54 protein-coding genes (1 of these 54 running past the window's edge) are annotated in these 55640 nt (G+C 72.3%); 36 read left to right on the forward strand and 18 right to left on the reverse strand.

All coding sequences use genetic code 11. The annotated features are described in order from the left end of the window. Both J3P38_RS10715 and hemB read left to right on the forward strand, forming a co-directional pair. Positions 1 to 631, forward strand: partial view of a bifunctional uroporphyrinogen-III C-methyltransferase/uroporphyrinogen-III synthase gene (locus tag J3P38_RS10715; protein WP_210503535.1) — the final stretch only. The gene continues 1034 nt to the left of window position 1, outside the view; 631 of the gene's 1665 nt are visible here — the last part of the coding sequence; its start codon lies off the left edge, out of view; the stop codon is at positions 629 to 631. Between the two features lie 30 nt (positions 632 to 661). Beyond that, positions 662 to 1657, forward strand: a complete 996-nt coding sequence (gene hemB / locus J3P38_RS10720; protein WP_210503536.1) for a porphobilinogen synthase — start codon at positions 662 to 664, stop codon at positions 1655 to 1657. Between the two features lie 325 nt (positions 1658 to 1982). On the opposite strand, the gene J3P38_RS18115 is transcribed toward hemB, so the two are convergent. Beyond that, a complete protein-coding gene (locus tag J3P38_RS18115; protein ID WP_210503537.1) occupies positions 1983 to 3173 on the reverse strand; it encodes a lytic transglycosylase domain-containing protein in 1191 nt (396 codons plus the stop codon). 182 nt (positions 3174 to 3355) lie between these two features. On the opposite strand from J3P38_RS18115, the gene hemL reads away from it, so the two are divergent. The 6 genes from hemL (at position 3356) to ccsB (ending at position 9307) form a co-directional block, all read left to right on the forward strand. Next, positions 3356 to 4687 carry a glutamate-1-semialdehyde 2,1-aminomutase gene (gene hemL, locus J3P38_RS10730; protein WP_210503538.1) on the forward strand — a complete coding sequence of 444 codons (1332 nt, stop codon included), beginning with the start codon at positions 3356 to 3358 and terminating at the stop codon, positions 4685 to 4687. Positions 4688 to 4689: 2 nt separating this feature from the next. Next, positions 4690 to 5367 carry a histidine phosphatase family protein gene (locus tag J3P38_RS10735; RefSeq protein WP_210503539.1) on the forward strand — a complete coding sequence of 226 codons (678 nt, stop codon included), beginning with the start codon at positions 4690 to 4692 and terminating at the stop codon, positions 5365 to 5367. Between the two features lie 137 nt (positions 5368 to 5504). Next, positions 5505 to 5948: a TlpA family protein disulfide reductase gene (locus tag J3P38_RS17755; protein WP_307807850.1), complete on the forward strand. Its 444-nt coding sequence runs from the start codon at positions 5505 to 5507 to the stop codon at positions 5946 to 5948. Next, positions 5941 to 6690 carry a cytochrome c biogenesis CcdA family protein gene (locus tag J3P38_RS10745; RefSeq protein ID WP_210503540.1) on the forward strand — a complete coding sequence of 250 codons (750 nt, stop codon included), beginning with the start codon at positions 5941 to 5943 and terminating at the stop codon, positions 6688 to 6690. The genes J3P38_RS17755 and J3P38_RS10745 overlap by 8 nt, the downstream gene beginning before the upstream one ends. Beyond that, on the forward strand, positions 6687 to 8324 hold the full coding sequence (gene resB, locus J3P38_RS10750; protein ID WP_307807851.1) for a cytochrome c biogenesis protein ResB: 1638 nt from the start codon (positions 6687 to 6689) through the stop codon (positions 8322 to 8324). The genes J3P38_RS10745 and resB overlap by 4 nt, the downstream gene beginning before the upstream one ends. Next, on the forward strand, positions 8321 to 9307 hold the full coding sequence (gene ccsB / locus J3P38_RS10755; RefSeq protein WP_210503541.1) for a c-type cytochrome biogenesis protein CcsB: 987 nt from the start codon (positions 8321 to 8323) through the stop codon (positions 9305 to 9307). Before resB ends, ccsB begins: the two co-directional genes overlap by 4 nt. On the opposite strand, the gene J3P38_RS10760 is transcribed toward ccsB, so the two are convergent. Continuing rightward, positions 9224 to 9400: a hypothetical protein gene (locus tag J3P38_RS10760; protein ID WP_210439738.1), complete on the reverse strand. Its 177-nt coding sequence runs from the start codon at positions 9398 to 9400 to the stop codon at positions 9224 to 9226. The genes ccsB and J3P38_RS10760 overlap by 84 nt on opposite strands. A gap of 36 nt (positions 9401 to 9436) precedes the next feature. Here J3P38_RS10760 and J3P38_RS10765 point away from each other — a divergent pair, with 36 nt between their 5' ends. Together J3P38_RS10765 and J3P38_RS10770 are read left to right on the forward strand one after the other, a co-directional pair. Next, on the forward strand, positions 9437 to 9700 hold the full coding sequence (locus tag J3P38_RS10765; RefSeq protein ID WP_210503542.1) for a DUF4229 domain-containing protein: 264 nt from the start codon (positions 9437 to 9439) through the stop codon (positions 9698 to 9700). Positions 9701 to 9720: 20 nt separating this feature from the next. Further along, a complete protein-coding gene (locus J3P38_RS10770; RefSeq protein ID WP_210503543.1) occupies positions 9721 to 10827 on the forward strand; it encodes a DNA glycosylase AlkZ-like family protein in 1107 nt (368 codons plus the stop codon). On the opposite strand, the gene J3P38_RS18390 is transcribed toward J3P38_RS10770, so the two are convergent. From J3P38_RS18390 to J3P38_RS10785, 3 genes are read right to left on the reverse strand one after another with little or no spacing between them, the layout of a single operon-like run. Next, positions 10814 to 12070, reverse strand: coding sequence for a GNAT family N-acetyltransferase (locus tag J3P38_RS18390; protein WP_210503544.1), 1257 nt, complete (start codon positions 12068 to 12070; stop codon positions 10814 to 10816). The two genes, J3P38_RS10770 and J3P38_RS18390, sit on opposite strands and share 14 nt — an antisense overlap. 59 nt (positions 12071 to 12129) lie before the next feature. Next, positions 12130 to 13005, reverse strand: a complete 876-nt coding sequence (locus tag J3P38_RS10780; RefSeq protein ID WP_210439742.1) for a 1,4-dihydroxy-2-naphthoate polyprenyltransferase — start codon at positions 13003 to 13005, stop codon at positions 12130 to 12132. Then, positions 12989 to 14344: an MFS transporter gene (locus J3P38_RS10785; RefSeq protein ID WP_210439743.1), complete on the reverse strand. Its 1356-nt coding sequence runs from the start codon at positions 14342 to 14344 to the stop codon at positions 12989 to 12991. The genes J3P38_RS10780 and J3P38_RS10785 overlap by 17 nt, the downstream gene beginning before the upstream one ends. A gap of 215 nt (positions 14345 to 14559) precedes the next feature. Between J3P38_RS10785 and J3P38_RS10790 the strand changes: the two genes are divergently transcribed. Both J3P38_RS10790 and J3P38_RS10795 read left to right on the forward strand, forming a co-directional pair. Beyond that, positions 14560 to 16119 carry an HNH endonuclease signature motif containing protein gene (locus J3P38_RS10790; protein ID WP_210503545.1) on the forward strand — a complete coding sequence of 520 codons (1560 nt, stop codon included), beginning with the start codon at positions 14560 to 14562 and terminating at the stop codon, positions 16117 to 16119. Between the two features lie 176 nt (positions 16120 to 16295). Continuing rightward, the gene (locus J3P38_RS10795; RefSeq protein ID WP_210439745.1) at positions 16296 to 16496 is read left to right on the forward strand and encodes a hypothetical protein; all 201 of its coding nucleotides are present in this window, start codon (positions 16296 to 16298) and stop codon (positions 16494 to 16496) included. Positions 16497 to 16682: 186 nt separating this feature from the next. Here the strand turns inward: J3P38_RS10795 and J3P38_RS10800 are convergent, their stop codons facing one another. Further along, the gene (locus J3P38_RS10800; protein WP_210439746.1) at positions 16683 to 16967 is read right to left on the reverse strand and encodes a hypothetical protein; all 285 of its coding nucleotides are present in this window, start codon (positions 16965 to 16967) and stop codon (positions 16683 to 16685) included. Positions 16968 to 17281: 314 nt separating this feature from the next. Between J3P38_RS10800 and J3P38_RS10805 the strand changes: the two genes are divergently transcribed. Then, complete coding sequence (locus J3P38_RS10805) at positions 17282 to 17695, forward strand: ANTAR domain-containing protein (RefSeq protein ID WP_210439747.1); 414 nt, start codon at positions 17282 to 17284, stop codon at positions 17693 to 17695. 245 nt (positions 17696 to 17940) lie between these two features. Here J3P38_RS10805 and J3P38_RS10810 read toward each other — a convergent pair whose 3' ends face one another. From J3P38_RS10810 to J3P38_RS10835, 6 genes are all read right to left on the reverse strand, one after another. Further along, positions 17941 to 18402 carry a hypothetical protein gene (locus J3P38_RS10810; RefSeq protein WP_210503546.1) on the reverse strand — a complete coding sequence of 154 codons (462 nt, stop codon included), beginning with the start codon at positions 18400 to 18402 and terminating at the stop codon, positions 17941 to 17943. A gap of 65 nt (positions 18403 to 18467) precedes the next feature. Beyond that, positions 18468 to 19727 (reverse strand): NupC/NupG family nucleoside CNT transporter, encoded by a 1260-nt coding sequence (locus J3P38_RS10815; protein WP_210503547.1) that lies wholly within the window; start codon positions 19725 to 19727, stop codon positions 18468 to 18470. Further along, positions 19720 to 19896 (reverse strand): hypothetical protein, encoded by a 177-nt coding sequence (locus J3P38_RS10820; protein ID WP_210439750.1) that lies wholly within the window; start codon positions 19894 to 19896, stop codon positions 19720 to 19722. Before J3P38_RS10820 ends, J3P38_RS10815 begins: the two co-directional genes overlap by 8 nt. Before the next feature lie 19 nt (positions 19897 to 19915). Beyond that, a complete protein-coding gene (locus J3P38_RS10825; RefSeq protein WP_210439751.1) occupies positions 19916 to 20461 on the reverse strand; it encodes an RNA 2'-phosphotransferase in 546 nt (181 codons plus the stop codon). Between the two features lie 3 nt (positions 20462 to 20464). Next, positions 20465 to 20752 carry a DUF1330 domain-containing protein gene (locus tag J3P38_RS10830; RefSeq protein WP_210439752.1) on the reverse strand — a complete coding sequence of 96 codons (288 nt, stop codon included), beginning with the start codon at positions 20750 to 20752 and terminating at the stop codon, positions 20465 to 20467. Positions 20753 to 20781: 29 nt separating this feature from the next. Next, positions 20782 to 22044 carry an MFS transporter gene (locus J3P38_RS10835; RefSeq protein ID WP_210503548.1) on the reverse strand — a complete coding sequence of 421 codons (1263 nt, stop codon included), beginning with the start codon at positions 22042 to 22044 and terminating at the stop codon, positions 20782 to 20784. 37 nt (positions 22045 to 22081) lie between these two features. Here J3P38_RS10835 and J3P38_RS10840 point away from each other — a divergent pair, with 37 nt between their 5' ends. Genes J3P38_RS10840 through menD form a run of 3 tightly spaced genes read left to right on the forward strand, consistent with a single transcriptional unit; the run spans position 22082 to position 25667 of the window. After that, positions 22082 to 23110: an AMP-binding protein gene (locus J3P38_RS10840; RefSeq protein WP_307807852.1), complete on the forward strand. Its 1029-nt coding sequence runs from the start codon at positions 22082 to 22084 to the stop codon at positions 23108 to 23110. Between the two features lie 17 nt (positions 23111 to 23127). After that, positions 23128 to 24069: an o-succinylbenzoate synthase gene (locus J3P38_RS10845; RefSeq protein ID WP_210439753.1), complete on the forward strand. Its 942-nt coding sequence runs from the start codon at positions 23128 to 23130 to the stop codon at positions 24067 to 24069. Further along, positions 24066 to 25667, forward strand: a complete 1602-nt coding sequence (gene menD / locus J3P38_RS10850) for a 2-succinyl-5-enolpyruvyl-6-hydroxy-3-cyclohexene-1-carboxylic-acid synthase (protein WP_210439754.1) — start codon at positions 24066 to 24068, stop codon at positions 25665 to 25667. The genes J3P38_RS10845 and menD overlap by 4 nt, the downstream gene beginning before the upstream one ends. Before the next feature lie 58 nt (positions 25668 to 25725). On the opposite strand, the gene J3P38_RS10855 is transcribed toward menD, so the two are convergent. Next, complete coding sequence (locus J3P38_RS10855; protein ID WP_210503549.1) at positions 25726 to 26928, reverse strand: glycoside hydrolase family 16 protein; 1203 nt, start codon at positions 26926 to 26928, stop codon at positions 25726 to 25728. A 122-nt stretch (positions 26929 to 27050) separates the two neighbouring features. Between J3P38_RS10855 and J3P38_RS10860 the strand changes: the two genes are divergently transcribed. Continuing rightward, positions 27051 to 27686: an MBL fold metallo-hydrolase gene (locus J3P38_RS10860; protein ID WP_210439756.1), complete on the forward strand. Its 636-nt coding sequence runs from the start codon at positions 27051 to 27053 to the stop codon at positions 27684 to 27686. Between the two features lies 1 nt (position 27687). Here the strand turns inward: J3P38_RS10860 and J3P38_RS10865 are convergent, their stop codons facing one another. Then, positions 27688 to 28935 (reverse strand): isochorismate synthase, encoded by a 1248-nt coding sequence (locus J3P38_RS10865; RefSeq protein ID WP_210503550.1) that lies wholly within the window; start codon positions 28933 to 28935, stop codon positions 27688 to 27690. 146 nt (positions 28936 to 29081) lie between these two features. On the opposite strand from J3P38_RS10865, the gene J3P38_RS10870 reads away from it, so the two are divergent. Continuing rightward, entirely contained in the window at positions 29082 to 30278 is a 1197-nt protein-coding gene (locus J3P38_RS10870) for an AMP-binding protein (RefSeq protein ID WP_210503551.1), read from the forward strand. On the opposite strand, the gene J3P38_RS10875 is transcribed toward J3P38_RS10870, so the two are convergent. Then, positions 30266 to 31297, reverse strand: a complete 1032-nt coding sequence (locus J3P38_RS10875) for a L,D-transpeptidase family protein (RefSeq protein WP_210503552.1) — start codon at positions 31295 to 31297, stop codon at positions 30266 to 30268. The two genes, J3P38_RS10870 and J3P38_RS10875, sit on opposite strands and share 13 nt — an antisense overlap. Before the next feature lie 100 nt (positions 31298 to 31397). Here J3P38_RS10875 and J3P38_RS10880 point away from each other — a divergent pair, with 100 nt between their 5' ends. The 16 genes from J3P38_RS10880 to J3P38_RS10955 all read left to right on the forward strand — a co-directional run bounded on the left by J3P38_RS10880 (position 31398) and on the right by J3P38_RS10955 (position 49072). Then, positions 31398 to 32087: a demethylmenaquinone methyltransferase gene (locus tag J3P38_RS10880; RefSeq protein WP_210503553.1), complete on the forward strand. Its 690-nt coding sequence runs from the start codon at positions 31398 to 31400 to the stop codon at positions 32085 to 32087. A gap of 209 nt (positions 32088 to 32296) precedes the next feature. Next, a complete protein-coding gene (locus tag J3P38_RS10885; RefSeq protein ID WP_210439761.1) occupies positions 32297 to 32656 on the forward strand; it encodes an NADH-quinone oxidoreductase subunit A in 360 nt (119 codons plus the stop codon). 4 nt (positions 32657 to 32660) lie between these two features. Further along, positions 32661 to 33215, forward strand: a complete 555-nt coding sequence (locus J3P38_RS10890; RefSeq protein WP_210439762.1) for a NuoB/complex I 20 kDa subunit family protein — start codon at positions 32661 to 32663, stop codon at positions 33213 to 33215. Between the two features lie 29 nt (positions 33216 to 33244). After that, a complete protein-coding gene (locus J3P38_RS10895; protein ID WP_210503686.1) occupies positions 33245 to 34120 on the forward strand; it encodes an NADH-quinone oxidoreductase subunit C in 876 nt (291 codons plus the stop codon). Then, positions 34120 to 35472, forward strand: coding sequence for an NADH-quinone oxidoreductase subunit D (locus J3P38_RS10900; protein WP_210503554.1), 1353 nt, complete (start codon positions 34120 to 34122; stop codon positions 35470 to 35472). Before J3P38_RS10895 ends, J3P38_RS10900 begins: the two co-directional genes overlap by 1 nt. Before the next feature lie 70 nt (positions 35473 to 35542). Beyond that, a complete protein-coding gene (gene nuoE, locus J3P38_RS10905) occupies positions 35543 to 36190 on the forward strand; it encodes an NADH-quinone oxidoreductase subunit NuoE (RefSeq protein WP_210439764.1) in 648 nt (215 codons plus the stop codon). Then, positions 36187 to 37494 (forward strand): NADH-quinone oxidoreductase subunit NuoF, encoded by a 1308-nt coding sequence (nuoF, locus tag J3P38_RS10910; RefSeq protein WP_210439765.1) that lies wholly within the window; start codon positions 36187 to 36189, stop codon positions 37492 to 37494. The genes nuoE and nuoF overlap by 4 nt, the downstream gene beginning before the upstream one ends. After that, entirely contained in the window at positions 37491 to 39971 is a 2481-nt protein-coding gene (locus J3P38_RS10915) for an NADH-quinone oxidoreductase subunit G (protein ID WP_210503555.1), read from the forward strand. The genes nuoF and J3P38_RS10915 overlap by 4 nt, the downstream gene beginning before the upstream one ends. Next, complete coding sequence (gene nuoH, locus J3P38_RS10920; RefSeq protein WP_210503687.1) at positions 39971 to 41320, forward strand: NADH-quinone oxidoreductase subunit NuoH; 1350 nt, start codon at positions 39971 to 39973, stop codon at positions 41318 to 41320. Before J3P38_RS10915 ends, nuoH begins: the two co-directional genes overlap by 1 nt. Beyond that, positions 41313 to 41888: an NADH-quinone oxidoreductase subunit NuoI gene (gene nuoI, locus J3P38_RS10925; RefSeq protein ID WP_210439767.1), complete on the forward strand. Its 576-nt coding sequence runs from the start codon at positions 41313 to 41315 to the stop codon at positions 41886 to 41888. The genes nuoH and nuoI overlap by 8 nt, the downstream gene beginning before the upstream one ends. Beyond that, complete coding sequence (locus J3P38_RS10930) at positions 41885 to 42712, forward strand: NADH-quinone oxidoreductase subunit J (protein ID WP_210503556.1); 828 nt, start codon at positions 41885 to 41887, stop codon at positions 42710 to 42712. Before nuoI ends, J3P38_RS10930 begins: the two co-directional genes overlap by 4 nt. Further along, entirely contained in the window at positions 42709 to 43002 is a 294-nt protein-coding gene (gene nuoK / locus J3P38_RS10935; protein ID WP_210439769.1) for an NADH-quinone oxidoreductase subunit NuoK, read from the forward strand. The genes J3P38_RS10930 and nuoK overlap by 4 nt, the downstream gene beginning before the upstream one ends. A gap of 52 nt (positions 43003 to 43054) precedes the next feature. Then, the gene (gene nuoL / locus J3P38_RS10940) at positions 43055 to 45004 is read left to right on the forward strand and encodes an NADH-quinone oxidoreductase subunit L (protein ID WP_210503557.1); all 1950 of its coding nucleotides are present in this window, start codon (positions 43055 to 43057) and stop codon (positions 45002 to 45004) included. After that, entirely contained in the window at positions 45001 to 46488 is a 1488-nt protein-coding gene (locus J3P38_RS10945; protein WP_210503558.1) for an NADH-quinone oxidoreductase subunit M, read from the forward strand. Before nuoL ends, J3P38_RS10945 begins: the two co-directional genes overlap by 4 nt. Continuing rightward, positions 46485 to 48077, forward strand: coding sequence for an NADH-quinone oxidoreductase subunit NuoN (gene nuoN, locus J3P38_RS10950; protein WP_210503559.1), 1593 nt, complete (start codon positions 46485 to 46487; stop codon positions 48075 to 48077). Before J3P38_RS10945 ends, nuoN begins: the two co-directional genes overlap by 4 nt. Beyond that, positions 48074 to 49072 (forward strand): polyprenyl synthetase family protein, encoded by a 999-nt coding sequence (locus J3P38_RS10955; RefSeq protein ID WP_210439773.1) that lies wholly within the window; start codon positions 48074 to 48076, stop codon positions 49070 to 49072. Before nuoN ends, J3P38_RS10955 begins: the two co-directional genes overlap by 4 nt. 16 nt (positions 49073 to 49088) lie before the next feature. On the opposite strand, the gene J3P38_RS10960 is transcribed toward J3P38_RS10955, so the two are convergent. Continuing rightward, positions 49089 to 49352 (reverse strand): hypothetical protein, encoded by a 264-nt coding sequence (locus J3P38_RS10960; RefSeq protein ID WP_210503560.1) that lies wholly within the window; start codon positions 49350 to 49352, stop codon positions 49089 to 49091. A 124-nt stretch (positions 49353 to 49476) separates the two neighbouring features. On the opposite strand from J3P38_RS10960, the gene J3P38_RS10965 reads away from it, so the two are divergent. Together J3P38_RS10965 and J3P38_RS10970 are read left to right on the forward strand one after the other, a co-directional pair. Further along, positions 49477 to 52500, forward strand: a complete 3024-nt coding sequence (locus J3P38_RS10965; RefSeq protein WP_210503561.1) for a M12 family metallo-peptidase — start codon at positions 49477 to 49479, stop codon at positions 52498 to 52500. 171 nt (positions 52501 to 52671) lie between these two features. Continuing rightward, on the forward strand, positions 52672 to 54198 hold the full coding sequence (locus tag J3P38_RS10970) for a S8 family peptidase (RefSeq protein ID WP_210503562.1): 1527 nt from the start codon (positions 52672 to 52674) through the stop codon (positions 54196 to 54198). A gap of 100 nt (positions 54199 to 54298) precedes the next feature. Here the strand turns inward: J3P38_RS10970 and J3P38_RS10975 are convergent, their stop codons facing one another. Together J3P38_RS10975 and J3P38_RS10980 are read right to left on the reverse strand one after the other, a co-directional pair. Continuing rightward, positions 54299 to 54523, reverse strand: a complete 225-nt coding sequence (locus tag J3P38_RS10975) for a DUF2188 domain-containing protein (RefSeq protein ID WP_210439777.1) — start codon at positions 54521 to 54523, stop codon at positions 54299 to 54301. 473 nt (positions 54524 to 54996) lie between these two features. Continuing rightward, a partial coding sequence (locus J3P38_RS10980) for an HNH endonuclease signature motif containing protein (protein WP_210503563.1) occupies positions 54997 to 55640 on the reverse strand: 644 nt, incomplete at its 5' end.

The following is a 55640-nucleotide window of genomic DNA, read 5'->3' on the forward strand; positions in this document are numbered from 1 at the left end:
CGAGGAGTACGGCCTCGACGCGCGTGCGTTCTCCGGCCTGAAGATCGCGGCGGTAGGCGACAAGACCGCCCAGGCGATCGCCGAGTGGGGCCTGCGGGCCGACCTGGTGCCGTCGGGCGAGCAGTCGGCCGCCGGGCTGCTCGACGTCTGGCCTCCCTACGACGAGGTGCTCGACCCGATCAACCGGGTCTTCCTGCCGCGCGCCGACATCGCGACCGAGAACCTCGTCGCCGGCCTCGTCGACCTCGGCTGGGAGTGCGACGACGTCACCGCCTACCGCACCGTGCGGGCCACCCCGCCGCCGGCGCCGGTGCGCGACGCGATCAAGACCGGCAAGTTCGACGCCGTGGTCTTCACCTCGTCCTCGACCGTGCGCAACCTCGTCGGCATCGCCGGCAAGCCGCACCCGTCGACGATCATCGCGGTGATCGGTCCGCAGACGGCGAAGACCGCCGAGGAGCACGGGCTGCGGGTCGACGTGCTCTCGCCCACGCCCGACGTGGAGGTCCTCGTCGACGCGCTGGCCGACTTCGGTGCCGCCCGCCGGCTCGCGATGCTCGAGGCCGGCGAGGTCGTCACCCGGCCGAGCGAGCGCACCGCGTCCGGGCGCCGCAAGGCCCGCGTCAAGTAGCCGCCACCGCCGCTGGGAGAGGATGGAGCCGTGACCGAGGAGAAGCACGTCCAGGGCCCGACCGTCCGACCCCGGCGGCTGCGGCGCACGCCGGCGCTGCGCCGGATGGTCGCCGAGACGCACGTGGTGCCGAGCTCGCTGGTGCTGCCCCTGTTCGTGCGGGAGGGCCTCAGCGAGCCGTCGCCGATCTCGTCGATGCCCGGGGTCGTCCAGCACTCCCGCGACTCGCTGAAGAAGGCCGCCTTCGAGGCCGCGGAGCTCGGGCTGGGCGGGGTGATGCTGTTCGGCATCCCCGGGCGCAAGGACGCGACCGGTTCGGGTGCCATCGACCCCGGCGGCGTGCTCAACCTGGCGATCACCGACGTGGTCGCCGAGGTGGGCGACCAGCTCACCGTGATGTCCGACCTCTGCCTGGACGAGTTCACCGACCACGGCCACTGCGGCCTGCTCACCCCCGACGGTGACGTCGACAACGACCTCACCCTCGCGGCGTACGCCGACATGGCGCTCGCGCAGGCGGCGGCCGGCGTCGACATGGTGGGCCCGAGCGGCATGATGGACGGACAGGTGCGGGTGGTGCGCCAGGCGCTCGACGCCGCCCGCCACACCGACGTGTCGATCATGGCCTACTCGGCGAAGTACGCCTCCGCCTTCTTCGGACCCTTCCGCGAGGCCGTCGACTCCTCGCTCGTCGGCGACCGGCGGACCTACCAGCAGGACCCGGCCAACGCGGTCGAGGGCGTGCGCGAGGTGCTGCTCGACGTGGCCGAGGGTGCCGACATCGTCATGGTGAAGCCCGCGCTGGCCTACCTCGACGTGATCCGCCGCGTCCGCGACGCCGTCGACGTGCCCGTGGCGGCGTACAACGTCTCGGGCGAGTACGCCATGGTCGAGGCCGCGGCGGCGAACGGCTGGATCGACCGCGAAGCGGCCATCCTGGAGACGCTGACCGCGATCAGCCGCGCGGGCTCGGACGTGGTCCTCACGTACTGGGCCGCCGAGGCCGCGGACCTGCTGCGGCGCTGACCGCTGCGCCGCTCGCTGGTCGGCGGGCGGGCCGGCCGGGAGCTGGGCCGAGCGTCATACGAAGCAGCCGCACCTATGGGTGCTGGTCCGTATGATGTAGCGCTGCTGGCCGGCTCAGCGTCATACGAAGCCGCACGTATAGGTGCCAGTTCGTATGACGCAGCGCTGCTGGCGGACTCGACGTCATACGAAGCCGCACCTATGAGTGCTGATTCGTATGACGCACCGGAGCTCGGCGGCCGACGTCATACGGAGCCGCACCTATAGGTGCCGGTTCGTATGACGCAAGCGGCGGCCACGTCGGTCGGCGGCCGCAGCCCGACGGCTACGGGTTCATCAGGTCGGCGATGCAGGCGTTCAGCGCGGGCAGGTCGAGCCCCGAGACGCCGGAGGCCAGGCACTGGGCCTGCGCCTGCGCCCACGTGAGCGTGGCGCCGATCGTCCCGGTGGGGAGCGGCGGCAGCGTCGTGCTGAGCGTCGGCAGGCTCGTCGGCACGGACGGCGTCGGCACCGACGACGTCGGGTTCTTCGTCGGCGACTGGGTCGGCGTCTGCGTGGGGGTCTGCGTCTGCGTGGGGGTCTGCGTCTGCGTCTGCGTCGGCGTGGGGTTCTGGGTGGGCGACGGGTTCCTGGTCGGCGAGGGGTCCCGGTCCTTGTCGCCGTCGCCGCCCTTCCTGCCCTTGTCGCCGTCGTTGCCCCGGCCGGTGGCGGAGGCGGTCGGCTCGGGGACGATCACGCCGGTGGTCAGCGTGGCGGTCGGCACCGCGCTGAAGTCGCCGTCGAGGTAGGCCTGCATGACCTCCAGCACGAGGTCGACGTACTCGTTGGAGTGGTTGTAGCGGTAGACCGACGCGCGCTGGCCCTGCTCCGTGGACAGGTCGTCCTCGCCGGAGCAGAGGTACACCGCGGTGGCGAGCGCGGCGTCGTCGATGTCCTGCGGGTTGCGGGTGCCGTCGTTGTCGCCGTCCACGCCCACGACCGCCCAGGTCGAGGGGATGAACTGCATCGGGCCGACCGCCCGGTCGTGCCGGGTGTCGTTGTCGTACTGGCCGCCGTCGGTGTCGGCGATGTCCTGGGTGTCGTTCCGGCCGTTCAGCGCGATGCCGTAGATGCCGGGGCGCGCGACGCCCTGCGCGTCGAGGGTGTTGCCGCCGAAGCGGCCGTGGTCGGACTCGACGCGCCCGATGGCGGCGATGAGCTCCCACGGCAGCCGGCAGCCCCTGTCGGCCTTGTTGATGACGGCCTCGGCACGCTGGTACGCCGACAGCGCCGCCTGCGGGATGTCGCTCGCCGTGCCGGGCGTCAGGGCGGCGGCGCGGGTCACGGGGTCGCCGACGGTGGCCGGCGCCTCGATCGCGGCCGTCGGCAGGACCGTGCCGTCGGGGAGGGTCTTCGAGCCGTCGGAGTCGGCGCTCGCCGAGCCGACGCCCACGCCGGCGAGGCTCGCCGTCCAGGCGGCCGACAGCACCGCCAGCGGGATGATGGCGGTCGCGCGGTGAAGCCGGCCCGTCGACATGTCGTGCCCTCCCCTTGGTCGTCCTGGTGCCATGATGCCCCCTCCGGGCCCATCGACACCTCGACAACGACAGATTCCGTGACCAAGTTACGCGCCGGTCACCCTGTGGGCCAGTGCACAGCCGCGACGCCCGCGGGCACGCCGACTGGGGATCCTTTGCGTCCCTGCGGGACAATGACCGGGTGACCTCCGCGACCACCCCGACCACGACGACCGCGGTTAGCCAGGCGTGGTTCGAGCGAGCCCGGGCGGTGACGCCGGGAGGCGTGAACTCGCCGGTGCGCGCCTTCACCGCGGTCGGTGGCACGCCCCGCTTCATCACCTCCGCCTCGGGCGCCTGGCTGACCGACGCGGACGGCAACGACTACGTCGACCTGATCTGCTCGTGGGGACCGATGCTGCTCGGCCACGCGCACCCCGACGTGCAGGCGGCCGTCGCGGGCGCCGTCGCGCGCGGCACGTCGTACGGCACCCCCACCGAGCCGGAGGTCGAGCTCGCCGAGGAGATCGTCGCCCGCACGCCGGTCGAGCGGGTGCGCTTCGTCTCCTCCGGCACCGAGGCCACGATGTCGGCGATCCGTCTCGCGCGCGGGGCCACGGGGCGCGACCTGGTCGTGAAGTTCGCCGGCTGCTACCACGGCCACGTCGACCCGCTGCTGGCCGAGGCCGGCTCCGGGGTCGCCACCCTCGCGGTGCCCGGCACGAGCGGGGTGCCCGCCACCGCGGCGGCGGAGACCCTCGTGCTGCCCTACAACGACCGGGAGGCCGTCCGGGCCGCGTTCGCGACCCACGGCCCGCGGATCGCGTGCCTGATCACCGAGGCCTCGCCGGGCAACATGGGTGTGGTTCCGCCGGCGCCGGGGTTCAACGCCTTCCTCGCCGAGACCTGCCGCGCCCACGGCGCCCTCTTCATCAGCGACGAGGTGATGACGGGCTTCCGCGCCACGGCGCAGGGCGGGTGGGGCCTCGACGGCGCCGTCGAGGGCTGGACGCCGGACCTGATGACCTTCGGCAAGGTGATGGGCGGCGGCTTCCCCGCCGCCGCGTTCGGCGGCCGCGCGGACCTGATGGCGCACCTCGCTCCGGAGGGACCGGTCTACCAGGCCGGCACCCTGTCCGGGAACCCGGTCGCCACCACCGCCGGCCTGGCTACCCTCCGGCTCGCGACCGCCGAGGTCTATGCGCACCTCGACGCGACCGCGCACACGATCCGTGCGGCGGTCTCCGAGCACCTGCAGGTCGCCGGCGTGCCGCACGTGGTGCAGGTGGCCGGCACGATGTTCTCGGTGTTCTTCCGAGACGGGGCGGTGCGCGACTTCGCCGAGGCCAGCCGGCAGGACACCGCGGCCTACGCCGCCTTCTTCCACTCGATGCTCGACCAGGGCGTCTACCTGCCCCCGTCCGCGTACGAGGCGTGGTTCGTGTCCGCCGCGCACGACGACCGGGCCGTCCAGACCATCATCGACGCCCTGCCGGCCGCGGCCCTCGCGGCCGCGACGGCTGGAGGTTACTGACCATGGCAGTGCAGACGATCGTCCACCTCCTGCGCCACGGCGAGGTGCACAACCCCGGAGGCGTGCTCTACGGCCGGATGGACGGCTTCCACCTCTCCGACCTCGGCAACCAGATGGCGCGGCGCGTCGCGGAGTCGATCGGCGACCGCGACATCGTCCACCTGCGCACCTCGCCGCTCGAGCGGGCGCGGGAGACGCTGGCGCCGCTGGCCGAGCGCCTCGGCCTCACGCCGGAGGTCGACCGTCGCGTCATCGAGTCGGGCAACAAGTTCCAGGGCGTCAACTTCGGCGCCGGCGCGAGGACGTTCCTCAAGCGGCCCGACCTGCTGCGCCACATGTACAACCCGTTCAAGCCGTCGTGGGGGGAGCCCTACGACGAGATCGCGGGTCGCATGGTCGCCGCGCTGCACGACGCCCGCGACGCCGCCGCCGGCCACGAGGCGGTGATCGTGTCCCACCAGCTCCCGATCTGGACGACGCGGCTCTTCCTGGAGAAGCGCAGCTACCTCCACCACCCCAAGAACCGGCAGTGCACGCTGTGCTCCCTCACCAGCGTGGTCTTCGACGACGACCGCGTGGTGCAGGTACGCTACTCCGAGCCGGCCGGCGACCTGATCCCGGTGGGCGACCGGTCCGCCCCGTTCTCAGCCGGGGGCGCCCCGCGGGAGGACCGGCCCTGAAGCTCGTCCGTACGCTCCTCGCCCCGCTCGGGGCGCCCCTGCTGGGGCTCGCCTGCCTGCTCGCGCTCGCCGGCTGCTCGAGCCTGTCCGGGACCGGTGACAAGGGCTACATCACCGGCACGGGCGTCCCCACCGAGGTGAAGGCGGTCGACCGCGGCGCGCCCGTGGAGCTGACCGGCACCGACCTCGACGGCGAGGAGGTCGACCTCGCCGAGCTGCGTGGGCGGCCCGTCGTCGTCAACGTCTGGGCGTCGTGGTGCCCCCCGTGCATCGTCGAGCAGCCCGACCTCAACGCGGCGGCCGCCGAGCTCGGCGACGAGGTGGCCTTCGTCGGCCTCAACATCCGCGACGCGTCCACCGACGACGCCAAGGCCTACGTCCGCGACCTCGACGTGCCCTACGCCTCGATCTACTCCGCCGACGGCGCGGCGCTGCTGCCGTTCGCGGGCACGCTGACGCCCCGCTCGATCCCCAGCACCGTCGTCCTCGACGGGGAGGGCCGCATCGCCGCCTCCGTCAACGGGCGCATCCCCACGACGCAGACCCTGGTCTCGCTGGTGGAGGCGGTCCTCGATGAGTGACTGGTTCCAGGAGACGGCTCTCTCCGGCTCGATGGTGCTGGCGCTTCCGGTGGCCCTCGCCGCCGGGCTCATCTCGTTCTTCAGCCCCTGCGTGATCCCGCTGCTGCCCGGCTACCTGTCCTACGCCACCGGGATCTCCGGCGGCGACCTCGACCAGGCCCGCCGCAGCCGACTGGTGCTGGGCGCCACCCTCTTCGTCCTCGGCTTCTCCCTCGTCTTCGTGCTGCTCGGCAGCCTCACCGGCGCCGCCGGCGCGTGGCTGTTCACCCACACCCGCCAGCTCAACCTCGTCCTGGGCGTCATCACGATCCTGCTCGGCGTGGCGTTCCTCGGTGCCTTCGGCTTCCTGCAGCGCGACTGGCGCATCCACCGTGTGCCGGCCGTCGGGCTCGCCGCCGCACCGCTGCTCGGCTTCCTCTTCGGGGTCGGGTGGACGCCGTGCGTGGGCCCGACCCTGGCGGCCATCAACGTCCTGTCGGTCAACGAGGCGACGGCCGGGCGGGGCGCGCTGCTCTCGGCCGTGTTCGCCCTCGGTCTCGGCCTGCCCTTCATCGCCGCGGCGCTCGCCTACCGCCGCATGCTCGGCGCGTTCGCGGTCGTCCGGCGCCACCAGCTGCTCGTCGTCCGCCTCGGCGGCGCGATGATGATCGTCGTCGGCCTGCTGCTCGTCAGCGGCTGGTGGGACCGGATCGTGCAGTGGCTGCAGCTGCAGGTCGTCCAGGGATTCACGGTGCCGGTGTGACCGACCTCCAGCAGCGGCCGTCCGACGACCGCCAGGCCACCGCACTGCCCCCCGACCTCACCGTCCGCGAGCTCGGGCGCTGGACGTGGCGCCAGCTCACCTCGATGCGGACGGCCCTCGTGCTGCTCCTGCTCCTGGCCCTCGCCGCGATCCCGGGCTCGGTGATCCCGCAGGAGGACATCGACTCCCTCGCGGTGTCCCAGTGGCGCGACGACCACCCCCGCCTGGCCCCGATCTGGGACCGGCTCGACCTGTTCTCCGTCTACGGCTCGGTGTGGTTCTCCGCCATCTACCTGCTGCTCATGGTGTCGCTGGTCGGGTGCATCATCCCGCGGCTCCTCGTGTACGCCCGCGCGCTGCGCGCCCGGCCGCCGAGGGCCCCCCGCCACCTGTCCCGCCTGCCCGAGAGCGCGTCGTACACCACCGGCGACGCCCCCGAGGCCGTGCTCGGCCGTGCCGCGGACGTGCTGCGGGGCCGACGGTTCCGCGTGGAGCCGGACGACGGTGCCGTCGCAGCGGAGCGCGGCTACCTGCGCGAGGCCGGCAACCTGGTCTTCCACCTCGCCGTCATCGTCGTGCTGGTGGGCGTCGCCGCGGGCAGCCTGTTCGGCTACAAGGGCGGCGTCATCATGCTCAACGGCGAGGACTACGGCTTCTCCAACAACCTCACCCAGTACGACGACTTCGCCCCCGGTGCGCTCTTCGACCCCGACGTGATGGAGCCGTTCTCGTTCAGCATCACCGACTTCCAGGTCGACTGGCTGACCGAGGGCCAGCGCGCCGGCATGGCGCGCGAGTTCGTCGCCGAGCTCGCCTACGAGACCGAGCCGGGCGGCGGGACGAAGTCGTACGACCTCAAGGTCAACCACCCGCTGACGATCGGCGGCACCGACGTCTTCCTCATCGGGCACGGCTACGCCCCGGTGATCACCGTCCGCGACGGGGAGGGCGAGGTCACCAAGAGCGGCCCGGTCGTCTTCCTGCCCACCAACGCCCAGACCTTCGAGTCCTTCGGCGTGGTCAAGGCGCCGTTCGCGCGGCCGGAGCAGATCGGCCTCGAGGGCACCTTCTACCCGACGTTCGCGATGGGGGAGGACGCCGAGGGCAACCTCAGCATGCCCGGCTCGATCTGGGGCGACGCCCTCGACCCGCTGATCTCGATGAGCGTGTGGACCGGGGACCTGGGCGTCGACGACGGCAGCGCCTCGTCGGTCTACGTCCTCGACAAGGCCGGCGCGACCCAGGTGACGGAGGCCGACGGCCGGCCGTTCCGCCTGGACCTGCGCCCCGGCGAGACCGCGAAGCTCCCCGACGGTCTGGGGACCGTCACCTTCGACGGGCTCGAGCGGTGGAACAAGATCCAGATCAGCCGCAGCCCCGGCAAGCTGGTGGCGCTCGCGGGCGTGGTGCTCGCGCTGCTCGGCCTGCTGGGCTCGCTGTTCGTGCGCCCGCGCCGGATGTGGGTGCGCGCGCGGCGCCAGGACGACGGCACCACGCTCGTCGAGGTGGCCCGGCTCGACCGGTCGTCGGGAGGCGACCCCGAGGACGGCGCTGCCGAGCTCGCCGCGGTCGTGGCCGCGCTGCAGGGCGCGGACGACGACACGACCACCAGCAACGAGAAGGAGCAGCCATGACCGACGAGTGGTGGGAGACGTTCAGCTACCAGGGCGTCATCGCGGCCGCAGTGCTGTACTTCCTCGCGATGCTCGCCTACTTCTTGGAGCTGGCCGGGCTGCGGTCGGTGTCGAAGGACGAGGAGCTCGACAGCCGTCGTACGGCGGTGGCCGGCCGCCTCGGCCTCGTGCTGGCGGGTTTCGCCGTGGTCGTCCACCTCGTCGCGCTCGTCGCGCGGGGCCTCGCCGCCGACCCGAACCGGGTGCCGTGGGGCAACATGTACGAGTTCACGATCTCGGGCACCTTCGTGGTCGGGCTGATCTTCGTGGTCGCCGCGCTCCGCACCGACGTCGAGTGGCTCGGACCGCTCGTCACGACCTTCGTGGTGGCCGCGCTGATGGCGGCGTTCCTCGGCCTCGACGACGCCGTGCTGCCGCTGCCGGACGCCCTCAACTCGCCGTGGCTGGTGATCCACGTGGTCTCCGCAGTGATTTCCACCGGCGCGTTCACGATCGGGGCGCTGCTCTCCGGGCTCTACCTGGTCAAGGCCCGCTCGACCGCGACCACGGGCTACCTGGCGCGCGTCCCCGACCCCAAGGTCCTCGACCGGCTCTCCTACCGGATGCACGCCTTCGGCTTCCCGGTGTGGACCTTCGCCGTCCTTATCACCGGGCCGATCTGGGCCCACCAGGCGTGGGGCGCCTACTGGAACTGGGACCCCAAGGAGGTGTGGGCCTTCATCACCTGGGTCGTCTACGCCGCCTACCTGCACGCCCGCGCGACGGCGGGCTGGCGCGGGCGCAACGCCGCGGTGCTGGCGCTGGTCGGTGCCGCGACGCTGTGGTTCAACTTCATCGGCATCAACTTCTTCAGCTCGTCCAGCCAGCACTCCTACGCCGAGGGCGCCCGGCAGGAGCGGTCAGTCGTCCTCCGGGTCGCGGGGCCGGTCGAGACCGCGCAGGAAGTCGGGGTCGTCGTCGGGGCCGATCACGCGCGGGCGTGACGTCGTCCCCCCGTCCAGGCGCCGCAGCGTCAGCTTGACCAGGAACCACACGACGACCGCTATCAAGGCGACGACGAGCAGGACCTTCAGCATTCCTCCAATGTAGTAGGGGGCCCCTAGGCTGGAGGCGTGAAGGAGTTCGTGGTCTACACGCTCATGCGGGTCGTGCTGTTCGTGGCGGCGTTCGCCGTCGTCGTCGGAATCATGGCGTTGCTCCTCGACGGCCGCTACAACCTGTTCTGGTCGGTCATCCTCGCCTTCCTCATCTCCGGCGTCGCGTCGTACTTCCTCCTCGACCGCCAGCGCGAGGCGTTCGCCCGGCGCGTGGAGGCGCGCGCGGCGCGGGCGTCCGCGGCGTTCGAGGAGCGCAAGGCGCGCGAGGACTCGGACTGACGCGAGGCGGCTCCGGCGGCATGTCGACGCTGCGGGTGACCCGGCGCCAGGCGCTGGCCTGGCGGATGCGGCGACAGCACCTGTCGGTGCCCGGCGCCTCGGGCGCGGCGGGCGCGGGCGACGCGGGCGAGGTCGTCCGCACCCTGGCAGCGCTGTCGGTCTTCGGGTCCGACCCCGACCTCGCCGTGCGCCGCCGGCTCGCCGAGCCGCGACAGCCGGGTGAGGTGCAGCGCGCCCTGCGCGACGGCCGGCTGCTGCGCACCTTCTCCTTCCGCGGCTCCGTGCAGGTCATGGCGCCCGAGACCGCGGGGTCCTACCTCGCGCTGCGCGCGGCCGGGAGGCAGTGGGAGCTGGCCAGCTGGGTGGAGCACTACCGGCTGCGGGCCGAGGACTGGCCCGACCTGAGGGCGGCCGTCCGCGAGGTCGTCGCCGGCGGACCGGTGCCGCCGCAGGCGGTGGCCGACGCGCTCGCGGGCAGCGCCCGCTTCGGGCACCTCGCCCGCGAGTTCGCCGAGCCCAACCACACCTTCCTCAAGCCCTTCGCCTGGCAGGGCGACATCGCCCTGGGACCCGAGCTCGACGGCCCGCTGGCCCTGCAGAGCCCGACGGCCGCACCCGGCTGGGCAGGCGTCCCCCCTCTCGACGAGGCGGGGCGCCGGGCGGTGCGGGAGTACGTCGGCGCCTACGGGCCGGCCGCTCCCGAGCACCTGCACTACTGGCTCGGCGAGGGTCTCAGCGCGGGCCGCAGGCGCATCGACCGTTGGTGGGACGAGCTGCACGGCGACCTGGCCGAGGTCGACGTCGAGGGCGAGCCGCGCTGGGTCCTCGCCGACCACGCCGACGAGCTCGCCGCCGTGCCTCCCGAGCCGACGGTGCTGCTCCTGCCCGCCAAGGACGCCTGGGTGATGGGCCCGGGCACCAAGGACACCTGGGTGGTGCCCCCGGAGCACCGGGCGGCGATGACGCGCGTCGCCAACCCGGTCGTCGTCGACGGCGTCGTGCGCGGGACCTGGCGCACCGACGGCGACGTGCTGGAGGTCGCGGCACCGCCGTCCGCGGGCCTGACGGCCGAGGCGGACCGGCTGGGTGCGCTGCTCGGGGTCGGGCTGCGGCTCAGAACCCCGTGAGGCTGTAGGGCGGCTCGGCCAGGTCGGCCATCGCAGCGAACCGGCGTACGGCGGCGTCCTGACCCCTGACCCGGCCGGCGCGGTGCAGCAGGAGCACCGGCACGGCGCTCAGGTAGAGCGATCCGAGCGTCTCGGCGGTGAGGCCGACGTCGGGCGCGCGGTCGGTGGGGGACACCGTCGCCACCCTGTCCGACGTCGCCAGCTCGAAGCCGCCCGCCGCGTGGCCCTGCGGGTCGTCCACCTCCACGACGACCGTCCCGTCCGCCGCCCACGGGCGGGCGGCGAGAGCGCGCGGCACGTCGAGGACGCGGAGCCAGAGGAACTCCGGCACCTCGGTCGTGCTCACGCGGTTGAGGTCGGTGAGCGCCCATGCGAGCGGGTCGTCGGGGTGGAAGAGGTTGAAGCCCACCTTCGTGACACGGTCCATCCCTGCGAGGAACGACCACAGTCCCAGCTGCGCCTCGGGACCGAGCGCGATCATCTCCTCGACCCGCACCGAGTCCTTCTCGCCGTGCTTGAAGACGACGAAGCCGTCGACGGTGCCGGTGGCGTCGAGGTGCACGGCCACCCGGATCTTGCGGTTGGGGCCGCCGGCGGTGAAGTCGTACGCGCCGGTGTGGATGTCCTCGTACTGCGCGGGCCACTCGACCGAGCCGCGCTGCCGTGCGTGGAACGCGTCGAACACCGCCTTCAGGTGCCGCCAGGCGGTCCCGGGCTCGACGAGCTCGACACGGCCGGGGTCGACGAACGAGCGCATCGCGAAGCCGGTCGTCGTGTCGACGTCGACGCCCTGCCGGAAGGTGGCCGGCCCGAACCCCCACCGACCGTAGATCGTGGCCTCCGACGCGGTGAGCGCCGCCATCGGCACGCCCTGTGCCACGGCGTCGGCCAGGTCGTCCTCGACGAGCCGGCGGAGCAGCCCGCGGCGGCGGTGGGCCGGGCTGGTGGTGACGTCGGTGATCATCCGCAGGGGGAGGAGCTCCCGGCCGGCGTTGAGGGTCTTGTCGAAGCTGGCGTACGTGGCGACCGGCATCGGACCGGCGCCGAACTCGCCCTCGGGCAGCCAGGCGCCGCGGACGATCACGCGGTCGGTGCGGTAGTGCGCGACCCAGCGCTCGACCATCTCGTCCTCGGGCCGGTCGTCGCGGAAGCCGCGCATGACCGCCTCGATCCAGCCGCGGCGTCGGGCGGCGGCCTCGGTGCCGTCGTCGGAGAAGTCGAGGATCGCGAAGTCGTAGTCCACGCGGTCACGCTAGTGAGGGCGGGACCGCGCCGGCCACGGGTTATCCGGCCGCGGCCGGGTCAGCCCGCGACGACGAGCGGCACGGCGACCAGCACCGACCACAGCAGCTCGGACGCCCCCGTGGCGGCGAGGACCGGCACGAGGGCGGGCCCGGCGGCACCCGCCAGCACCGCACGGGCGGGGGCGGCCGCGCGGACCAGGAAGCCGAGCCCGGCCAGCGCCCACCACGTGGTGGCGGCACCGACCGCCACCACCGCAGCCGCGGCGACCAGCACGAGGAAGGCGTAGAGGTGGCGGGTGCGCTCGTCGCCGAGGCGCACGGCCAGGGTGCGCTTGCCGGCCACCGTGTCGGTGGGGATGTCGCGGAGGTTGTTGGCGACGAGGATCGCGCAGGCCAGCGCACCGATGCCGACGCCGGCGTAGAGGGCGGGCCACTCCCACGTCCGCGTCTGGACGTACGTCGTCCCGACGACCGCGACGAGGCCGAAGAACACGAAGACCATGACCTCGCCGAGGCCGAGGTAGCCGTAGGGCTTGTCCCCGCCGGTGTAGTACCAGGCGGCCACCACGCACACCAGCCCGACCGCGACCAGCCACCACGCGGTGGTCGCGGCGAGGACCAGGCCGGCTGCGGCGGCCACCCCGAAGGCGGCGAAGGCAGCCGCCTTCACCGCGCGGGGGCTCGCTGCCCCCGAGCCGACGAGGCGCATCGGTCCCACCCGGTCGGCGTCGGTGCCGCGGATGCCGTCGGAGTAGTCGTTGGCGTAGTTGACCCCGACCTGGAGCGCGAGGCTGACCACGAGGGCCAGCAGCGCCTTCCACCAGACGGCCTCCTCGACGTACGCCGCCACGCCGGTGCCGGCGAGCACGGGCGCGACCGCGGCGGGGAGGGTGCGCGGCCGGGCGCCGGCGATCCAGTCAGCGGTGGAGGTCACCGGTGGATTCTGGCAGTGGCGCCTCGGGCTCGACGATCGAGGGCGGGCCGGCGGTCGCGACCTCCTCGGTGTGGGGGCCGCCGACCCGCGCGTCGGCGAGCACGTCGGCGGGGACGTTCCTCTCGAGGAAGCGTCGTCCGGAGTGCGCGGCGGAGTGCAGGCCGACAGCGGCCACGGTGACGATCGCGGCGATCGTCAGCCAGCCGAAGGCACCCCAGTGCATCGCGAGGAGGCCGTAGACGGCGGGCGCCCAGAACCGGCCGAGCGTGTTGCCGAGCTCCGAGACGCCCTGGTAGTCGCCGCGCCGGCGCGGGTCCATCAGCTCGGCCTCGAAGGTCCAGCCGGAGGCGGAGAGGAAGAGCTCCGCCACCGTCAGGACGACGTGCCCGAGGAAGAACATCGCGATGGTCACCCAGCCCACCGTCTCGTGCGTCGCGAGGGTGATCAGGCAGGTGAGGACGAAGAAGCAGGTCGAGATCCGGACCGCCCGCAGGGCCGTGTCGACGTCGTGGATGCCGCGCGAGGTGAGGCGGGGCAGCACGATGCACATCACCGTGTTCGTGGCGAACAGCACCGCCACGAGGACGCGCGGTGCGTCGGTCTCCGCCACCAACCAGAGCGGGATCACGGTGTGGAGCAGCACCTGGTTGGTCCAGAGGACCCCGGTGAAGAAGGTCACCGCGATCCAGCTGCGGTTGCGGATCGCCGGGATGCCCTCCGGCTTCGCCCTCGGCTCGGGGCCCCGGACGTCGTGCGTCGCGTCGGGCAGCCGCAGGATGGCGGCGGCGTTGACGACGAAGAGGACGGCGGTCAGGACCGGCGACCAGCGGAGCACGTCGGTGCCGAACGCGATCGCGCCACCACTGAGGAACGCACCGAGGCTGAAGCCGACGTTGAGCGCCGAGTACATGTACGCCCGGGACTCCACGCGCTCCGCAGGCGGCAGCACGTCGATGACGTAGGCGCCGTGGGCGGTGCCGCCGAGGGTGCCGGCGACCTCCATCGCCACTGCGAGGGCGACGTACTCCGGGAAGCTGTCGACGAACGGCCACGCGAGGAACAGGGCGCTCTGCACGGTCGCGCTCAGCGACCACATCCGCTTCGGCCCGAAGCGGTCGACCAGCTTGCCCATCGGCACCGCGACGCAGAAGCTCGCGACCGCGGCGATCGTGAGGCCGAGCCCGACCTCGGCCAGCGTCAGCCCGACGACGAACTTGAAGAAGACGGCCGAACCGGCGAGGAAGGCCCCCTCGCCTGCGGCGAAGAGCAGCGATTGGACGGAGAGCCGCCCAGCGAGGCTGGAGGGCGGGGTGGCGTAGCGGACCAGTGCGGCGATCATCGCCGACATTCTCTCCCGGGGCACCGACGGTCGTCCTCCCAATTCCCTCGACCGTCGTAGGGCTCGGTCGTCGCGCAGTCCGATCGTCGGCGGGAAGCGGCTCGTCGCCGTGCCAGTGGGTCGCGATCCGCGCACCGCGAACACGTTCGAAAACAGTTCTCCACAGATGTCTTCGGGCAGGTCAGGATGTCGGTGAGGTCTGGGAGACTGGACGCATGTCCACCACCACCCCGGCTGCTGTTGATCGGCCCTCGAGCCGTGCGGTGCTGGATCGTGCGGTGGCGGCGGTGGAGTTGCGGCGGCGGGCCGAGGTGGAGGTGGTGGAGGCGGCGTTGGCGTGGGCGCACGCCCACGTGCTGGCCGCGGACGCCGATGACGACCTGGTCGCGGGGTGGCGCTCGGACACCGTCGCGGCGGTGGGGAGCGCTGCGGGGTTGTTCGGGGAGCGGGCGCTGCCGGTCGCAGGGGCGGGCGCGCCGCGGGTCGCGGAGTTCGCCGTGATCGAGCTGGCGGCGGCGTTGGACCTGTCGCACGAGGCGGCGTTGGCGCTGGTGGGTGACGTGCTCGACCTGGCCCACCGGCTGCCGCGGCTGTGGGCGCTGACCCGTGGGCTGCGGGTGCCGGTGCGGCTGGCGCGGGAGGCGGCGCGGGTCTCGCGCGACCTGGACGTGGTGGCGGCGGGGCATGCGGACCGGCTGCTGGTGTGGCAGCCGCGGCGGTTGAACCCGCACCGCATCGCGGTGCTGGTCCACGAGGCGCGGTTGTACGCCGACCCGGACCGGGCGGTCGCCGACCACGACCACGCGTTGGCGGCACGGCGCGTCGAGGTGCACCACGACGAGGGCGCCCCGGGCACGTCGGCGGTGTTCATGACGCTCGACACCGCCGACGCGGTCGCGTTCGACCACACCGTGACCACGATGGCCGCCACGATGCGCTCCCTGGGCCACCCCGGCCAGCTCGGGGTGCGCCGCGCACACGCGGTCGGGGTCCTCGCCGACCCCCAGAAAGCACTCGACCTCCTGACCGTGGCCGCGGTCGCGGCACGCGACAGCGGGCCGGCGACCGGGGCCGCGGAGACAGGTGCCCCGGTCTCGCAGACAGATGGTCCGCCGCTCCCGATGGACGATCCCAGGGTCTGCGTCGCCGAGGACGCCGCCTACGAACCCGCCACCCCGTTCCGACGCCCCACCACCAGCGGCGGCAGCGGCGGCGGAGACAGTCAGGGCAACGAGGGTGGCGAGGTGCGGCTGGTCGTGCACGTCACCGACCGCGACCTCCTCGACACCCACTCCGGTGCCGCCGCGTCTGTCGCCAGCCGTGGTGTGGCGAGGTGTGACCGGCTCGGCCCGATGCTCCTGGGCCGGCTGCGGTCGTGGCTGCTCACCGCCGGACAGGTCACCGTCACCCCGGTGCTGGACCTCGACCCGCACACCACCGCCATTCCCGCGGTGGACCGCCACGACCCACCCGCGCGCATGGCCGAAGCGGTCCGACTGCGCGACGACACCTGCGTCTACCCCCACTGCGGCCGCCCGTCGCAGCGCTGCGACCTCGACCACATCACCGCCTACGTCCCCCTCCACGACGGCGGACCACCGGGCCAGACCCGCCCCGACAACCTGGCACCGCTGTGCCGGCGCCACCACCGCGCCAAGACCTTCGCCGACTTCACCTACCACCGCCGACCCGACGGCTCCTACCACTGGACCCTGCCGTCCGGACGCACCGTCACCACCGACCCACCCCACCGACGACCCCAACCGCCCCGCTGAGCCCGACACCCACCCGGTGATCGGGCCACCGGCACGCCCGGACCTGCCGACGAGCGACGGGCCGAGCCGATGTTGCCGGGTGTGGTCCCGGGTTCTGCGTCAATCCGTGCCGGGCGCGTCGCCGAAGCACCGTGGTGACGACGAGATCCGCGGATGGGACGGTCCGCAGCAGACGGTTGACGCGCGCGCAGATCGAGCAGGTGGCACGGCGGATGAATGCCCCGGAAGGACAGCTCGTCGTCTTCTCCCGCGACGGCGTCGTCCTGCACACCGACGCCGAACGACGCGGAACGCTGGCACTGCACGACGAGATCTACGCGGCCCGCCGGATCGGCAGCGAGATCGAGATCCAGCGGATCCCGAACCTGGATCAGTGATCCCCGTGCTGGTGCAGCTCGGGGCGGAAACACGTATCCGCCCGGCTCCACGGGGGCGGAGTCGGGCGGATACGGGCGTCGACTGCTACGTCCTGGCTCGTGCCGGCAGTAGCCGCACTGCGCCGTGGGCTGCAGCGGCGCTCAACATGCCGAGCACCTGGCCCAGCGAGCGTAGGTGTAGTGGGGTCACCGGTTGGCGCCGGCGCGGTCCGCGGCGTCGTCGTCGTAGAAGTCGCGGCTGCCGGACTTGGCGAGGCCGCGGCTGATCATGTAGCCGATGGTGAGGAGGGTGACGTAGAACCACGCCTCCTGGGTGCCGAAGTCGCTGTTGTCGGTCACGGCGGCCGCGACGAGGACGGCGACGGCGATGACGACGTACGCGATGAGCTCAGTGGTCTTGTACGACGACTTGGTCTCGGTGCTGACGCGGCGGGTGGTGGTGGGGCGGGTGTCGGCGTTGGTGGTCGACATTGGTGTCTCCTGTGTGACTCGCGAAGATGGCGTGCCCATGGTCTTGAGCCCGTGCGCCGATGGGCGCAGGGCCGCTCCGTACCCGTCGCCAGTGCGCTCATGCCCTGTCCCGTTGTGGGCTGCATCTCAAGCGGCGCGCTGCGCATCGGATCGACGACGAGGGGAACCGCCCCGGCAGGCTGCTCGGGCACCCCGGGAAGACCTGGGCGGCTCAGGCCCGGGCGCTCCAAGAAGCGGGGCGCCCGGGCTGCATTCCCGGGCTGCCCCCCGGGCGGTTGACCCCGTCCGCTACCGCGTTGCGCCACAATGTCCCCATGGCTGACCGCAACAGCGCGCACCTCCAGCAGCAGATCGACGAGCTCGTCGGCAAAGTGGCGACGAACACGGACCACATCGCCACCCTCACCGGTCGGGCCGATGCCTCGCATGCCCGCGCCGACGCCACCGAGCGACGGGTCGACGACATCGAGGCACGTGCGGCGGTGGACCGGGAAATCATCGCGGAGCTGCAGGCGGACGGCGTGCTCTCCCGCGAGCACGTCTCCCAGCTCGAGGCCGCGCTGGTGTCGTCCCGCGTGATCGGCACCGCCGTCGGATTCCTCATGTCCACCCGCGGCATCGGCCAGGACGAGGCCCTGGCCGTGCTCAAGCAGACCAGCCAGCGCACGAACAAGAGGATGCGGGACCTCGCGGAGACAGTGATCGCCGAAGCTGCCGCACCCCGGTAGACCCAGCACGTCCCGTCCGAAGGCCTTCGCTCGTGACAGGGCGGCGGCGCCCTCTCGCCTGCAGGTCGCGCCGCCGCCCTGCGAGCCGCACGGCTCGGGGGGCCCTGCTTTCCGGCGGGAGGTCGGCGCAGGGAGTCGAGCAGCCACCATGACAGCGCTCCGGCGCGCTGAAGTGTTACGGCCCCGGGCCAGCAAGTCGTGGTCCGCCGCCGAGAGCACCGCGACAGCGCTGCGCCGGCACCCGACTACCCAGCCGGGTAGGCGTAGACCACGCCGCGGATGCCCGTCGCCTCCTGGCAGCGCTCGATGCGGTCGGCGAACGTCTCTCCGCGCCACGACCTGAGGTCCGCGACCGGCGGGTACCAGCCACCACCGCCGTCGAACACGGCACCCACCTGCGCTGCGGGAGCGTCCTCGAGCTGCGGCGCGTCGTCGAACACCACCGTCCTGTTGTCGGCGTCCCATGTCGCTCCGTGCGGCCAGAACACGATGGCGCTGCCCAGGACCAGGCACCCCTTCCGGAGGTGGAGCAGCCCCGACACCTCCGCCGTCGGGTAGCTCTCCGCCTCCTCGGGCGCTGCTATCACCGGCGTCTCGGTGCCGGCGCCGTCGCCCGGCGCTCCGCCGGTGGCGCTTCCGCACGCGCTGAGCGCCAGCACCAGGCAGCCGGATCCTGCGAGCGACGTCCGTCCTCCCTGATCGCGCACCACCAGCCCCCTCGCATCGTGTGCCTGAAGTCTGCCGCGCAGCGCGGATGTCTGTCCTTCGTCGCCTAGATCGAGATCACGACCCCGGCGATCGCCGCGTTCGCGAGGTTGGCCAGCGCGCCCGCCAGCAGGGCGCGCAGCCCGAGCTGGGCGACGACGCCCCGGCGCTCGGGCAGCAGTGACCCGATCGTGCCGATCTGGATCGCGATCGAGCTGAAGTTCGCGAAGCCGGCGAGCGCGAAGGTCACGACGGCGACGGTGACGGGGAAGAGGCTCTCGACCTCGGGGCCGAAGCTGGCGAAGGCGACGAACTCGTTGAGCACGGTCTTCTCGCCGATCCACGACCCGGCCTGCACCGCCTCCGACCACGGCACGCCGAGCAGCCACGCGAGGGGAGCCAGGCACCAGCCGAGGAGCCGCTCGAAGGTGAGGCCGTCCACCCCGACCCAGGAGCCGACGGCGCCGAGGATCCCGTCGGCCATGGCGATGAGGGCGATGAAGGCGATGAGCAGCCCACCGACCGTCACCGCGATCCGGGCCCCGGCCAGGGCGCCGCGACCGATGGCGTCGATGACGTTCGACGACTCCTCGTCGCGCACCGAGCGGACGTCGACCTCCTCCTCGCTGTCCACCGGCGTGGCGCCGTCGAGCTCGTCGTCCTCCGGCGTGCTGTCGGGCCACATCACCTTCGCCATCAGCAGCGAGGCAGGGGCGTTCATGACGGTCGCCGCCAGCAGGTACTCCAGCGGCGCGCCGAGCAGCGAGTAGCCGACGAGCGTCGATCCCGCGGCCGCTGCGAAACCCGCCGCCATGATCGTGAAGAGCTGGCCCCGCCTCAGCGAGCGGAGGTAGGGCGCGATCATCAGCGGCGCCTCGCTCTGCCCGAGGAAGATCACGGTCGCGCCGTACATCGACTCCACCTTGCTGACGCCCAGGAGCCGCGCGAGGGCGCCGCCGAGGAGCCACGTGGCCCACTGGACGAAGCGCAGGTAGTAGAGCAGCCCGATCAGCGCGCCGAGGAAGATGATCACCGGCAGCACCTGCAGCGCGAAGATGGTCTCGTTCTCCTCGCCCACCGCGAGCAGCGGCCCGAAGACGAACGCCGTGCCCTCGTCGGCGTACCCGATCAGCGTCGCGACCCGGTCGGAGACCCACTCGAGGGCGTCCCTGCCCGGTCCCCAGCGCAGCACGAGCGCCGCGAACCCGACCTGCAGCGCCAGGGCGACGCCCACCGTCCGCCACGAGATGCCCCTCCGGTGCCGCGACAGAGCGACCGCGACGAGCAGCAGCAGCGCCAGGCCGAGGATCCCCCGCAGGTCAGCCATCGCCGCGCCGCTCGTCGCCGTCCGCCCGGTCGTCCTCCGGGGGAAGGCCGCGTGCGAGGTCGCGGGTGTCGCGGGCGATGCGCTCGGCGCGCCGGCGCTCGAACAGCAGGATGACCGCGACCACCGCGACCATCACGACGACGGTGACGACGAGCCGGTAGGCGTCCATGGCCCCACCATGGCACGGGCTACGGGTGGACCGACAGGTGCTCGGGCGGCACCCGGTCGGTCAGCCAGACCCCGTTGCCGGTGCGCCAGAACGTCGCGCCCGCCCCCACCATGGCGCCGGCGTCCACCTCGAGCACCACGGCATCGCCTCGGCGCCGACCCACGCGTCGGGCCGTGTCCACGTCGCCCGACAGGTGCACGTGGTGGCGGCCGCGGCGGTCGAGTCCCGTGGCGAGGACGGACGGCAGGTTCCGTGCGGGCGTGCCGTGGAAGAGCACGGGCGGCGGGTCGGCCGGCGTCAGCGCGAGGTCGACCTCGACGGAGTGGCCCTGCCGTGCCCTGATCCGGTCGCCGGCCCGGTCGACCTCGAAGCGCTGCTTGTCGTTGGTCCCCACGACGCGGTCGAGGTCCGCGCGGGCCAGAGGCGACCCGGCGGCGGCGAGCGCGGCGAGCAGGTCGTCGACGGCCACCCAGCCGTGGGCGTCCAGCGTCAGGCCGACGGAGTCCGGCCGGTGCCGGAGCACGTACGACAGCCGCTTCGAGGTGCGGACGTCGTCGGGCCGCACGGGTCAGGCCCCGGGCACCACGCGCATGTCGCGGTCGGCGCCGCCGTCCAGCGCCCGCAGCGCCTCCTGGTAGGGCTCGCTCTCGTGGGCGGCCACCGCTGCCTCGACGGACGCGAACTCGATGACGATCGTGCGGGTCGCCTCGCCCTTCTCGAAGGTGGCCTCGGGCATCCCGCGCACGAGGAACCGTCCGCCCGCCGCGCGCAGCGCCGGCCCGGCCAGCTCGGCGTAGGCCGCCACCTTGTCGGGGTCGTGGACGGCCTTGTAGGTGGTGATCCAGTACGCGGTCATGGCGCCGACACTACGGCGTGCGGCAGCGGTCAGTGCGCCGACCCGTGCCGCGCGAGGTACCGCTCCGCCGCCCGCGCGGACGGCGCCATCGTGAGGGTGGAGACCACCACGATCGCCGCGATGACGATCCAGCCGAGCGAGCCGTGCTCCATCGCGAGCCAGGTGTAGAGCGCCGGCGCCCAGACCGAGCCCAGCGTGTCGCCGATGTGGGCGGCGCCCTGGTACTCCGCTCGCTGCTGGGCGTCGGTCAGCTCCGACATGAAGCCCCAGTGTCCGGCGGACTGGAACAGCTCGGCGCCCGTCACGGTGACGTGGCCGAGCCACACCAGGACGATCGTCAGCCAGCCCATGGTGTCGTGGGTGACGAGCACGATGGCGCAGGAGAGGACGAAGAAGCCGGCCGAGATGTACGACGCGCGGAGCGAGCGGGCCACCGAGTCGACGCCGCGGGCCGCGGCGACCTGCAGCAGCACCGCCATCACGGTGTTGGTGCCGAAGAGCCAGGCGAGCAGCACCCGGGGGGCGTCGGTCTCCTCGACCAGCCACAGCGGGATCACGATGTTGAGCAGCACCTGGTTGCTGCCGAGCACGCCGTCGCCGGTCATGAGGGCGAGGAACGCGCGGTTCTTGAGGGCGGCGGGCTTGATGACCGCTTCGTCGGCGTGGGCGGGCGTCGCCTTGGCGGGTGGTTCGGGCAGCCGGGTGATCCAGTAGGTGTTGGCCAGCAGGATCACCCCGGTCAGGACCGGCACCGCGCGCACCACGTCGTCGCTGTTCGCGGCGAGCGCGAGGCCGCCGATGAGGGCGCCGAGGGTGAACCCGATGTTGAGGGCGGCCCGCATGAAGGCCTGGGACTGGACCCGCTCCTCACGGGTGAAGATGTCGATCGTGTACGCGCCCCGGCCGCTCCACCCGGCCTGGCTGACCACCTCGAGGACGACCATCATCGCGAGATAGGCGACGAAGCCGTGGATGAACGGCCACACGAGGTAGAGCGCCGAGGTGAGTGCCGCACTGATCGCCCAGATGCGCTTGGTGCCCACGCGGTCGGCCAGCTTGCCGGCGGGCACGGCGAAGAAGAACGACGTGACGCCCGCGACCGTGAGGCCGATGCCGACCTGCGCGGCGGACAGCCCGACGATCTGGGTGAAGAAGACCGCCGACCCGGTGACGAAGGCGCCCTCGCCGATCGCGAAGAGGATCGACTGGACCGACAGCGACCTCGCCAGCGGCGACGGGGGGAGCTGCCGCTGCCACCACGACTGGGGGCTCTGGGTCTCCGTGTCGTCCATCGCGCCCCATGGTGGCAGAGCGGCTAGCGTTCGTCGTGTGGATTTCGTGCGGCCCTCGGACGAGCCGGCGGTCGCCATCGGGCAGCTGGCGCGATGGCTCGGGGCCGACGACCCCGAGCCGCTGCTGATCGAGACGTCCGGGTCCTCGGGCCGACCGAAGGGCGTGGTGATCCCGCGCTCCGCCGTGCTCGCCAGCGTGGAGGCCTCGGCGCGCCGGCTGGGCGCGACGGGGCGGTGGCTGCTCACCCTTCCGTCGTCGTACGTCGCGGGCGTCCAGGTCATCGTCCGGTCGCTGGTCGCCGGACACGAGCCGGCGGTGGTCGACGGGCTCGACGTCGGCCGGGCCGCGGCGGCCGACCGCACGGGCACCCCGGCGTTCGTCTCGCTCGTGCCGACCCAGCTCCACCGGATCCTCCGCGATCCCGAGCAGACGGCCGCCCTCGCCCGCTGCCACACCGTCCTCGTCGGGGGCGCAGGACTGGGCGCCCAGCTGCGCCGGCGCGCGGAGGAGCACGGCGTGCGCCTGGTGACGACCTACGGGTCGTCCGAGACCTCCGGCGGCTGCGTCTACGACGGCGTGCCGCTCGACGGGGTGGGCGTCGCGCTGGGAGCCGACGGCCGGATCCGCATCGCCGGACCGACGCTGTTCAGCCACTACGACGGTGACCCGCAGCTCACGGCCGAGACCGTCGTCGACGGCTGGTTCCTCACCTCCGACGTCGGCCGGCTCGACGAGGACGGGCGCCTCCGGGTGCTCGGGCGCGTCGACGACGTCGTGATCAGCGGCGGCGTGAAGATCCCGCTCCCCGCGGTCGCCGAGCGCCTGCGCCGGCACGTGCTGGTGGAGGACGCCGAGCTCTTCGGCGTCCAGGACCCCGAGTGGGGCCAACGGCTCGTGGCGGTGCTCGTGGGCACCGCCGACGACGCCGAGCTGCGCGACTGGATCGGCATCGAGCACCCGCGGTCGTGGGCGCCGCGCGAGTTCCACCGGGTCGAGCGGCTCCCGCTGCTGGCCAACGGCAAGGTGGACCGGCAGGCGATCCGGACGAGCCTCCGGCTCCCCTGATCGGGCACGCTTCAGCCATGCACGTCTTCTCCATCCCGCTGCGCACGAGGTTCCGCGGCATCACGGTCCGCGAGGGCGTGCTCCTCCGCGGCGACGCGGGCTGGGGGGAGTGGTCGCCCTTCCTCGAGTACGACGACGTGACCGCGCGCCCCTGGCTGGCCTGCGCGCGGGAGGCGGCGGACCTGGGCTGGCCGGCGCCGGTGCGCGACTTCGTCCCGGTCAACGTCACCGTCCCGGCCACCGACCCGGAGCGGGCGCACGCGATCGTCGTCGCGGGCGGCTGCCGGACCGCGAAGGTGAAGGTCGCCGAGCACGGGCAGGACCTCGCCGACGACGTGGCGCGCGTCGAGGCGGTGCGCGACGCCCTCGGCCCCGGCGGCCTGGTGCGGGTCGACGCCAACGGCGCGTGGGACGTGGACCAGGCCGTCCGCGCCATCGCCGCGCTCGACCGCGCCGCGGGCGGGCTGGAGTACGTCGAGCAGCCGGTCGCCGCGGTCGAGGACCTCGCCGCCGTGCGCCGCCGGGTGGACGTGCCGGTGGCGGCCGACGAGTCGATCCGCCGCGCCGAGGACCCCTACCGGGTGCGCGACCTCGAGGCGGCGGACGTCGCGGTGCTCAAGGTGCAGCCCCTCGGCGGCGTCCGGGCGTGCCTGCGGATCGCCGAGGACATCGGTCTGCCGGCCGTCGTCTCGAGCGCGGTCGAGTCGAGCGTCGGCATCGCCGCCGGCGTCGCCCTTGCGGCGGCGCTGCCCGAGCTGCACCACGCCTGCGGGCTCGCGACCGTCCAGCTGCTCACCGACGACGTGGCCACCGACCCGCTCCTGCCGGTCGACGGGATGCTGCCGGTCGGGGTGCCGGAGGTCGACGCGGCGGCGCTGGCCAGGCTCGCGGCGACCGAGGACCGGGTGGCCCACTGGCGCGACCGGCTGGCGTCGGTAGGGCAGGATCAGCCGGCGTGACCAACCCCTCGACCCAGCTCGCCCGGACCGTGGTGACCGCGCTGCGCGGCGCGGCGGTGCGTGAGGCGGTGATCGCGCCGGGATCGCGGAACGCACCGCTCTCCTTCGCGCTCTACGACGCGGCCTCCGCCGGCGCGCTGCGCCTCCACACCCGCCTCGACGAGCGCACGGCCGCCTTCGTCGCCCTGGGGCTGGCGAAGGTGAGCGGCCGGCCGGCGGCGGTCAGCTGCACGTCGGGCACCGCGGTGGCGAACCTGCTGCCCGCCGTCGTCGAGGCGGCCCACGCGGGGGTGCCGCTCGTCGTGGTGACCGCCGACCGCCCGGCCCGGCTGCGGGGCACCGGCGCCAACCAGACGACCGACCAGCGCGGCATCTTCAGCGGGTTCGCGCCGAGCCTCGACGTGGCGCACGCCGGTCTCGACGAGCTAATCGCCTTCCTGCGGTCCCACGACGGGCCCGTGCACCTCAACGTCCAGCTCGACGAGCCGCTGCTGCCCGACGACCACGGCTGGGACGCCGGGGCGGCGGCGCCGGAGCGGGCGGTCGCCTCCGCGACCCCGCCCCTCGAGAGGCTCGTCCTCGACCCCGGTCCGCGCACGGTCGTGGTGGCGGGGGACGACGCCGGTCCGCCGGCACGTGTCCTCGCCGAGGCCGCCGGGTGGCCGCTCCTCGCCGAGCCGTCCAGCGGGTGCCGCACCGGCGACCACGTCATCCGCACCTACCGCCTGCAGCTGACGGGCGAGCTCGGCCGGCAGGTCGAGCGCGCGGTGGTGCTGGGCCACCCCACGCTGTCCCGTCCGGTGTCGCGCCTGCTCGCCCGCGACGACGTCGAGGTCGTCTCGGTCCGCCACCGCGGCCTGTGGACCAAGCGACCGTTCGCGGTCGCCCGCGAGGTCGACCAGGTCGGGGTCCGGGAGCCGGACGACCCGGCGTGGCTGGCTGCGTGGCGCGAGGCGGACCGCACCACCTCCCGCGCCCTCGACCGGCTGCTGGCCGCGGAGCCGGACCTCACGCCGTACGAGGTGGCGGGCGCGGTGAGCCGGGCGCTGCCCCGACGCGGCCTGCTCGTGGTGGGTGCATCGAACCCGGTCCGCGACCTCGACCTGATGGTCGCGCGCTACGAGGTGGGCGGGCGCCGCAAGGTCATCGCCAACCGCGGGCTCGCCGGCATCGACGGCACCATCAGCTCGGCGGTGGGGGCCGCCCTCGGTCGGCCGCAGTCGTCGCGCGCCCTCGCGCTGATGGGCGACGTGACGTTCCTGCACGACACGACCGGCCTGTTCCTGGGCCCGCGCGAGGAGCGGCCGGACCTCACCATCGTCGTGGTCAACGACGACGGGGGGTCGATCTTCGCGACCCTCGAGCAGGGCGGTCCGGAGTACGCCGACAGGTTCGACGTGCTGTTCGGCACCCCGCACGGGGTCGACGTCGCCGCCCTCTGCGCCGCGGCCCGCGTCCCGCACCTGCGGGTGACGTCGCTGCCCGAGCTGGAGCAGGCGCTGGCCTCGCCCAACGGCGGGATCGAGGTCGTCGAGGCCCGGGTGCGCCGGGACAACCGGGCCGAGCTGGACACAAGGATCCGCGCGCTGGTCCCGTGAGGGACCAGCGCGCGGACGGGGTTCAGCAGTCGGGGCTCAGCAGTCGGAGCTCAGGACGTCAGGAGGCGGGGGTCTCCCACACGCGCACCCAGTCGACGTACATGTGCTGCGGCAGCTTCTTGTCCGACATCTCCAGCGCCTCGTAGTCGGAGGCGAGCAGGCTCAGGATGAGGTACTGCTGCTCCTTCGAGACGCGGGCCGACGTGCGCCACGTCTCCTTGCCGTCGATGCGGAAGATGATCACCCTGGGCGTCCACTGCACGGAGAACACGTGGTAGTTCTTCGACCAGCCGTCGCGCTTGTTCTTCAGGAACGACTTCGAGTCCTTGATCCACGAGCCGGTCTTGATCAGGCGCTTGCCCTTGTACCAGTGGATGAAGCTGGTCAGGCCGCCCTGCGGGTGCTTGTCGCCGAAGTACTCGATGACGTCGATCTCGTGGCCGTCGCTGCCCGGCCCGTTCTCGCCGACGGGCTGCGACCAGAAGCTGGCGTGCTGTCCCTGGCTCTTGTGCATCTTGATGCGGGCGGCCGCGACGCCGTACCTGAACGAGAACGCACCGTTGGTGCCGACGTGACCGTTGAGGCGGTAGGAGATCTTCTTGGTCACCTTGCGGGACTTGGCCTTGCACTTGCCCTTGGCGGAGCGGTCCTTGATCACGCTGAGGCGCAGGGCGCCGCCGCCGACCTTGACGGCCTTCGGGTCGCCCTTGGAGCACTTGCGCTTGCTCCGGGGCTCGTAGTTCTGGCCGCGCATGCCCCACGTGGAGCTCAGCGAGTTGCCGGAGAACTCGTCGGAGAAGGTCGGGACCAACCACCGCGAGGTGTCCTGGCTCCCGCTCGACTCCGCCTTGAGGCCCTTGAACTTCTGAGCAGTGACGCGGTAGGTCAGCGGCTGGCCGCCCTTCGAGACCAGGACGGAGAACTCGGCGCGACCCGCCTTGTCCTGCTTGGCGGTGTCGACCTTCTTCCACGAGGAGCCGTCGAACTGCTCGAGGGCGACCGGGCGGCCGACCTTCGTCGGCTTGATGGTCGCGGTGACGGCAGCCTTGGCCGAGCTCGCGCTGGCAGTGCCCCGGCCCTGCTGGACGATCTGGGGGAGCACCTCCATGGAGACCCTCTGGCCGGCCTTCTTGGTGACCGACGTCGACGTGGCGCGAGCCGCGGAGTCGGTGGCCGAGCCGGTCTCGGTCGTCAGGAGCAGGGACGCGGGCAGGAGCAGCGCAGCGACGCTGCCTGCGAGCACGCGGCGTGCAGAAGACATGGGAACTCTCTTCGTCTCGGGTGCGATTGGTGTTTCCCCCTGGGCACTCCACCCGTCGGAGGCGCCACAACCTTAACCGCGACCCCGTCGGGATCCGATTCGACGGGCCTAGGGTGCAGCGCATGCAGATCACCAAGCTCGGCCACGCTTGCGTGCGGGTCCAGGGGGCCGGCGGCGTGCTCGTCATCGACCCGGGGGTGTACACCGACGCGGGCGCCCTCGACAGTGCGGACGCCGTGCTGATCACCCACGAGCACCCCGACCACGTCCATCCCGACCACCTGCGGGCGAGCGACGTGCCCGTGTGGACGATCGCGGCGGTGCAGCGTCTCCTGCGTGAGCAGGCGCCCGACGTCGCCGAGCGCGTCACGGTGGTCCGGCCCGGCGACCGGCTCGAGGTCGCCGGCACGTCGGTCGAGGTGGTCGGTGAGAAGCACGCGGTGATCCACCCCGACTACGACCGCTTCGACAACTCCGGGTACCTCCTGGAGTCCGGGGGAGCGAGCGTCTACCACCCGGGCGACGCGCTCACCCCGCCCGGGCGTGCGGTCGACGTGCTGCTCGCGCCGGTGAGCGCGCCGTGGCTCAAGGTCTCCGAGGCGGTCGACTTCGTCCGGCAGGTGGGCGCGCCGACGTCGCTCGGCATCCACGACCGCGTGTACAGCGACATCGGCGTGGCGATGGTCGCCACGCACATGGCCAACCTGCTGCCCGACTCGCAGGCGTTCGAGCTGCGGGAGCCGGGGCAGGACCTCTGACTCAGCCGGCTGCCAGCGCGTCGCGCACCGGCACGAACTTCGCCTGCGACTCGGCGAGCTCGGCCTCGGGGTCCGAGCTGGCCACGATGCCGCAGCCGGCGAAGAGGCGTACGCCGTCCTCGACCAGCATCGCCGAGCGCAGCGCGAGGCCCCACTCGCCGTCGCCCGAGGCGTCCATCCAGCCGACGGGGCCGGCGTAGCGGTCGCGCGGCATGCCCTCGATCTCCTCGATCAGCCGGGTCGCCGCCGGGGTGGGCGTGCCGCCCACGGCGGCGGACGGGTGCAGCGACTCGGCCAGCTGGAGCGAGGTCGCCACGTCGTGGACGACCCCGTTCACGTCGGTGGCCAGGTGCATCACGTTGGGCAGGTGGAGGACGAACGGCGACTCGGGCACGTTCATCGACGAGCAGTGCGGCTCGAGGGCGTCGGCGACCGAGCGCACGGCGTACTCGTGCTCCTCGAGGTCCTTCGACGACCGCGCCAGCATGGCCGCGAGCGCGAGGTCGCGCTCGTCGTCGCCCGTACGCCGGATGGTGCCGGCCAGCACCCGTGAGGTCACCAGGCCGCGCTCGCGGCGCACGAGCATCTCCGGCGTCGCGCCGAACAGCCCGTCGACGTGGAACGTCCAGCACATCTCGTACTGCGCGGCGAGGCGCTGCAGCGGCCACCGGACGTCCAGCGGCTCGTCCGTCGTGGCGATCAGGTCGCGGGCGAGCACGACCTTCTCGAGGTCGCCGGCCGCGATGCGCCCGACCGCCTCCGCGACGACCGACATCCACTCCTCGCCGTTGCGGGCACCGTCGGAGAAGACCAGGCCGACGGGCGGCTCCGGCGCGGGCGCGGGGACGAGTGCCGGGGCCTCGACCGAGACGGTGGTCAGCCACGTGCGGTCCCCGCGGCGGCCGACGACCACCTCGGGGACGACCAGCGCGGAGTCACCGGGCTCGTCGGCGAAGGCGAAGGACCCGAAGGAGACCAGGCCGGTGCCGGGCTCGCCGACGTGGTCCTCCACGTCGGCGCGCGCGACGGTCTCGGACCACCACTTCACCGCGTCGCTGAACCGCGTCGGTCCCGAGGTGTCCAGCCGCGCGGCCACGCCCCACCCGACCAGGCCCTCACCCCGGCGCAGCCACGTCACCGGCTGCTGCTGCGGCAGCAGGTCGAGGAGCGGCAGGTCCGCGAGGTCCACCGGGACCGTGCGCACGACGAGCGGCGCGGTTGGTCCCGGGCGGGACGCGGGGGTCGTCACGAGGGGGCAGCCTACGCCGGGGCGCACAGCCCGCCGGCGGGAGATCGGCCAAACGGCGAACAGGAGAGGCGTGCGTCACCTACGTTGCCTCGAGAACCGACCCGCGCGACGTACGCGTCGCAGCCGACGCGCCCGAGGAGCCCGCCGTGCCCGTCCCCGCATCGCCCCTCGCCCGGTTGGAGCGCCACGCCCGCAACCGGGCGCTGGAGGTCGCGGTGACCGAGCCGCGGGCGGGGTCGTGGGCCTCGCTGACCTGGAACGAGCTCTACCGCCGCGTCATCGACGGGGCCGCCGGCATGATCGAGGCGGGCGTGGACCCCGGGCAGGTCGTGGTGCTCCGCATCCCGGCCGGCATCCGCCAGCTCGAGCTCGAGCTCGCCACTCGGGTCGCCGGAGCGGTGCCGCTGCTGCTGCCGGAGCACCTCGACACCGACGAGGTGGCCCGCCTCCTCGACGGGATCGGGGTGCGCCTCGTCGTCGTCGACGACGAGAGCCGCCTGGCGCTGCTGCGCCGGGCCGCCCTCTCCGACGCCCAGCTCTTCGAGTGCGACGACCGGTCGTGGGAGCGGCTGCGGGGGATGGGCCTGGAGCGGCGCAAGCGCCAGCCCGACCTGCTGACGTGGGTGGCCGGCGCGCGCGCCGGTGCCCCGTCCGGCGCCGTGCTGGGGTTGCGGCGGGACAAGGCCGAGGCCTGGCTGTTCCGGCCCGAGTCCTCCGGCACGCTGTCCGACCTCACCGGCGACGACGTCGTCCTGCTCACCGGCGAGGCCACCGACCGCCTCACCACGGTGGTCCGCGACGCCCACCTCACCGCCGGCTCCACGCTGGCGTGGATCGCCTCGCCCGACCAGCTCGAGGCAGCGCTCGCGCACGTCGCCCCCACGCACGTGCTGCTCGACCACGCAACGGCCCGCGTGCTCGAGGACCTCATCGAGCACGGCACGGTCGGCGGTGCGCCGTGGCACACCGCCCCGCGCGACGTCCTCGAGGCGATGTCGGCGCACGTGGCCGAGGCCCGGATGTCCGCGAAGGCGAGGAAGCTCGCCGCGGAGGTGTCCGCCCTCGCCCCGTGGTGGGGCGGGCGGCTCCGGCTGCTCGTGCTCGACGCGCGAGTCAGCCGCACCGTCAGCGCGTTGGCGACCTCCCTGGGGTTCCGCATCGGTCGCATCGCGCACCACCCGGCGGCCCGGCTCGACCTCGCGCGCGAGCACGCCGTCGTGGCCGTGCCGGCGCCACCGGAGGTCGAGGTCGCCACCGTGTCGCTCCCGCGCCGCGGTCGCGCCGGCGACGGACTCGACGCGGCGTTCTCGCTCGCAGGCCCGGGCCGCGCTCAGGACCGGTAGACGATCACCTTGTCGCCGAGGCGGACCCGGTCGAAGAGCCAGGCGACGGCGGCGCGGTCGCGCACGTTGACGCACCCGTGCGAGGCGCCGTCGTAGCCGTTGGCGGCGAAGTCGGGGGAGTAGTGGACGGCCTGTCCGCCCGAGAAGAACATGGCGTACGGCATCGGGGTGTCGTAGAGGCTCGAGACGTGGTCGCGCGACTTGCGGAACACCGCGAACGCGCCCTCCCGTGTCGGCAGCTCGGCGGAGCCGAAGCGCACCTCGACGGTCTTGAGGACCACGCCGTCGACCACCCAGCGCAGCGACCGCGACGTCTTGTCGACGCACATCGCCCGGCCGGTGGTGCAGCGCGGGTCCAGGCGCGGCCCGCTCGGGACGAGGTTGAACAGCTCGGCCCTCGTGGGCTCCCGCGTCATCGCCCGGAGCCGGTCGAGGGTGCGCCGGTCGACCTGCCCGGTCACCGGGATCCTCCGCTTCGCCTGGAAGCCCTGGACCGCCTCGTCGGTCGTCGCGTCGTAGCGTCCGGTCACCCTCGCGTCGTACCAGCGCAGCTGCCGGAGCCGGGCCTGGAGCTGCCGCACGCGCATGCCCGTGTCGCCGCGCTCGAGCAGGGGCCGGCCCGGCGTGTAGACGTTGTGCAGCGCCTCCCGGGTCGGCTCGGTCGTGCGCGAGAGGATCGCGCGCCAGGTGCGCTCGTCCACCACCCCGTCGGCGGCCCACCCGCGTCGGCGCTGGAAGGTGGCGACGCCGGCGCGCGTCTCCTGGTCGAACCGGCTGGTGACGACCTCCGAGTGCAGGCCGAGCTGGTGCAGGCGGCTCTGCAGCTCGCGCACCCGCCAGCCCGTGTCGCCGAGACGCATCGACACGTCGGCGCGCGAGGCGGGGGCGCCCATCGCCCCGGTCGCCCCGGCGGCGCCGGCGGTCGCGCCCGTCACGACGGAGCCGGTCACGGCGACCAGCAGGGCGAGCAGCAGGGCGAGCGAGAGTGCGCTGAGGCGCGGAGCAGGACGGCGTGGCATGTGGTTCCTCCCCAGGTGGCCATCGGCAGGTCGATCATAGGGACGCCGCACGACACCCCCGCGTTGCGCGTACCGGGGTCCGGACGCCTACGCTCGGCGGGTGGCCCGCGCTGACCTCGACAAGCAACCCTCCGACGTCCGCCGCATGTTCGACACCGTGGCCAAGCGGTACGACCTCACCAACGACCTGATGACGGCCGGCATCCAGCGCAGCTGGCGACGCTCCATGGTGGACGCCGTCGCGGCGGGTCCCGGCGACCTCGTGCTCGACCTCGCGGCGGGGACCGGCTGCTCGAGCGAGCCGTTCGCCGCCCACGGTGCCACCGCTGTGCCGTGCGACTTCTCGGTCGGGATGCTGCAGCAGGGGAAGAAGGACCGGCCCGGCCTGCCGTTCGTGGCCGGCGACGGCACCCGGCTGCCGTTCCTCGACGACACCTTCGACGCGGTCACGATCTCCTACGGGCTGCGCAACTTCGTCGACCCGGTGGCCGGCCTCGAGGAGATGCACCGCGTGACCCGTCCCGGCGGCCGTCTCGTGGTGTGCGAGTTCAGCCGGCCGGTGAACGCGGCGCTGCGCAAGGTCTACCTCGACGGCGTCATGCGCGCCCTGCCGGCGATCGCCTCGCTGACCGCCAGCGCGTCGGACGCCTACGTCTACCTCGCCGAGTCCATCCGCGCGTGGCCCGACCAGGAAGGCCTCGCCGCGATGATCGCGGAGGCCGGCTGGCAGCGACCGCAGTGGCGTGACCTCACCGGCGGCATCGTGGCGCTGCACCGCGCGACCGCCTGAGGCCGCCCCGAGCGGGGACGAATTAGGGCACGCGCTCTTGCCCTAAATGCGCAGGTCAGGCCGCTTTCGGATCGTTGCCGAATGGTGTCCACCCCGACGTGACGCACGCCGCACCGCAGTCCTAGACTGTGGCGCGCGCCACTCGTGAAGTCATTCACAAGGTCACTTGGCTTCACCCGAACCGGGCGCAGTCCACCGGAAGGGAAGCGATGGAGCTCTACACGCCGATCCTGGCGCTGCTGGCCATCGCGACGGGGTTCGCGGTCTTCTCCGTGATCATGAGCGCCGTCGTGGGACCCAAGCGCTACAACCGCGCGAAGCTCGACTCCTACGAGTGCGGCATCGAGCCGACCCCGCAGCCCGTCGGCGGGGGCCGCTTCCCGGTGAAGTACTTCATCACGGCGATGCTCTTCATCGTCTTCGACATCGAGATCATCTTCCTCTACCCGTGGGCCGTCCACTTCGACCAGATGGCGCTGTTCGGGCTGGTCGAGATGGTCCTGTTCATCGCGACTGTGTTCGTGGCGTACGCCTACGTGTGGCGCCGCGGCGGACTGGATTGGGACTGACGTCATGGGACTGGAAGAGAAGCTGCCGAGCGGCGTCCTGCTCACCACCGTCGAGGGCGTCGCCGGCTACATGCGCAAGGCGTCGTTCTGGCCGGCCACCTTCGGCCTGGCCTGCTGCGCCATCGAGATGATGACCACCGGCGCCCCGAAGTACGACCTGGCCCGGTTCGGCATGGAGGTCTTCCGTGCCAGCCCCCGCCAGGCCGACCTGATGATCGTCGCCGGCCGGGTCAGCCAGAAGATGGCCCCCGTCCTGCGCCAGATCTACGACCAGATGCCGGAGCCCAAGTGGGTGCTCGCCATGGGCGTGTGCGCGTCCTCGGGCGGCATGTTCAACAACTACGCCATCGTCCAGGGCGTCGACCACGTCGTGCCCGTCGACATGTACCTGCCCGGCTGCCCGCCGCGGCCGGAGATGCTCATCGACGCGATCCTCAAGCTGCACGACCAGGTGCAGCACACCAAGCTCGGCGCGCACCGCCGTCGGGAGATCGAGGAGCTGGAGACCAGTGCGCTGCGTGCCCTGCCCACGTCGGAGATGAAGGGCCTGCTGCGGTGAGCGGCGCGGACGAGACGCCCGAGGAGAACGTGGACGAGCGGGCGGACGAGAGGGTCGACGAGGCGGTCGACGAGGCGGTCGCCGGCAGGGCCGAGGACGAGTCGGACGACAGGACCGACTCGAACGAGGAGGCGCGGCCCGCCGAGGAGGACAACCTCGAGGCGGCGAAGTCCGAGACGGGCACCGGCAGCGGCGTCGAGCAGGCCGCGCCCGAGCAGTCCCCGGAGAACGTCCCCGCCCCGACGGGGGAGGTGCGGGCCGTCGGTGCGCGTCACGGCATGTTCGGCGTCACCGGCACCGGCGACACCTCCGGCTACGGCGGCCTGGTCAGCGCCACGGTCTTCCCCACCCCGTCTCAGCGGCCCTACGGCGGCTGGTTCGACGAGGTCGCCGACGCGCTCGAGGCGCGGCTGCGCGCCACCGACCTGACCGCCGCGGTCGAGAGCGTCGTGGTGCACCGCGGCGAGATCACCTTCCACGTGCGCCGCGAGGACCTCCCGTTCGTCGCGCAGATGCTGCGCGACGACGAGGCGCTGCGCTTCGAGTTCTGCTCCGGCGTGAGCGGCGTGCACTACCCCGAGGACACCGGGCGGGAGCTCCACGCCGTCTACCACCTGCTCTCCATGACCCACAACCGGCGCATCCGCCTCGAGGTGACCGCGCCCGACAGCGACCCGCACGTGCCGAGCCTGGTGAGCGTCTACCCGACGCTCGACTGGCACGAGCGCGAGACCTACGACATGTTCGGCCTGGTCTTCGACGGTCATCCCGCCCTTACCCGGGTGCTCATGCCGGACGACTGGCCGGGCCACCCGCAGCGCAAGGACTACCCCCTCGGCGGCATCCCCGTGGAGTACAAGGGCGGGTCGATCCCGCCGCCCGACCAGCGGAGGTCGTACAACTGATGAGCACCGACACGAGCCGGCAGCAGGACCTCTACGCCTCGCCCGGCGACACCAGCCAGGGCCGCGTCTTCACCGTCACCGGGCAGGACTGGGACACGATCACCGACGGCCTCGGCGAGTCCGCCGAGGAGCGGGTCGTCGTCAACATGGGCCCGCAGCACCCCTCGACCCACGGCGTGCTCCGGCTCATCCTCGAGCTCGAGGGCGAGACGGTCACCGAGGCCCGGTGCGGCATCGGCTACCTGCACACCGGCATCGAGAAGAACATGGAGTACCGCTCCTGGGTGCAGGGCGTCACCTTCTGCACGCGGATGGACTACCTCTCGCCGTTCTACAACGAGGCGACCTACGTCCTGGGCGTCGAGCGCCTGCTCGACATCGAGGACGACATCCCGGAGAAGGCGCAGGTCATGCGCGTGCTCCTGATGGAGCTCAACCGCATCTCCTCCCACCTCGTCGCCATCGCCACGGGCGGCATGGAGATCGGTGCGCTGACGGTCATGACCATCGGCTTCCGCGAGCGCGAGCTGGTGCTGGACCTGTTCGAGCTGATCACCGGGCTGCGGATGAACCACGCCTTCATCCGGCCCGGCGGGGTCGCCCAGGACCTGCCTCCCGGCGCGCTCGACGAGATCCGCGACTTCATCGCGCTGATGAAGAAGCGCCTGCCGGAGTACGCCGCCCTGTGCAACGCCAACCCGATCTTCAAGGGCCGCCTGGTGGACGTCGGCCACCTCGACCTGGCCGGCTGCATCGCGCTCGGCATCACCGGCCCCGTGCTGCGCTCGACCGGCTACGCCTGGGACCTCCGCAAGGTTCAGCCCTACTCCGGCTACGAGGACTACGACTTCGACGTCCAGACCTGGGACACCTGCGACTCCTACGGCCGCTTCCGCATCCGGCTCAACGAGATGTCGGAGTCGCTGAGGATCGTGGAGCAGTGCGCCGACCGGCTCGCGGGGCTCGAGGGCGCCCCGGTTATGATCGGCGACAAGAAGGTCGCCTGGCCCAGCCAGCTCGCCATCGGCAGCGACGGCATGGGCAACAGCCTGGACCACATCCGCCACATCATGGGCGAGTCGATGGAGGCCCTGATCCACCACTTCAAGCTGGTGACCGAGGGGTTCCGGGTCCCCGCCGGCCAGGCCTACGTGCCGGTCGAGTCGCCGCGCGGCGAGCTCGGCGCCCACGTCGTCTCCGACGGCGGCACCCGGCCCTTCCGCGCCCACTTCCGGGACCCGTCGTTCACCAACCTGCAGGCGACGAGCGTGATGAGCGAAGGCGGCATGGTCGCCGACGTCATCGTCGCCATCGCCTCCATCGACCCCGTCATGGGAGGAGTCGACCGATGAGTCACCCCACGAACTTGTCCTCCTCCCCCGCTTCGCTCCTCCGTCCGACAACTCCGAGGGGACCCCGACGATGAGCCTGGACCCGCAGACCCTGGCGGAGCTGCACGAGATCGCGGACCGCTACCCCGAGAAGCGCTCCGGCCTGCTGCCGATGCTCCACCTCATCCAGTCGGTGGAGGGCCGCGTCACGCCCGAGGGCATCGAGGTGTGCGCCCAGGTGCTCGGCATCAGCGCCGCGGAGGTCAACGGTGTCGCGACCTTCTACACGATGTACAAGCGCAGGCCCGTCGGCGACTACCACGTCGGCGTGTGCACCAACACGCTGTGCGCGGTGATGGGCGGCGACCTGATCTTCGAGCGGCTCAAGGAGCACCTCGACGTGGGCAACGACGAGACGACCGAGGACGGGAAGATCACCCTCGAGCACGTCGAGTGCAACGCGGCCTGCGACTACGCCCCGGTGATGATGGTCAACTGGGAGTTCATGGACAACCAGACGCCCGAGTCGGCGGTCCAGGTCGTCGACGACCTGCGCGCGGGCAGGGAGGTCCACTCCACGCGCGGCCCGCGGCTGTGCACGTGGCGCGAGGCCGAGCGCGTGCTCGCGGGGTTCCCCGACGACCGCGCCGACGAGGGCCCCGCCGCTGGCCCGGCCTCGCTGGCCGGGCTGAAGATCGCCCGCGAGAAGGGCTGGACGGCTCCGGAGGGAGAGAAGTGACCACGCTGACACCGGTCCTCACCGACAATTGGGACGCCGAGCGCGCCTGGACCCTCGCCGCCTACGAGGAGCGAGGCGGCTATGCCGCGCTGGACAAGGCATTCGCGATGGCGCCCGACGCCGTCATCGACGTCGTCAAGGAGTCCGGCCTCCGCGGCCGCGGCGGCGCCGGCTTCCCCACCGGCATGAAGTGGGGCTTCATCCCGCAGGACAACCCGAGGCCGAAGTACCTCGTGGTCAACGCCGACGAGTCCGAGCCGGGCACCTGCAAGGACATCCCGCTGATGATGGCCAGCCCGCACACGCTGGTCGAGGGCGTCATCGTCAGCGCGTACGCCATCCGCGCCAACACCGCCTTCATCTACGTCCGCGGCGAGGTCCTCCACGTCATCCGGCGCCTGCAGCGCGCCGTGCAGGAGGCCTACCTCGCGGGCCACCTCGGCCGGAACATCCACGGCTCGGGCTACGACCTGGACCTGATCGTGCACGCCGGCGCCGGCGCCTACATCTGCGGCGAGGAGACCGCGCTGCTCGAGGGCCTCGAGGGCCGGCGCGGCCAGCCCCGCCTGCGCCCGCCGTTTCCCGCGGTCGCCGGCCTCTACGCCAGCCCGACGGTCATCAACAACGTCGAGTCCATCGCCTCGGTGCCCAGCATCATCACCAACGGTGCCGGCTGGTTCGCCGGGATGGGCACCGAGAAGTCCAACGGGTTCGGCATCTTCAGCCTGTCCGGTCACGTGCGCAACCCCGGGCAGTACGAGGCGCCGCTGGGCATCACGCTGCGCGAGCTCATCGACCTCGCGGGCGGCATGCGCGAGGGCCACGAGCTGAAGTTCTGGACGCCCGGCGGGTCCAGCACCCCGCTCCTGACCCCTGAGCACCTCGACGTCCCGCTCGACTTCGAGTCCGTGGGCGCCGCGGGGTCCATGCTCGGCACCCGCGCCCTGCAGCTGTTCGACGAGACGACCTGCGTCGTCCGCGCGGTGCTGCGGTGGACGGAGTTCTACAAGCACGAGTCGTGCGGCAAGTGCACCCCGTGCCGCGAGGGCACGTGGTGGCTCACCCAGACCCTGGCGAGGCTGGAGAAGGGGCAGGGGAGCGAGGCCGACCTCGACCTGCTGCTCGACCAGTGCGACAACATCCTGGGCCGCTCGTTCTGCGCGCTCGGCGACGGTGCGACGAGCCCGATCTCGAGCTCGATCCAGCACTTCCGCGACGAGTACCTCGCCCACCTGACCAACGGCGGCTGCCCTTTCGACCCGGCCGCCTCGACCGCCTTCGCACCCGTGGGAGCCTCGGCATGACGACCACCCCCGACCGCACGGAGGTCGAGACGGTCACGCTGACCATCGACGGCGTCCAGGTCAGCGTCCCCAAGGACACCCTGGTGATCCGCGCCGCCGAGCAGGTCGGCGTGCAGATCCCGCGCTTCTGCGACCACCCGCTGCTCGACCCGGTCGGCGCCTGCCGCCAGTGCCTCGTCGACATCCCCGACGCCGGCAACGGCCGCGGCTTCCCGAAGCCGCAGGCCTCCTGCACGCTGCCGGTCGCTGACGGCATGGTGGTCAACACGCAGGCGACCAGCGAGGTGGCCGACAAGGCCCAGCAGGGCGTCATGGAGTTCCTGCTGATCAACCACCCGCTCGACTGCCCCGTCTGCGACAAGGGCGGCGAGTGCCCCCTGCAGAACCAGGCGATGAGCAACGGCCGCGGCGAGAGCCGGTTCGCCGAGTCCGGGGGCGTGAAGCGCACGTTCCCGAAGCCGATCGCGATCTCCGCGCAGGTCCTGCTCGACCGGGAGCGCTGCGTGCTGTGCGCGCGGTGCACCCGCTTCTCCGAGCAGGTCGCCGGCGACCCCTTCATCGCCCTCGCCGAGCGGGGGGCGCTGCAGCAGGTCGCGATCTACGAGCGCGAGCCCTACCAGAGCTACTTCTCCGGCAATGCCATCCAGATCTGCCCGGTGGGGGCGCTGACGTCGGCCGACTACCGGTTCCGCTCGCGCCCGTTCGACCTGGTCTCCAACCAGAGCATCGCCGAGCACGACGCCTGTGGCGCCGCGATCCGCGTCGACCACCGGCGGGGCAAGGTCATGCGCCGCCTCGCCGGCAACGACCCCGAGGTCAACGAGGAGTGGATCAGCGACAAGGACCGCTTCGCGTTCCACTACGCCCGCCAGGACGACCGGCTGCGCTACCCGATGGTCCGCGAGGACGGCGAGCTGCGTCCCGCGTCCTGGCCGGAGGCGTTCGCCGTCGCGGCCCGCGGCCTGCGGGACGCCGGTGCCGCCGCGGTCCTCACCGGTGGTCGCGTGACTGCCGAGGACGCCTACGCCTACGCCAAGTTCGCGCGCGTCTCGCTCGGCACGAACGACGTCGACTTCCGCGCCCGCCCGCACAGTGCCGAGGAGGCCGCGTTCCTGGCCTCCCACGTCGCGCTGTCCGGCGGGGTCACCTACGCCGACCTCGAGGCCGCCCCCGTCGTGGTCCTGCTCGGCCTCGAGCCCGAGGACGAGGCCGCCACGATCTTCCTGCGGCTGCGCAAGGCCGCCAGGCGGGGTCGTACGCAGGTCGTGTCGGTCGCCCCGATGACCTCGCGCGGCCTGGCGAAGATGCAGGGCCGGCTCGTGCCCGCGGTGCCCGGCACCGAGGCCGAGGTGATCGCCACGCTCAAGGGCGCCGAGCACGGCGTCACCCGGGACGCCGTCATCCTGGTCGGCGAGCGTCTCGCCCAGACGCACGGCGCGCTCTCCGCGGCCGTCGAGCTGGCCGCCACCACCGGCGCCCGGCTCGCGTGGGTGCCGCGTCGCGCCGGTGACCGCGGTGCGGTCGAGGCCGGCGCCCTGCCCAACCTGCTCCCCGGCGGCCGTCCGGTCGGCGAGGCCTCGGCCCGGGTCGACGTGGCCGCCGCCTGGGGCGCCGAGTCGCTGCCGGCGAAGGTCGGCCGCGACGGCAACGCCATCGTCGCCTCGCTCCTCAAGGGCGAGCTCGGCGGCCTCGTGGTCGGGGGCGTCGACCCCGACGACACCAGCGACCCCGCGGCCTTCCGCGCGGCCCTCGACGCCGCCGGGTTCGTGGTCAGCCTCGAGCTCCGCGAGACCGACGTGACCAGGGTCGCCGACGTCGTCCTGCCGGTCGCGCCGGTCACCGACAAGGCCGGCACCTTCGTGACGTGGGACGCCCGGGCGCGCTCGTTCGACGCGGTCTTCACCAACCCGTCCTCGCTGCCCGACCTGCGCCTCCTGGCCGGCATCTCCGAGGAGCTGGCCCGGCTGGGGCAGGGCCGTCCGCTCGGTTTCCGCACCGTCGCCGAGGTCCGCGCCGAGATGCGGTCGCTGGGCCCGTGGGACGGCGCCCGCCCGGCGCTCGACGCCGGCAAGCCGCCGCGCCCGGCGAAGGCGCCGCGCAAGGGCGAGACCCCCTTCGCCCTGGCCACGTGGAAGCAGCTCGTCGACCTCGGGTCGCTCCAGGACGGCGAGGTGCACCTCCGCGCCACCGCCCGCACCCCGGTCGCCGCCCTCAGCGCGGCGTCGTACGAGTCGGTGTTCGGCATGCTCGACGCCGAGGCCGGCGCCCCGCTCGTCACCGTCACCGGCGACCGCGGCAGCGTCACGCTGCCGGCCGTGGTGGCCGACCTCCCCGACGGGGTCGTCTGGGTCCCGGCCCGGTCCTTCGGACGCGGTGTCCTCGCCGAGCTCGCCTCGCCGGGCAGCGCGGTCACCCTGCGGCAGGCCCCCGCAGCCCTCGACAACGCGCACCAGGCAGTGAAGGGAGCCACCGCATGATGAGCCTCGCCCCCCGGGCGGCCGACCTCCCCGACCCGGGACTGGCCGCCTTCGGCCAGGACCCCTGGTGGGTGATCCTGCTCAAGGCCGTCTTCATCTTCCTGATCCTGGTGCTGCTGACGCTGTTCAACATCTGGTTCGAGCGCCGGGTCGTGGCCCGGATGCAGCACCGCGTCGGCCCCAACGTCCACGGTCCGTTCGGGCTCCTGCAGTCGCTGGCCGACGGCGTGAAGCTCGCGCTGAAGGAGGACATCATCCCGAAGTCGGCCGACAAGGTCGTCTTCCTGCTGGCGCCGGTCATCGCGGTCGTGCCGGCGTTCGTCACCTGGGCGGTCATCCCGCTCGGCCCGGAGGTCAACTTCTTCGGCCACACCACGCCCCTGCAGCTGACCGACATGCCGGTCGCCGTGCTCTTCATGCTCGCGATCGCCTCGATCGGCATCTACGGCATCGTCCTCGGCGGCTGGTCCTCCGGCTCGACGTACTCCCTGCTCGGCGGGCTGCGCTCGAGCGCCCAGATGATCTCCTACGAGGTCGCGATGGGCCTCGCGCTCGTCGCGGTGTTCCTCTACGCCGGCTCGATGTCGACCTCGGAGATCGTCGCGGCGCAGGACCGCCTCTGGTTCGGCCTGATCCTGCTGCCGTCGTTCGTCATCTACGTGATCTCGATGGTCGGCGAGACCAACCGGGCGCCGTTCGACCTCCCGGAGGCCGAGGGCGAGCTGGTGGGCGGCTTCCACACCGAGTACTCCAGCCTGAAGTTCGCCCTGTTCTTCCTCGCCGAGTACATCAACCTCGCGACCGTGTCGGCGATCGCCACAACGCTGTTCCTCGGCGGCTGGGCCGCCCCGTGGGGCATCGAGAACGTGTGGGAGGGCGCCAACAGCGGCTACTGGCCCCTGCTGTGGTTCTTCGGCAAGGTCTTCTGCTTCATCTTCCTGTTCGTCTGGCTGCGCGGCTCGCTGCCGCGCATGCGCTACGACCAGTTCATGGCGCTGGGGTGGAAGGTGCTCATCCCGGTCTCGCTGGCCTGGATCGTGGCCGTCGCGACCATCCGGGTCATCTCGCTCGAGGGCAACATCAACCGCACCTACCTGGTCGCGGCGATCGCCGTCCTGCTCGTCCTCACCGTCGCGCTGATGTTCGTGGGGGAGAAGGACAGGGCCGAGGACGAGGCCGGCGGCGCGACCGCCACCGGGTCGAGCGAGGAGCCGCACGACGCCTTCGCCGGCGGCTTCCCCGTCCCGCCGATGCCGGCGGGAGGTGCCGTGCGCGGCGCCGCCGCGCCGCTGACCTTCGCCACGGGCCGCACCACCGTCACCGCAGCAGCGGAGGAGAGCCATGAGTGAGTCCGCCCAGTCCGCCCGATCCGGCCAGTCCGGCCAGGGGTCCAAGGGCGTCAAGGAGAGCCTCTGGGACCCGATCGCCGGGTTCGGCGTCACCTTCCGGACGATGTTCAAGAAGGTCGTCACCGAGCAGTACCCGTTCGAGAAGCTGCCGACGGCGCCCCGCTTCCACGGCCGGCACCAGCTCAACCGCTGGCCCGACGGGCTGGAGAAGTGCGTGGGGTGCGAGCTGTGCGCCTGGGCCTGCCCGGCGGACGCGATCTACGTCGAGGGCGCCGACAACGTCGACCTGCCCGACGGGTCGGGGCGCTTCAGCCCCGGTGAGCGCTACGGCCGCGTCTACCAGATCAACTACCTGCGCTGCATCCTGTGCGGGCTGTGCATCGAGGCCTGCCCGACGCGCGCGCTGACGATGACCAACGAGTACGAGCTGGCCGACGACAACCGCGCGGACCTCATCTACGAGAAGTCCGACCTGCTCGCGCCGCTGCTGCCCGGCATGGAGGAGCCGCCGCACCCGATGCGCCTGGGTGACGACGAGAGCGACTACTACAGGGGGACCACGCGATGACGTTCTGGCTCCTCGCTCCGCTCATGGTGGCGGCCGCGCTGGGCATCCTGTTCGTCCGCAAGGCCGTGCACGCTGCGCTGCTGCTGGCCGTGGTGATGATCAGCCTGGCGTTCCTCTACGCCGTGATGGACGCGCCGTTCCTCTTCGCGGTGCAGATCATCGTCTACACCGGCGCGATCCTCATGCTGTTCCTCTTCGTGATGATGCTGATCGGCGTCGACGCCGCCGACTCCGTGGTGGAGACGATCCGCGGCCAGCGGGCGACGGCGGTCGTCCTCGGCCTGCTCTTCGGCTCCGTGCTGGTGATCGGCATCAGCCAGGTCACCTTCGGCACGGTGGTCGGTCTCGACGAGGCCAACGCCGGCGGCAACGTGCCGGCCATCGCCAACATCCTGTTCTCCCGCTACGTCTTCGCCTTCGAGGCCACCAGCGCCCTGCTGATCACCGCCGCGCTCGGCGCCATGGTGCTCGCCCACCGCGAGCGGCTCACCCCGAGGGCGACGCAGGCCGACCTGGCGGCGCGACGCATCCGGGACTACGCCGAGCACGGCTTCCACCCCGGACCGCTGCCCTCACCCGGTGTCTACGCGCGGCACAACGCGGTCGACACCCCGGCTCTGCTGCCCGACGGCACCGCCGCCGAGTCGTCGGTCTCCCGGGTGCTCGCCGCCCGCGGCACCGTGCGGTCCGCCCCGGCGCTGGCCGACGACATCGACGACGTACGCCGCCAGCTCGCCGGCGAGGGGCACAGCGACCCGTCGACGATGCCCGAGACCTCCGGCAAGGCGGGCACCCCGGCGAACACCGAGGAGGACGTCAAGTGACCGAGTACATCGTGCTCTCGGCGATCCTCTTCACGATCGGCTGCGTGGGCGTCCTCGTCCGCCGCAACGCCATCGTGGTGTTCATGTGCGTGGAGCTGATGCTCAACGCCTGCAACCTGGCGTTCGTCGCCTTCGCCCGCCAGCACGGCAACCTCGACGGGCAGATCACCGCGTTCTTCGTGATGGTCGTGGCCGCCGCCGAGGTCGTGATCGGGCTCGCGATCATCATGACCATCTTCCGCACGCGACGCTCGGCCTCGGTCGACGACGCCAGCCTGCTGAAGTACTGAGGGAGCGCTCGTGAACCTGTTGTCCCACTCAGTCCTGCTCGCAGGACTTCCGATGGCGGAGGGCGCCCACGCACCGGTGGTCGCTCCCGACACCGGTGCCGGCGGGGTGTTCGAACTCCTCTGGCTGGTCATCGCGCTGCCGTTGCTCGGCGCCGTCTTGCTGCTGGCCGTCGCGCCGTTCCTGCCGGGGTCGGCGAGGGCCGCGGTCGACAGGCACGGCCACCTGCTCGGCACGGCCACCGCGGTCGCGTCGTTCGGGCTGAGCCTCGTGCTGTTCCTCTCGCTGCTCGGCCGTGACGCCGAGGAGCGACAGGTGGGCCAGCACCTGTGGACGTGGTTCGAGACCGGCTCGCTGGACGTCGGCATGGACCTCCTCTACGACCAGCTGGCCGCGCTCTTCCTCCTGCTGATCACCGGCGTGGGGTCGCTGATCCACGTCTACGCGATCGGCTACATGGCCCACGACCCGCGCCGCCGCCGGTTCTTCGGCTACCTCAACCTCTTCGTCGCGGCGATGCTCACGCTGATCCTCTCCGCGAACTTCGTCGGCCTGTTCCTCGGCTGGGAGGGCGTCGGCCTGGCGTCGTACCTCCTCATCGGGTTCTGGCAGCACAAGCCCTCGGCGGCCGCCGCCGCCAAGAAGGCGTTCGTGATCAACCGCGTCGGCGACATCGGCCTCTCGCTGGCGATCGCGCTCATGTTCGCCACGTTCGGCACCACCGACTTCGGCGACGTCAGCGCCCACACGGGCGAGGCGTCGCAGGGCACGCTGACCGCGCTGGGGCTCCTGCTCCTGCTCGGTGCCTGCGGCAAGTCGGCCCAGGTGCCGCTGCAGGCGTGGCTGCTCGACGCGATGGAGGGCCCCACCCCGGTGTCGGCCCTGATCCACGCGGCGACCATGGTCACCGCCGGTGTCTACCTCGTGGTCCGCTCGAACTTCATCTTCGAGCTCGCCCCGGTCGCCCAGACCGCCGTCGTGGTCGTCGCCACCGTCACGCTCCTGTGGGGCGCGATCCTGGGCTGCGCCAAGGACGACATCAAGAAGGCGCTCGCCGGGTCGACGATGAGCCAGATCGGCTACATGATGCTGGCCGCGGGGCTCGGCCCCGTCGGCTACCCGTTCGCGATCTTCCACCTGCTCACGCACGGCTTCTTCAAGGCCAACATGTTCCTCGGCGCCGGCTCGGTGATGCACGGCATGGACGACGACGTCGACATGCGCCACTACGGCGCGCTCAACAAGGCCATGCCGGTCACCTTCCTGACCTTCGCGATGGGCTACCTCGCGATCATCGGGTTCCCCGGCTTCTCCGGCTTCTGGTCGAAGGACAAGATCATCGAGTCCGCGCTCGCGGAGAACCTCCTCGTCGGCGTCCTCGCGGTCCTCGGTGCCGGTATCACCGCCTTCTACATGACCCGCCTGATGCTGCTCACGTTCTTCACGAGCCGGCGCTGGGAGGAGGGCGTTCACCCGCACGAGTCGCCCCGCGTGATGACCGTGCCGCTGGTCGTGCTCGCCGCGCTCTCGGTGCTCGGCGGCGTCCTGCTGCTCGGCGACTGGATCGTCACCTGGCTCGAGCCGGTCACCGGCCACGCCGAGCACCACGAGCCCCCGCTGCCCGCGATCGCGATCACGCTCCTCATCACCGCCGTCGTCGCGCTCGGCGTCGCCGCCGCCTGGTTCCTCGTCGGGCGGCGCGAGGTGCCGCGCGAGGCCCCGCGCGAGGTGTCCTTCGCGACGAGGGCGGCCCGCGCCGACCTCTACGGGGACGCCATCAACGACGCCCTGGTCGTGCGTCCCGGTACGGGGCTGGTCGGCGGGTTGACGCTCTTCGACCGGGTCGGCGTCGACGGTGCGGTCGAGGGCGGCTCCGCCGCCGTCGGTGGCCTGTCGAGCACGATGCGCCGCGTCCAGAACGGCTTCGTCCGCTCCTACGCCCTGTCCCTCCTCGGTGGCGCCCTGCTGGTCGTCCTCGCTCTCCTGGCGGTGAACCTCGGATGATCCTGACCCTCCTCATCCTCCTGCCGCTCGTCGGTGCGCTCGTCACGGCCGTCGTGCCGGGTGCGCTGGCCCGGCTGGTCGGCCTCGGCTTCGCCGTGGCGACCCTCGTCACCGGCGTCGTCGCGGCCACGCAGTACGACGTGGGCGGCGGCATGCAGCTCACCGAGACCCGCACGTGGATCGAGTCCCTGGGCGTGCACTACGCGCTGGGCGTCGACGGCCTCGGCCTGCTGATGGTCCTGCTCACGGTCGTCCTCGTGCCGATCGTGCTCCTCGCCGGCTGGCGCGAGGCCGACGCCGAGGGCAACAGCGGCGCCCGGGCGTTCTTCGCCTGGACGCTGGCGCTGGAGTCGCTGTCGCTGGCGGTCTTCACCGCCACCGACGTGCTGCTGTTCTACGTCGTGTTCGAGGCCACGCTCATCCCCGCCTACTTCCTGATCGGCGGGTTCGGCCGTGCCGGGCGCGGCCGGGCAGCGACGAAGTTCCTCATCTACCAGCTCGCCGGCGGGCTGATCATGCTCGCCTCGGTCATCGGGCTCTACGTCGTCTCGGCCGACGCCGGCCAGCCGAGCTTCCTGATCAGCGACCTCGCCGCCATCGACATCGACGAGACCACGCAGCGCTGGCTCTTCGTCGGGTTCTTCATCGCCTTCGCGATCAAGGCGCCGATGTTCCCGGTCCACACATGGCTCGCCGACACCACCGAGAAGGCGACCACCGGCACGTCGGTGCTGCTCGTCTGCATCCTCGACAAGATCGGCACCTTCGGCATGCTGCGGTTCTGCCTCGGGCTGCTGCCCGACGCCTCGCAGTGGGCGACCCCGGTGGTGGTGGCGCTCGCGCTGGTCTCGATCATCTACGGCGCGCTCGTCGCGATCGGCCAGGACGACGTGCTGCGCCTGATCGGCCTCACGTCGCTGTCGCACTTCGGCTTCATCGTGCTCGGCATCTTCGTGTTCAGCTCGACCGGCGGCGCCGGGGCGATCCTCTACATGGTCAACCACGGCATCGCCACCGCGCTGATGTTCCTGGTGGCCGGGTTCCTCATCCGTCGCACCGGCACGGCGTCGATCCGCGAGATGGGCGGCGTCGAGAGGACGGCCCCGGTGCTGGCCGGGATCTTCCTGGTCGCCGGCCTCGCCGCCTGCGGCCTGCCCGGCCTGTCGCCGTTCGTCTCCGAGATGCTCGTCATCGTCGCCGCGTTCGACCACCACTGGGTGGTCGGCTCGGTCGCGGTGCTCGCGATCGTCCTGGCGGCGTTCTACGCGCTCTGGATGTACCAGCGCACCATGACCGGCCCCGGCCGGGTCGACGCGGTGCCCGTCGCCGACCTCGACCGGCGTGAGGTGGGCATCCTCGCGCCGCTGGTGCTCGCGCTGGTGCTGTTCGGCTTCTACCCGATGCCGCTGCTCGACGTCATCAATCCCGTCGTCCACGACACCCTCGCAGGCGTGGGCGTCAGCCAGGAGGGTGGTCAGCCGTGACCGAGTTCGTGAAGCCCACCGTCGAGTACTTCGAGCTGTGGCCGCTGCTGGTGGTCTTCGGCGTCGCCTGCCTCGGCGTCGTCGTGGAGGCCTTCCTGCCACGCAGGGTCCGCTACACCGCCCAGGTCGTGCTCGCGCTCGGCGGCCTCGTCCTCGCGCTCGTCGGCGTGGTGCTGGTGGCCCAGGACGTGCAGACCCACGACGACGGTGCCGCGCGGGGCGTGCTCGCGGTCGGCGGCACCATCGCCGTCGACGGGCCCAGCCTGTTCATCTGGGGGCTGGTCCTCGCGCTGGCGATCGCCGGGGTGCTGCTGTTCGCGGAGCGTCACCTCGACGGCGGCGTCTCCGCCTTCGCCGGCCAGGCCGCCGCGGTGCCCGGGACCGACGCGGAGACCGCGGCCATCGCGGCCCACCGCGAGCACACCGAGGTCTACCCCCTGATGATGTTCGCGGTCTTCGGGATGATGCTGTTCCCGGCCGCCAACGACCTGCTGACGATGTTCGTCGGCCTCGAGGTGCTCTCCCTGCCGCTCTACCTGCTCAGCGGGCTGGCGCGCCGTCGCCGCCTGCTCAGCCAGGAGGCCGCGCTGAAGTACTTCCTGCTCGGCGCCTTCTCCTCCGGCTTCTTCCTCTACGGCGCCGCCCTGCTCTACGGCTTCGCCGGGTCGATGGACTTCGCCGCGATCAACGAGGCCGTGCGCAACGACGTCGGCAGCTCGAGCCTGCTGCTCATCGGCACCGGCCTGCTGTCGGTGGGCCTGCTGTTCAAGGTGGGTGCCGTGCCGTTCCAGGCGTGGACGCCCGACGTCTACCAGGGTGCCCCGACCCCGGTCACCGCCTTCATGGCCGCCGGCACCAAGGTCGCCGCGTTCGGCGCCATCATGCGCCTGTTCTACGTCGCCCTCGGTGCCGACCGGTGGTCGTGGCAGCCGATGCTGTGGATCATCGCCGTGCTCTCCATGTTCGTGGGGGCGGCCCTGGCCATCACCCAGCGCGACATCAAGCGTCTGCTGGCCTACTCCTCGATCGCCCACACCGGGTTCATCCTCACCGGCGTCGTCGGCCTCCAGGCCACCGACCAGCTCGCGACCGGCGAGATCACCTCGGTGCAGGCCGTGCTGTTCTACCTCGCGACCTACGGCTTCGCGACGATCGGCGCGTTCGCGGTGGTCAGCCTCGTGCGCGACGGCGGCGGCGAGACCACGGCGATCGACCGCTGGGCCGGGCTCGGCAAGGAGTCGCCGGTGGTGGCGGCGGTCTTCGCGTTCTTCCTGCTGGCGATGGCGGGCATCCCGCTCACGGCGGGCTTCGTGGGCAAGCTCGCGGTGTTCTCCGTCGCGCTGGCCGCCGGGGCGTGGCCCGTGGTGGTCGCCGCCGTGCTGGCGAGCATCGTCGCCGCGTTCCTCTACGTCCGGGTCATCAAGGTCATGTACTTCGACCAGCCCGTCGGCGACGGTCCCAGCGTGGCGTACCCGTCGGTGCTGACCGCGACGACCATCGCGGTCGGTGCCGCCGTCACCCTCGTCCTCGGCGTCCTGCCGGGGCCGGTGCTCGACCTCGCGGCAGTTGCGGGAGAATTCATCAGGTGACCGACTCGCCCCTCGCGCTCCCCGTCGTCGACGCCGCTCTCGAGCAGCGGCTCGTCGGCCGGCTGGCGCGCATCGAGGAGCTGCTCGAGGGCCACTGCCGGGCGCGTGCGCGGTTCGTCTCCGAGGCCGCCGCCCACCTGATGATGGCGGGCGGCAAGCGGTTCCGGCCGCTGCTGGTGCTGCTGGCGGCGGAGACCGGCCCGAACCCCGACGCCGAGGCGGTGGACACGGCCGCCTGCGTCGTCGAGCTCACCCACGTCGCCTCGCTCTACCACGACGACGTGATGGACGAGGCCGCGCTGCGGCGCGGCGCCCGCACGGCCAACGCCCGGTGGGACAACAACGTCGCGATCCTCACCGGCGACTTCCTCTTCGGCCGCTCCTCCGAGCTGACCGCCGAGCTGGGCCCGGACGCCGTGCTGATCCAGGCGCGCACCTTCACCCGCCTCGTCGAGGGCCAGATCATGGAGACGGTCCCGCCCGGTCCGGGCGAGGACCCGCTGGCGCACTACCTCGACGTCGTCGCCGGCAAGACCGGCTCCCTGATCGCCACGTCGGCGCGCTACGGCGCGATGTTCAGCGGCGCGCGGGCCGAGGTCGTCGAGGCGCTGAGCTCCTACGGCGAGATCGTCGGCTCGGCCTTCCAGCTCACCGACGACATCCTCGACATCGCCTCGGAGTCCGACACCTCCGGCAAGACCCCGGGCACCGACCTGCGTGAGGGCGTGCCCACCCTCCCGGTCCTCATGGCGCAGGCCTCCACCGACCCCGCCGACGCCCGGCTGCTGTCGCTGCTCGGCCGCCCGCTCACCGACGACGCCGAGCACGCCGAGGCGCTCGCGCTGATGCGCGCGCACCCGGCGATGGTCCAGGCGCGCGACCACGTCCTGGCGGAGGCCGCCCGGGCGAAGAAGCTCCTGGAGGTCCTCGACCCCGGACCCGTGCGCACCGCCCTGGAGTCCTTCGCCGACATCGTGGCGACGCGGACCTCCTAGGGCGGCGCGCCCTGCGTCACCCGCCGATGAGTGAGGTGACCGACCGGGTCTCGCCGTCGCGTGCGATCGTGAGCTTCACGCCGTCGGCGTTGTCGAGGAAGTCACGGGCCGCCTGGAGGTCGAGACCGGTGCGCTCGGCGATCGCGGTGTCGGGCACCGAGACGACCGCCTGGCCGAAGCCGGAGGCGTCGTTGTCGCTCATCCCGGGCTGTGCCTCCTGCCACAGCTCGCGGATGGTCTCGTAGACGTCGTCGGTCGTGGTCTCCAGGTCGCTGGTCATGCGCGACCTGTACCCACGCGCAGCCGGGTTCAGACTGCGACACACCCCCTTCCGGGTGCACCCCGTGTCCCTCCGATCACTTACGGTTCAGCTTCCGTCCCACCGTGAGAAACCCGAGGACTGCATGTCGCGTCTGCTGCGTTCCCTGTCCGTGCTCATCGCCGTCGTGCTCGCACTCGCGGGCCTCCAGGCGCTCACCCTGTCCGGCTCCGCCTCCCCACCGGACGGCTACTGGACCGCCACCGACGCACGCCCCGGCGGTGACCGGGGCGCCGTCGAGCGGCGCGTGGAGCCCAGGCGCTACGCCGCCTTCACCCTCGACCGGGCCGGGATCCGGGCGGTCCTGGACCGGGCCCCCGGCGAGGACGCCGCCCGCGACGCCGACAGCGCAGGCGCGGTCGTCGCCGTCCCGGCGCCCACCGGCGAGCTGATCGACTTCCGCGTGCACGAGGTCGCGGTGATGGAGGCCGGGCTGGCCGCGCGCCACCCCGAGCTGAAGACGTACGCCGGACGTGCGGTCGGGGACCCGACGGCGACGATCCGGCTCGACCTCACGCCGATGGGCTTCCACGCCTCGGTGCGCGGCTCCGGTGACCGCTCCGCGTGGTACGTCGACCCGGCGTGGAACGGCGACGACAGCCTCTACCTCTCCTACCGCCACGGCGACCTGCCCCGCACCGACCGCGGCCTGGTCGAGCCCGAGATCGACCTTGACGAGCTCGACGCGCACGACCACGACGAGCACGGCCGGCAGGCGGGCACGAACCTGGCCGAGGCCCCGGGCGCGGAGGTGTCGCTGCGGACCTACCGCCTCGCGCTGGTCACCGACCCGTCCTACGCCACCTACTTCGGCACCGAGAACGTCCTGGCCGAGAAGGTGACCCTGATGAACCGGGTCAACCAGATCTACAACGACGACATGGCGATCCGGATGCTCCTGATCGACGAGACCGACAAGCTCAACCTCGACACCCCGGCCAAGGCCACCGAGCCCAACGGCCCATGTGGCGCGCAGCCCTGCTTCACCGTCGCGCAGTTCGAAGCCGGCTGCACCGGCGCCCTGCTCAACCGCAACCGCATCGTGCTCGGCCAGCTCGTCGGCGCCTCCGCGTACGACGTCGGCCACATCGCGCTCGGCGTCAACGGCGGCGGTGTCGCCGGCCTCGGCGTGATCGGCGGCGACGGCAAGGCCCGCGGCTGCACCGGCCTCCCGACGCCCGAGGGTGACTACTTCGCGGTCGACTACGTCGCCCACGAGATCGGCCACCAGTTCGGCGGTCCGCACACGTTCAACGGCACGCAGTTCAACTGTGGCGGCAACCGCGGCGGCTCGCCGTACGAGCCGGGCTCCGGCAGCTCGATCATGGCGTACGCCGGCATCTGCCAGCAGGACAACCTCCAGCCGCACAGCGACCCGTACTTCTCGCAGCGCAGCATCACCGACATCAGCAACACCGTCACCGCCACGCGCGCACCGATCAACGAGGTCCAGAACGTCTCGCTGCGTGGCTTCGACACCGACGGCGAGTCGTTCGTCCTCTCGTTCAACGGGCAGGAGACGGCCCCGATCGTCCGCGGCACCAACTACAACGTGGCCGGCATCGACCTCGCCATCGAGGCCGTGACCGGGCTCGGCAGCGTGGAGGTGCGCAGCTTCGGCGGCACCAGCACCACGACGCTCGACGACACCGGCTTCGAGGTGCGCTTCAACGGAGCGCCGTACGCCGGCACCGACGTGGCGCAGCTGGGCCTCACCCCGCGCTCCGGCGACGTCACCGGCTTCGTCGGTGAGACCGCTCAGGGCGGTCCGCAGGAGAACGGCGGCTACACGGTCACCCCGTCGGGCAACCGCGCTCCCGTGGTCACCGCTCCGGAGGACAAGGCGATCCCCTACCGCACGCCCTTCGCCCTGACCGGTGAGGCGACCGATCCGGACGGCGACGCGCTGGTCCACATCTGGGAGCAGAACGACCGAGGTGGCGCCGCCGGCACCGCGCTGGGCGACCAGGTCAAGCGGGACGGCCCGCTGTTCCGGATCTTCGGCACTTACGCGCCGGTGACCCCGGCGGGGGCGCTGCAGATCGACTCGCCCGGCGAGAACCACGCCACGGGCAACCCGACGCGGGTCTTCCCCGACATGGCGCAGATCCTCGAGAACAACACCAACGCCAACAACGGGGTCTGCCCGCCGATGCCGCCGGCGCCGCCGAGCGGTGGGGCGACCAACGTGCCGGTGCCGGTGATCGAGTGCTTCGCCGAGTGGCTGCCGACGGCCGACTACGTGGGCGCACCCGCCGCTCCCCAGTTCGGGTTCCCGGGCAACAACGAACCGTCGCTCAACTTCCGGTTCACCGCTCGTGACCTGGCTCCCGAGGGTGGCGGCTACTCCTACGACGACGTCAAGCTCACGCTCGCCAAGACCCCCGGCGCCGACGGTGTGGCTGGCACGGCGGACGACGTGCCCATCGGGCCGTTCCGCGTGACGTCGAAGGCCGCGACCACGGCCGCCGCCGTGGCCGGACGCACGGAGACGATCTACTGGACGAACAACACCGCGGCGCTCTCGCCCAACGTGAGGATCAGCCTGTCGCTCGACGGCGGTCGAACCTTCCCGAGGGTCCTGGCGGAGAGCACGCCGAACGACGGCAACGCCCAGGTGACCTGGCCGGACGTGGAGACCACGACGGCGCGGATCAAGATCGAGGCGGTCGAGAACTACTTCTTCGACGTGAACGACGCCGACATCACGATCATCGACAAGTCCGGGTCCGACCCGGTCCCGCCGACCACCACCCCGACCCCGACGCCCACCACGCCGACCACGCCGCCGGCGGACAAGGTGGCGCCCAGGATCGCGACCAAGGTGGTGAAGCCGCTCGAGGTCGGCACCCGGGCGAAGCTGCGGGTGACGGTGCGGGCCAAGGGCGTCGTCCCGTCCGGCACGGTGAGGATCCGTCTGCGGGGCGCCGGCGAGAAGGAGTCCTGGACGAAGACCCTCACGGTCCGCGGCCGGACGCGCGTCACGCTGCCGGCGTTCGCACGCACCGGCAAGGTCCGGGTCGTCGTCCGGTACCTCGGAGACGACGCGGTGCGGGCGGGTCGCAAGACCATCAGGTTCGCGGTGGTGGATCGCAGCACCGTGCGATGACGTGAACCTTGCGAGGGGCCGCCGTTCCGAGGAACGGCGGCCCCTCGTTCCGTGTCCGGAGGCCCGGCGGCGCGCCACCGCCCTGGGGGTACTAGGCACCCGGTCGATCCCGGGACAGGATGTCGGCGGCGCCACCCGCGCCCAGACATCCCCTCGGGAGGAGAACCACCCATGCCCCACCCCATCTCTCGGCGGCGCCACGCTGCCCTCGCGACCGTCGTCGGCCTGACCACGGCCCTCGCGACGCTCGCCGGAACGGGCGGCGCCGCCACGGCCGGCGTCGACGACGTACCGTCCACCCCCGTGCCGATCAGCGCTCCCGACGGCACCGTGATGAGCTACGTCCTCAACGCCGAGGTCGCCAACCCCGGCCAGACGCGCCTGCTCGAGCGCGCCGTCCGGCGCGCGGACGGCGTGGTCGTCCAGTCGTGGCCCCAGATCGGCGTCGTCGTCGCGCACTCCGACCGCTCGGCCTTCCGCACCACGGTGCGCGACGCGGCCGGCAACGCGCTCGAGTCGGTGGGCGCGACCCGCACCGTCGGGGTCTCCGAGGGCACCCCCGAGGGCGTCGCGGCGCCGTGGGGACCGGGCGCGTCGGACTACAAGAGGCTCGACCGGAAGGACGACCGGGGCGACGTGGGCAGCGAGCCCACGACGGTGACGCCGGAGCCGCGCGAGGTCGAGCAGTGGGACATGCGCATGATCAAGGCCGACCAGGCCCACCGGATCAACGACGGCGACCGCGACGTCCTCGTCGGCGTGCTCGACAGCGGCATCGACGCCGACCACCCCGACCTCGCCGCGAACATCGACGAGGAGAGCTCGGTCAACTGCAGCGACGCCGGCCGGCCGGACCGCTCCGCCACGGGGTGGCAGCCGACCACCAGCGACCACGGCACGCACGTCGCCGGCACCATCGCCGCGCCGCGCAACGGCATCGGCATCGTCGGCGTCGCCCCGGGTGTGCGGATGGCCTCGGTCAAGGTCGTCAACGACGACGGGTTCATCTACCCCGAGTACGCGGTCTGCGGCTTCGTCTGGTCCGCGATGCAGGGGATGGACGTCACCAACAACAGCTACTACGTCGACCCGTTCATGTACTACTGCGAGGACCAGCCCGACCAGTACGCCGCCAAGGAGGCCGTCCGGCGCGCGGTCGCATGGTCGACCGACAAGGGCGTCGTGCACGCTGCCGCGGCAGGCAACGCCGCCACGGACCTCGCGACCAACACGACCGACACCACGAGCCCCGGCGACAGCACCCCGATCACCCGCACGATCAACGAGGGGTGCCACGACATCCCCGCCGAGCTCGAGGGCGTCGTGACCGTGTCCTCGATGCAGCGCTTCCCGGCGGGCACCGACGAGAGCCGCCTCTCGAGCTTCTCCAACCGCGGGCTCGGCGTCATCGACGTGGCGGCCCCCGGCTCCTCGATCCTCTCGACGATCGTGCGCGACAACGGGTACGGCCTCAAGAGCGGTACGTCGATGGCCTCGCCGCACGTCGCCGGGGTCCTGGCCCTCATGAAGTCGGCCCACCCGGGGCTCACGCCGGCCGAGATGGTCGCGCGGCTGCGGGCGCAGGCAGACGACAAGCCGTGCGGCACGACCACCGCGGGCGCGGCCTGCGTCGGCACCCCGGAGAACAACAGCTACTTCGGTGAAGGCGTCGTCGACGCCCTCGACGCCGTGAGCTGACCAGGGACGACAACCACACAGGGCGGCCCCACCGGAGCACCGGTGGGGCCGCCCTTTCGTGCACGGGCGCCGCTGTCGCGGCCGGCGCTGTGGCCCCTGGTCAGCCGGGGATGTTGCGGGGGTCGTGGCCGTAGGTGCTGCGCTGGTGGATCGTGCCGTCGAGGTTGCGGACGATGTGCTCGACCTTCCTCTCCCGGGCCTCGTCACGACCCACCTGCACGGCCTCCTCCTTGCGGTCGTACTCCCCGGGAAGGTCCTCCAGGGCCTCGATGCGATTGCGCCACGTGCCGTCCGAGTGGTACGTCTCGACGTCTCCAGCAGGCATTGGTGCGTCCTCTCCGGCGGCGCGGCCGCCCTCGTCCTCGTCCCGGTCCTCGGGGCGAGCACGTACCCGCCGCCGGGTCCGACGATGTGGCGGTGCTGCGCATGCCGCGACAGAAGCCGGTCCCCCAGCGCCGGATCCCGGGCGCCGACAGCGACGCGCAGCCACAGCACGTTCCCGCCCTACGCGGAGCTCCTTCGCTACGAATAAGGACTCACGAGCTCGACGGCCTGACGACTTCCGGGCACGCTTTGGGGCCGTCCTCGCAGCCTCCGAGGATTCTGACCGGGGCTCCCACAGACCGAGCGGTGCGGTGAAGCGGCACGAGGCGCTGGCTCCGCTTCGCCCGGCGGGTGCGGACCCTGCACCGTCGGAGCACGCACAACCACGACGAAGCCAGCGCCGTGCGGTCTAACGGCATCCCGGACGTGCCACCGGCCCCGCCGGGTGATGCTGTGGCGGGGTGTGGGGCGGTGTCATGGTCGGCGGGGTGGCGGGACACCGGGCTGATCGGATCCTTCGGGTGGCTCGATCCGACTCGTGCCGGTGTGGTCGCGTCGGTAGTGGTGGCCGTGGGGGCTGGTCCACTGGAACGCTCCTGGTTCGACTGCTCGGTAGTGCCAGGCGGTGTGGGTCTTGAGGCGGTGGTGGGTGCGGCACAGGGCGGCGAGGTTGTGGGTCGCGGTCGGGCCGGGTTGGGGTCGGCCGCCTGCGTCTGCGTCGGCGTCTGGGTCGGCGTGGTGGTCGTAGGCGATGACGTGGTCGATGTCGCAGCTGCGGGCGGGTCGGCTGCACCAGGGGAAGACGCAGGTGCGGTCGCGCAGGATGACGTGTTCGCGGATCCGGTCGGGGATGGCATAGCCGGGCGCGGTGAGGTCGGTGTTGAGGTCGATGACCGGTTTGACGGTGACCTTGGTGCGGGTGTCGGCGCACCAGCTCTTGACCTGGTCGAGCAGCAGCAGCCGCTGGCGCTCCTCGAGCCGGCCGGTGGGCCCGAACACCGTCTCGCCGTCCGGGGTGGACGCCGCCTGGAAGTGGGCGTGCAGCACCACCTCCCGGGCGACGGGCAGCCCATCCCCGCCCCGCATGCCGGCAACTCCCGTCGTGCCGTGACCGACGG

It is taken from the genome of Nocardioides xinjiangensis, from assembly GCF_017916455.1.
Lineage (GTDB): Bacteria > Actinomycetota > Actinomycetes > Propionibacteriales > Nocardioidaceae > Nocardioides > Nocardioides xinjiangensis.

What these genes read in the sequence shown, in the direction of transcription:
- J3P38_RS10735 (WP_210503539.1), top strand. Translation starts at nt 4,690, where the DNA reads ATGGCAGTGCAGACGATCGTCCACCTCCTGCGCCACGGCGAGGTGCAC.
- nuoE (WP_210439764.1), top strand. Translation starts at nt 35,543, where the DNA reads ATGAGCCTGGACCCGCAGACCCTGGCGGAGCTGCACGAGATCGCGGAC.
- J3P38_RS10875 (WP_210503552.1), bottom strand. Translation starts at nt 31,297, where the DNA reads ATGCCACGCCGTCCTGCTCCGCGCCTCAGCGCACTCTCGCTCGCCCTG.
- J3P38_RS10930 (WP_210503556.1), top strand. Translation starts at nt 41,885, where the DNA reads ATGACGTTCTGGCTCCTCGCTCCGCTCATGGTGGCGGCCGCGCTGGGC.
- J3P38_RS10745 (WP_210503540.1), top strand. Translation starts at nt 5,941, where the DNA reads ATGAGTGACTGGTTCCAGGAGACGGCTCTCTCCGGCTCGATGGTGCTG.
- J3P38_RS10885 (WP_210439761.1), top strand. Translation starts at nt 32,297, where the DNA reads ATGGAGCTCTACACGCCGATCCTGGCGCTGCTGGCCATCGCGACGGGG.
- J3P38_RS10830 (WP_210439752.1), bottom strand. Translation starts at nt 20,752, where the DNA reads ATGACCGCGTACTGGATCACCACCTACAAGGCCGTCCACGACCCCGAC.
- J3P38_RS10800 (WP_210439746.1), bottom strand. Translation starts at nt 16,967, where the DNA reads ATGTCGACCACCAACGCCGACACCCGCCCCACCACCACCCGCCGCGTC.
- J3P38_RS10915 (WP_210503555.1), top strand. Translation starts at nt 37,491, where the DNA reads ATGACGACCACCCCCGACCGCACGGAGGTCGAGACGGTCACGCTGACC.
- nuoI (WP_210439767.1), top strand. Translation starts at nt 41,313, where the DNA reads ATGAGTGAGTCCGCCCAGTCCGCCCGATCCGGCCAGTCCGGCCAGGGG.
- J3P38_RS10760 (WP_210439738.1), bottom strand. Translation starts at nt 9,400, where the DNA reads ATGCTGAAGGTCCTGCTCGTCGTCGCCTTGATAGCGGTCGTCGTGTGG.
- ccsB (WP_210503541.1), top strand. Translation starts at nt 8,321, where the DNA reads ATGACCGACGAGTGGTGGGAGACGTTCAGCTACCAGGGCGTCATCGCG.
- nuoL (WP_210503557.1), top strand. Translation starts at nt 43,055, where the DNA reads ATGGCGGAGGGCGCCCACGCACCGGTGGTCGCTCCCGACACCGGTGCC.
- J3P38_RS10900 (WP_210503554.1), top strand. Translation starts at nt 34,120, where the DNA reads ATGAGCACCGACACGAGCCGGCAGCAGGACCTCTACGCCTCGCCCGGC.
- J3P38_RS10820 (WP_210439750.1), bottom strand. Translation starts at nt 19,896, where the DNA reads ATGGACGCCTACCGGCTCGTCGTCACCGTCGTCGTGATGGTCGCGGTG.
- J3P38_RS10815 (WP_210503547.1), bottom strand. Translation starts at nt 19,727, where the DNA reads ATGGCTGACCTGCGGGGGATCCTCGGCCTGGCGCTGCTGCTGCTCGTC.
- J3P38_RS10960 (WP_210503560.1), bottom strand. Translation starts at nt 49,352, where the DNA reads ATGACCAGCGACCTGGAGACCACGACCGACGACGTCTACGAGACCATC.
- J3P38_RS10855 (WP_210503549.1), bottom strand. Translation starts at nt 26,928, where the DNA reads ATGTCTTCTGCACGCCGCGTGCTCGCAGGCAGCGTCGCTGCGCTGCTC.
- J3P38_RS10845 (WP_210439753.1), top strand. Translation starts at nt 23,128, where the DNA reads ATGCACGTCTTCTCCATCCCGCTGCGCACGAGGTTCCGCGGCATCACG.
- J3P38_RS10970 (WP_210503562.1), top strand. Translation starts at nt 52,672, where the DNA reads ATGCCCCACCCCATCTCTCGGCGGCGCCACGCTGCCCTCGCGACCGTC.
- J3P38_RS10805 (WP_210439747.1), top strand. Translation starts at nt 17,282, where the DNA reads ATGGCTGACCGCAACAGCGCGCACCTCCAGCAGCAGATCGACGAGCTC.
- J3P38_RS10890 (WP_210439762.1), top strand. Translation starts at nt 32,661, where the DNA reads ATGGGACTGGAAGAGAAGCTGCCGAGCGGCGTCCTGCTCACCACCGTC.
- J3P38_RS10965 (WP_210503561.1), top strand. Translation starts at nt 49,477, where the DNA reads ATGTCGCGTCTGCTGCGTTCCCTGTCCGTGCTCATCGCCGTCGTGCTC.
- J3P38_RS10975 (WP_210439777.1), bottom strand. Translation starts at nt 54,523, where the DNA reads ATGCCTGCTGGAGACGTCGAGACGTACCACTCGGACGGCACGTGGCGC.
- J3P38_RS10785 (WP_210439743.1), bottom strand. Translation starts at nt 14,344, where the DNA reads ATGATCGCCGCACTGGTCCGCTACGCCACCCCGCCCTCCAGCCTCGCT.
- J3P38_RS10860 (WP_210439756.1), top strand. Translation starts at nt 27,051, where the DNA reads ATGCAGATCACCAAGCTCGGCCACGCTTGCGTGCGGGTCCAGGGGGCC.
- J3P38_RS10790 (WP_210503545.1), top strand. Translation starts at nt 14,560, where the DNA reads ATGTCCACCACCACCCCGGCTGCTGTTGATCGGCCCTCGAGCCGTGCG.
- J3P38_RS18115 (WP_210503537.1), bottom strand. Translation starts at nt 3,173, where the DNA reads ATGTCGACGGGCCGGCTTCACCGCGCGACCGCCATCATCCCGCTGGCG.
- nuoH (WP_210503687.1), top strand. Translation starts at nt 39,971, where the DNA reads ATGAGCCTCGCCCCCCGGGCGGCCGACCTCCCCGACCCGGGACTGGCC.
- J3P38_RS10770 (WP_210503543.1), top strand. Translation starts at nt 9,721, where the DNA reads ATGTCGACGCTGCGGGTGACCCGGCGCCAGGCGCTGGCCTGGCGGATG.
- J3P38_RS10945 (WP_210503558.1), top strand. Translation starts at nt 45,001, where the DNA reads ATGATCCTGACCCTCCTCATCCTCCTGCCGCTCGTCGGTGCGCTCGTC.
- J3P38_RS10835 (WP_210503548.1), bottom strand. Translation starts at nt 22,044, where the DNA reads ATGGACGACACGGAGACCCAGAGCCCCCAGTCGTGGTGGCAGCGGCAG.